This window comes from Stenotrophomonas sp. YJH_SMC_37 (genome assembly GCF_059370035.1).
The window spans coordinates 1-55,071 of record NZ_JCAFTG010000004.1 but is presented as its reverse complement, the minus strand read 5'-3'; the positions used below and the strand labels follow the sequence as shown (position 1 = coordinate 55,071).

Below are 55,071 nucleotides of genomic sequence, written 5' to 3'. Positions count from 1 at the left end.
ACAACGCACACAACCTGGCACGCGGTCGCCCCCGGGTTCCGCAGCCACGTCCGGCGCAGCTGCGTGCGGATGACGATTCGACCTACCAGAGCCGGCTGACCAGCAGCTACGACAACGGCCTGACCAACATCGCACGCCTGCAGCAGCTGTATCCGGACAGCCGCCGCGATGCGATGGCCACACCTTCGCTGTCGATCTACGTGGAAGGCGTGGGCACCCGCGACGATGCCGACGACGACCTGATCGGACTGGCGTTCGGCATCGGCGCCAGTGGTGTGCGCGCGAAAGTGCAGCGCGCGCTGCAGGTGCTGCTTCCGGCCGCACTGTCGGGACTATCCGCACGCTGGCAGCGACCGCTGCATGGCGTGCAGCTGGACCTGTTCGGTTATTCACGCGGCGCTGCTGCCGCACGTGACATCGCCAACCAACTTCAGGGCTGGGACGGCGTGCGCTGGCGCCAGCTGCTACAGGCCGCCGGCCTGTCCTGCACTGCGAACTTCGCCCCGTCCACGCCGGTGCTGCGCTTCATCGGGCTGTTCGACACCGTTGTCGCGGTCAATGGCGGCCGCGCCGAGGAACAGCCGCAACTGGCGCTGCGCAGTGGCATCGCACGCCACGTCGTGCAGCTCACCGCGCGTGATGAACATCGCCAGCACTATGCACTGACCAGCGTGGCGCCGCCGTTCACCGAGATTGCTCTGCCCGGCGTGCACGCCAACATCGGTGGCGGCTACAACCAGCTCGACGAAGGGCCCAAGCTGCTCAGTCGCCCGCGCCGGCAGTTGCTGCGCCGCCCCGCGGTTGCCGACTACCAGATTCCTCCACTGGCGATGCTGCAGGCCACCACGGCCTATGCTGAAACACAGGCCGATGCCGAACGCTGGCGACAGCAGCTGGGCGTGGACGAGAAGGAAATCTGGGTGGATGTCTGGCACCAGTGGCAGCAGCAGCGACGCGCCGGCAGCCGCAGCGTGCTGTTGTCACCGGTGCTGTATGTGACCGCCGCTGTGGTACTGCGCCGGCCCATCGACTGGCGTTACCAGTTGATCGCACTGCAGGTGATGCAGCAGCAGGCCATCGATGCCGGCGTGCAATGGACTGCAAATGCCGCCGAGGTTCCCGGCTGGGAACTGCCGTCCGCCCTGCGGCCTATCGCACGGCGCCTGGTGGCCGGACAGCCACTGACGGCGACACAGGAGGCGCTGCTGCGTCGGCGTTACCTGATGCAGTCGGCGCACTGGAACTTCGATGCGCTGGGCGACACCGCACTGACCTACGCCGCCGATGCCGGCGTCAGCGAACTGCCGTACCGGCCAGGCCCTGGCTTGTTCTATATCAACCGGCCAACCGTGGATGGCAAGCGCGTGGTGTTGCCGAACGCATAAGAAAAGGGGACCTCCCCTGTTCTCAGCCGGCCTGCTCGACAAGGTTGGCCAGCTCATCCGCATCGAACCCGGCCAGCAGGCGCGCTTCCATGTTGAACGGCCCGTGCAGGTAGCCGCCGGCATACTCCACAAGCAGTTCCTTGAAACGTGCGCGCGGCTCGACACCGGCGCGGTCGCAGTACCAGCGGTACCAGCGCGAACCGGCGGCAACATGCGCCACTTCCTCACGCAGGATCACCTCCAGCACATCGGCGGTTTCGCCATCACCGACATTGCGCAGTTTCTCGATCATGCCGGGCGTCACGTCCAGGCCTCGCGCTTCCAGCACGCGCGGCACCAGCGCCATGCGTGCCAGGCCATCGTGCGCGGTCTTTTCGCACATTTCCCACAGGCCGTTGTGCGCGGGGAAGTCGGCGTAGTCGTGGCCATGCACCTGCAGGCGCTCGCGCAGCAGCATGAAATGCCGCGATTCGTCGTCGGCACAGCTGACCCAGTCGGCATGAAACGCCGACGGCAGGCCACGGAAGCGGTACACCGCGTCCCAAGCCAGGTCGATCGCGTTGAGTTCGATATGGGCGATGGCGTGGATGAAGGCAGCCCGACCTTCCACGCCACCCAGTCCGCGCCGCGGAACTTCGCGCGGATGCACCAGCATCAGCTGCGCTGGCCGGCCCGGCATGCGGATCGGTTCCGGCGGTGGCGCATCGGCCACCACCTTCAGGCGACCGGCACGGAACGCGGCCGCATACGCCTGGGTCAGCGCAACCTTGCGCAGCGGGTCGGCTTCGGCCAGGCACTGCTGCGCTGCGCGCAGCAGGTCGCCACCAACGTCGGGTACATCGACCACGCCTGGTCCTCAGGCGCGGCGCTTGTGCTTGGCGTCGTCCGACCGCAGCTGCTGGATGCGCTCGAAGTAGCCCGGTTCAATGCCGGTCGGGTAGTGGCCGTTGAAGCAGGACGAATCGAAGCTGCGCAGCGCCGGGTTGCCTTCGCTCACTGCCGCTTCCATGTCTTCCAGGTCCTGGTAGATCAGCCAGTCGCAGCCCAGGTGGGCTTCGATCTCTTCCACGCTGCGGTTGTGCGCGACCAGTTCCTCGGCCGCCGGCATGTCGATGCCGTAGATGTTCGGGTAGCGCACCGGCGGCGCGGCGCTGGCCAGATAGACCTTGCGCGCGCCCGCGTCACGGGCCATCTGCACGATCTGCTGGCTGGTGGTGCCACGCACGATCGAATCGTCCACCAGCAGCACCACGCGGTTGCGGAACTCAAGGTGGATCGGGTTGAGCTTGCGACGCACCGACTTCACGCGTTCGCCCTGCCCCGGCATGATGAAGGTACGGCCGATGTAGCGGTTCTTGATGAAGCCTTCGCGGTACTTCACCCCAAGTACGTTGGAGATTTCCAGCGCCGCGTCGCGCGAGGTGTCCGGGATCGGGATGATGGTGTCGATGTCATGATCCGGGCGCAGGCGCAGGATCTTCTCGCCCAGCTTGATGCCCATGCGCATGCGCGCCTTGTGCACCGAGACGTTGTCGATCATCGAGTCCGGGCGCGCGAAGTACACGTATTCGAAGATGCACGGGGTGTGCTCGGCCGGCTCGGCGCAGATCTCCGAGAACAGCTCGCCACGCGCGGTGATCACCAGCGCTTCGCCCGGCTGCACATCGCGCACGCGCTGGAAGCCCAGCACGTCCAGCGCGGCCGACTCGGACGCCACGATGTACTCGTCGCCCTCGGCATGGCTGCGCTTGCCCAGCACCAGCGGACGGATGCCATGCGGGTCGCGGAAGGCGACCAGGCCCAGGCCCAGCACCACGCTGACCACTGCATAGCCACCCTTGCAGCGGCGGTGCACGCCGGCCACCGCGCGGATGGCCGCTTCCGGGCTGAGCTGGCGCTGCTGTTCCAGTTCGTAGGCGAACACGTTCAGCAGCACTTCGCTGTCCGAATCGGTGTTGACGTTGCGGCGGTCCTGTTCGAACACCTGCTGGCGCAGCACCTCGGTGTTGATCAGGTTGCCGTTGTGGGCCAGCGCGATGCCGTACGGCGAATTGACGTAGAACGGCTGCGCCTCGTCCATGCCTTCCGAACCGGCGGTCGGGTAGCGCACGTGGGCAATGCCCACGCTGCCTTCCAGGGTGGACATGGTGCGGGCATCGAACACATCGCGGACCAGGCCGGTGGCCTTCTGCACGCGCAGGCGGCTGCCGCTGGCGGTGGCGATGCCCGCCGCATCCTGGCCACGGTGCTGGAGGACGGTCAAGCCGTCATACAACTGCCCGGCGACGTTCTGGTTGCCGACGATTCCGACGATGCCACACATGATGCGAGGTCTCCGCTGGGCTGTGCCCAGTTACAAGGAAGGTGGCCGTACCTGGCCGCGGTGGTCGCCGCGCACGCGGTCGACGTTGGCCGGATCGCCCGGCTCGATACTGTCCGGCAGTGCAGGAGCATCCGGGCGCACTTCCGCCGGATCGTAGGAATCGCCCTGTTCCGCTTTCGCAGGCCGCAGCCATCCGCTGCCTGCCACTACCTGGTTGAGGATGCCATTATCGCCTGCCGCGCCCGGCTTTCCCAACCCGGCGCCTGCGTTCTTGCCCAACTCCATCAATGCAGATGGGGACAGCGCGTCGGTCGGCAAGGCCTTGGGCAACAGATCGGCCCCGGGAACCTCCCAGTGCGGCAGCTTGCTGTTCATCCAGGCAACGGTGGGATTCAGCAGTGGCCGCACCGCCGAGCGCTGCCAGGAGGGCTCGGCAGTCAACGGGGTGAAACTGCCCAGCAGCAGCAGGATCGCGGCGATCAGGCCGCCCCGCACGGCCCCCAGCACCCCGCCCAGCAGGCGGTCCAGGCTGGTCAGCATGCTGCGGTGGACCAGAGCCTTGATGACCATGCCGATCACCGCGACCACGATCATCACGCCGATGCCGACGCCCAGGTAGCCGCCGACGAAGTGTTCGCCACCGGGGGCCGCCGGGGCAGCCCACCAATGGGCGGCATCATTGCCGAAGGCGAAGGCCGCCCACGCGGCCAGCAGCCACGACAGGGTGCCAATGACGATGCCGACGAAGCCGCGCAGCATCCCCAGCAGGGTGGAGGCGGCGATCACGATCAGCAGCACCACGTCGATCATGGCGCCCCGCTCCTTCGGCGGCGCTGGCAACGCGGCTGCGCGTGGGTCATGGGTGCGGCCGGACCATGCCGGCGACGCCGACCTTGGCGGCGACCTGCGCCTTCAGCTGCTCGGCATCGCCACGGTTGGCCACCGGCCCGACGCGGACGCGATGCAGGGTGCCCTTTTCGGTGCGCACCTGTTCGACAAAAGCACTGAAGCCGGCGGCGCGGACCTTGTCGCGCAGGGCGTTGGCATCGTTGGCCTGGCCGAACGCGCCCAGCTGCACGGCAAAGCCGACGCCGCTGGCGGCCGGTGCTGCCGGCGTGGCCGGGGCCGTTGCCGGCTTGCTCGCGGTGGCCTCCGGCTTCGGCTCGGGCTTCGGGGTTTCGGGCTTCGGCGCCGGCTTCGGCGGCTCGGGCTTGGCCGCCGGAGTGGTCGTTGCAGTCGGCGTACTCGGCGGCAGGCTTTCACTGCGCACCGGGTTGCTGCTGGCCGACGGCGCGGTGGCGGCGGATGGGGTACTGGCGCTCGGCGTAGCCGGTGCCGGGGTGGCTGCCACCGGGGCGCTGCTGTCCGCTGCGGCATCCAGGGTGATCACTTCGGCCTTCACATCGGCACGGATCTTCACCGCCTGCAGGCGGGCGGCCTCGGCCTGTGCACGGTCGGCGTACGGCCCCACGCGCACACGCCATGCCTGACGGCCGTTGATGGTGGTCGCTTCTGCGAAGCCCGGCAGCTGCGAGCGCTGCAGGTAGGCAATCACGGCATCGGCGTCGGCCCTGCTGCCGTAGGCGCCGAAGGTGACGGCGTAGTTGCCGGCAGCAACCGCCGGGGAGGTGTCCACGGTCGGCGGAGTGGCCGGCGTGGCGGCGTCCTGCAGCGGCTTGGCCTGCCCGGTCTGCAGGCCGGTGGCACCACCGGCCGGAGCCACCAGCGGTAGTTCACGGGTTTCGAACTGGCCATCGGCCGGCGCGTCCGGCGCGGCGATCGGCACCGAGGCCACACCGCTGTCCGGTGCAGGTCCCTTGACCAGCATCGGCAGGAAAATCACGGCCAGTGCGACCAGCACGATGGCACCAATCAGACGCTGTTTCAGAGGCGTATCCACGTGAGGCGGCAACTGTCCGGAGGTTGCGGTCGATTATACGGGTGCCGGACCGGACGGCGTCGGGATTGGCTGAACGTGGCTCAGGCGTTGCGCTGCAGCCACTGCAACGCGGCGGCGGCGGTATGGAAGGAGCCAAACACCAGTACGCGGTCACCGCGCTCGGCCCGGTCCAGTACCTGCGCCAGCGCCTGCTCGACCGAAGCGGCCAGCTGCGCGCTGCCAGCATCGGTCTCGGCCAGGCGCGCCTGCAACTGGGCGGCACTCTGGCCGCGCGGGCCGTCCAGGCCGGCAAGGGTCCACTCGCCAACCACGCCCTGCAATGCCTGCACCACACCCACCGCGTCCTTGTCCTGCAATGCGGCATACACCGCCAAGGTGCGCCCGGCCGACGCTTCGGCCTTCAGCGCGCGGGCCAGCTGGCCCGCCGCCTGCGGGTTGTGCCCGACGTCGACGCGGATCTGCACGCCATCTCGCTCGAACGCCTGCAGCCGACCCGGGATACGCGCCGCCGCGATACCAGCGGCCCACGCCGCGCGCGGCACCGGCTTGTCCAGCGCGCGCAGCGCAGCAATGGCGGCACCCGCATTGGCCAGCTGGATCGGCCCGGCCAGCGCCGGGGTTGGCAGTTCCATGCGCAGGCCAACGTCCCGCCAGCGCCAGCGCTGGGCATCGATCGGCTCGTAGAAATAGTCGCTGCCGCCGCGGATCGCGTTGGCACCCACCAGGTAGGCCCGTGCGAGCACGCTCGACGGCGGGTCGGTCTCACCCAGGATCACCGGCTTCCAGCCACGGATGATGCCGGCCTTTTCGGTGCCGATTGCTTCGCGGTCTTCGCCCAGCCATTCGGCATGGTCGATGTCCACAGTGGTGATCACGGCCACATCGGCGTCGACGATGTTGACCGCATCCAGGCGACCGCCCAGACCCACTTCCAGAACCGCCAGGTCCAGCCCGGCGTCGGCGAACAGCTGCAGCGCGGCCAGCGTGCCGTACTCGAAATAGGTCAGCGTGGTCTCGCCGCGTGCGGCCTCGACGGCGTTGAACGCAGCAACCAGCGCCGCATCGCCCACGTCCTGGCCGTCGATGCGCACGCGCTCGTTGTAGCGCAGCAGATGCGGCGAGGTGTACGCGCCAACCTTCCAGCCGGCGGCACGTGCAATGGCTTCGATGAAGGCGACGGTCGAGCCCTTGCCGTTGGTGCCACCAACCACGATGGTGCGCTTGCCCGGCGCCCCCAGGCCCATCGCGGTGGCCACGGCGCGCACGCGCTCCAGGCCCATGTCGATGGTCGCCGGGTGCTGGCGTTCAATGTAGTCCAGCCAGTCGGCCAGGGTGGTCGGGGTGTTCGTCACGGCAGGGGTTCCAGCAGAAGCAGGTGGTTCGGGAATCAGAGGGCGCGGTGCTTGGCTTCGCCGAAGAACGGCGTGTGGTGGGCGCAGTCGTTCAGGCGCACCACTTCCAGGCTGTCCAGGTCGGCGCCTTCGAGCAGGTTGAGCGTGGTCGGTGCCTGGCGGAAGGTCCACAGCCGGGAAAGCGGCAGGCCCAGCACCTTGCACAGGATCACGCGGTTGACCGCATCGTGCGCAACCACCAGCAGGGTGTCGTGCTCGCCGAGGCCTTCGGTGGCGCGGGCCAGGCCACGCCAGCTGCGCTCCAGCACCAGGCGCAGCGATTCGCCGCCGGGCATCAACACCGTATCCGGCTCCTCGCGCCAGGCCTGCAGGCGCGACGGATCCTTCTCGTGGATCTCGCTGGCCAGCAACCCTTCCCATTCACCGTGGGCGATTTCCTGCAGCTCCGGCTCGGTCAGCAGCATGTCGGCGCGGGCGGCGCCAAGCGCCAGCTGCGCGGTCCGCTGCGCGCGCGACAGCGGCGAGGCGACGGCACGGGTGATGTCCACCGAGGCCAGGCGGGCACCCAGGGCCTGGGCCTGGGCTTCGCCGATCGGCGAAAGCGGGATGTCGATCTGGCCCTGGTAGCGGCCTTCGGCGTTCCACGGCGTTTCGCCGTGGCGGGCAAGCAGGATGCGCATGCGTGCAAGGGGTCCTGGGGGGAGGAGGTTTCCGCGTTTCGTTCACATCCTGTGAAGCACGCGGAACAGGGATGATACCTGTTCGGCGCACCGGGCCGGGCCGGGCATGAAAAAACCCCGCGACGTGGGTCGCGGGGTTTCGGAATTCCCGGCCATCGGGTCGTGTTTGCCGGCCAGCGGCCGGCACTACCGCAACCGGTTTATTTCGCCAGGTTCAGTTCCTTCAGCAGCTGCGGCGCCGGCGCCACTTCCTGCATGATCCACTGCATGTAGCGGCTGTCGACGGCGATCATGCGGGTCATCACCGGGTCGAACACCCAGTTGGAGCTGACCGATTCCCAGTTGCCATCGAAGGCCAGGCCGACCAGCTTGCCGTTGGCGTCCAGCACCGGCGAACCCGAGTTGCCGCCGGTGATGTCCAGGTTGGACAGGAAGTTCACCGGCACCGAACCGATGCGCTTGTCTTCCAGGCCGCCGTAACGCTTGGCCTTGACCGCATCGAGCAGCGCCTTCGGCGAATCGAACGGATCTTCACCGGTCTCCTTCGCCGCCACGCCTTCCAGGGTGGTGAACGGGGTGTACGTCACGCCGTCCTTGCCATAGCCCATGACGTTGCCGAAGGTGATGCGCAGCGACAGGTTGGCGTCCGGGTAGACAAACTCACCCTGGCTCTTCTTGTAGTCGGCCACGGCCTGCAGGTACAGCGGGCGCGCGGTCAGCGATTCGCCTTCGCGGATCTTCTTCTGCTCTTCCTGCTTCAGCAGTGCCGGCATGACAGCCACGGCGTACTGGATGGCCGGATCGCTGCTGGCTTCAAACGCGGCACGGTCGGCCTTGAACCACTTCAGGCGTGCATCCAGGCTGCCCAGCTCGGTGCCCGACAGCTTGGCCACCACCGACTTCACCGCAGCGGCATCGCTGCCGGCCAGCCACTTGTTCAGCACGTCATTGTCGCGCTGCGCGGCCGGCAGGGCCACGTACTGCTCCAGCCAGTAGGCCTGCAGCTGCTGGTCCATCTTCGCCACGTAGCGACGATCCATCTGCTTCAGGCCACCTTCGATGGTGGTCAGGTCGCGTTCCTGGTAACCGGCTTCGCGTTCGGCATCCGGCTTGCTGCGCTCGATCGACAGGCGGTACAGGGTGATCGCCGCGCCAACGGCCGAGGTGTTGTTGAACTGGCCGACGAACAGGTCGCGTTCGCGGGTGGCCTTGCTGGTATCCAGATGCTTGAGCAGCTGCGCGTGTGCGGCCAGGGCCGGCTTGCCGGCAGCGCCCTGCTTCTTCAGCCACGCCAGCACGGCGGCTTCTTCAGCCTGCTTCTGGCCAGCGGCGTCGATGCGCTTGAAGCCTTCCAGCTGGCCCAGGTAGTTCTTGGCCACGTTGTTCATGCTGGCGGCGGTGGCGGCGTACTTCACCTTGACGTCGGCGTCGGCCTTGCCGGCGTCGGCGATCAGCTTCAGCACCGCGTTGTAGTGCTTGGCGATGGTCGGGTAGGTGAAGCTGGCGGTTTCGTTGAACTCACCGGCCAGCGCGTAGCGGTTGGTGCGGCCCGGGTAGCCGGCCACCATCACGAAGTCGTCGGCGCCCAGCGGCTGGTCGGCGAACTTCAGGAAGTGCTTGGGCTGGTACGGCACGTTGTCGGCGGCGAAGGCGGCCGGCTTGCCGTCCTTGCCGACGTAGGCGCGGTAGAACGAGAAATCGCCGGTGTGGCGTGGCCACATCCAGTTGTCGACGTCGCCGCCGAACTTGCCGACGCTGCCCGGGGGCGCGTAGACCAGGCGCACATCCTTGATTTCCATGTTGCGGAACAGGCGGTAGGTGTTGCCGCCGGAGAAGCTGTACAGGCGGCAGCGGAAACCGGCATCGGCCTCACAGGCGGCAACCTGGGCCTTGTCGAAGGCGTCCAGCGCGCGGCTGCGGGCCAACGGGTCATTGCCGGCGGCGGCGATGGCGGCCTTGGCCTGGGCGGTGACGTCGGTGATCTGGTCGAGCACGAACACGCGGGCGTTCGGGCCGGCGCTCAGTTCGTCCTTCAGGGTCGGCGCGTTGAAGCCGTCCTTGATCAGGTTCTTCTGCGCGGTCGAATTCAGCTGGATGGCGCCATACGCGCAATGGTGGTTGGTGACCACCAGACCCTGCGGCGAGACGAAGCTGGCGGTGCAGCCGCCGAGGGCGACGACCGCACCCATCGGGTCGCCGGTCAGGTTGGACAGCTGTTCCGGGGACAGCTTCAGGCCGGCCTTCTGCAGCGGGCCGGCGATTTCCGGCAGCTGCTGCGGCACCCACATGCCTTCAGCGGCATGGGCGACCTGGGCCAGCCCGAGGCTGGCGACGATGGAGAATGCAAGCAGGTTCGAGCGCATGGAGCGGCCCCTGGTAGTGGAACCCTCGATTGTAGCCCGCCGCCCTGCCCCGGCCCGAACCCCGGAAGTCATGGGCCTGCTTCTTGCTCTGCCACGCGCACGTCGGCCGCGCACACGGAAATCGTCCAGAGGGGGCGTGGTCACCCTGGACGGGACCGTTGGCGCCATGGGCCGGGCGCATGCGACTGGCGGGTTGGGCAGGACGCCCAACCCCGGTCTTGCCGTGTGCGCAGGATAGCGCGCACGAGCAAGGCGCCATCGAGCACCATGGATGGGCTTTTGCGTGTCCCGGCCAGGGTGACCACGCCCCCTTTCCCGGATCAGGGAGGCGCCGCTGTTCGCAGTACGTTCGAAACGCCCGCCGGCGCACGCCTTTCGTTCCACCACTGCACCCGCAGCGCAACATGGGAAATCCGCGCGGCACCCTATAATCCGCGCTTTCCCCCCTGATGAGTTCCACCCCGATGGCGCAGCAAACGATGAAGGCCCTGGTCAAGCGCGAAGCAGCCAAGGGCATCTGGCTGGAAGAAGTTCCGGTGCCGACCCCCGGCCCGAACGAGGTCCTGATCAAGCTGGAGAAGACCGCGATCTGCGGTACCGACCTGCACATCTACCTGTGGGACGAGTGGAGCCAGCGCACCATCAAGCCGGGCCTGACCATCGGCCACGAATTCGTCGGCCGCGTCGCCGCGCTGGGCTCGGCAGTGACCGGCTATGAGATCGGCCAGCGCGTCTCGGCCGAAGGCCACATCGTCTGCGGTCATTGCCGCAACTGCCGGGGCGGCCGCCCGCACCTGTGTCCGAACACCGTCGGCATCGGCGTCAACGTCAACGGCGCGTTCGCCGAATACATGGTGATGCCGGCCAGCAACCTGTGGCCGATCCCGGACCAGATTCCGTCGGAGCTGGCCGCGTTCTTCGATCCTTACGGCAACGCCGCGCACTGTGCGCTGGAATTCGATGTGATCGGGGAGGACGTGCTGATCACCGGTGCCGGCCCGATCGGCATCATCGCCGCCGGCATCTGCAAGCACATCGGCGCGCGTAACGTAGTGGTGACCGACGTCAACGACTTCCGCCTGAAGCTGGCCGCCGACATGGGCGCTACCCGCGTGGTCAACGTGGCCAACCAGTCGCTGAAGGACGTGATGAAGGAACTGCACATGGAAGGCTTCGACGTGGGCCTGGAAATGAGCGGCAACCCGCGCGCTTTCAATGACATGCTCGACTGCATGTACCACGGCGGCAAGATCGCCATGCTCGGCATCATGCCCAAGGGCGCCGGCTGCGACTGGGACAAGATCATCTTCAAGGGCCTGACCGTGCAGGGCATCTACGGCCGCAAGATGTACGAGACCTGGTACAAGATGACCCAGCTGGTGCTGTCCGGCTTCCCGCTCGGCAAGGTGATGACCCACCAGCTGCCGATTGACGATTTCCAGAAGGGCTTCGACCTGATGGAAGAAGGCAAGGCCGGCAAAGTGGTATTGAGCTGGAACTGATCCGCCCCACGGTAGCGCCGGGCCATGCCCGGCGTCACCGGAATGAAAAAGGCGCCCGATGGGCGCCTTTTCCAATGCGTGCCAGGCAAGCCCGGCACCTGCCGTAACGCCTGCGGCGTTACTTGCCGACGGCCACGCTCAGCATCACCCGGCTGTGGGCCAGCTTGCCGGAGTTGTCGCGGCCGTTGCCGTCGGTGCCGTAGTAGCCGAGGCCGACGTTGAACAGGCCGAACTGGCGCGCGACGCCGACGTTCCAGTCGGTGTAGTCCTTGGCGATGCCGTCCTCGAAGGTGCTGCGACCGACGTTGGCATTCAGGGTGAAGTCTTTCGGCAGGCCCCAGCTGCCGCCCAGGCCGAAGTACCAGCCATCGGTGCTGCTGTTCCAGACATCGTTGGTGTAGGCCACCGTCAGCTTGTAGGTCTCATCCAGCGTGGTGGTGGTGATCAGCTCGTTGTAGTTCAGCTCGCTGGCACCGAGGTAGGTGTAGCGGTTCAGCAGGGCGTCGAAATTGACGCGGGGCGTGACGTCAACGCCATAGCCAATCTGGTAGTCGACCTCGGTGCTCGGGTCGCCCGGACCGAAGTCGACGCCCGAACCCCAGACACCGGCATACAGGCCGACCGGCGAGGTGTAGGTGAACCCCGCCTGCAGGGTCGGCTTTTCGTCGGTCTGTGAGACACCACGGAACAGGTAATCGGAAACGGCGGTGACGTTCCAGCTGTACGGCGATTCGTCTTCCTGGGCACTGGCGGTGAACGGGGCGGCCATGGACAGGGCAGCGGCAATGGCGAGGCAGGCACGGGCGTGCTTCATGAGCGTCTCCGGTGGGGGCGGTGGCGTGGCGCGGAAGGCGGGGCGGCCGGAGCGGGACAGCGCCGGTTCACGAATTTTTAACCCGTTCGCTATTGCGATGCAACATGTGTCCGCTCTGGTGACGCCGCAACTGCGCCGGTTGGCAAGCGGCGATGCCCGGTAGAATCAGCGGTTTCCCCGCTCAGAACCGTGCCCACGCCATGACCGACCCCTCCTCCGCCCTGACCCGCCACTACGCCGAGGAACTGGACGCCATCCGCGCCCAGGGCCTGTTCAAGTCCGAGCGGATCATCACCAGCCCGCAGTCGGCCGAGATCACCCTCGACGACGGCCGCACGGTGCTGAATTTCTGTGCCAACAACTATCTGGGCCTGGCCGACCACCCGGACCTGATCCAGGCCGCCAAGGACGCGCTGGACAGCCACGGCTTCGGCATGGCGTCGGTGCGCTTCATCTGCGGCACCCAGGACCTGCACAAGCAGCTGGAGAAGCAGATCGCCGATTTCTTCGGCAAGCAGGACACCATCCTGTACGCGGCCTGCTTCGATGCCAATGGCGGCCTGTTCGAGCCACTGCTTGGCGAGAATGACGCGATCATTTCCGACGCACTGAACCATGCGTCGATCATCGACGGCGTGCGCCTGTGCAAGGCCAAGCGTTTCCGCTACGCCAACTGCGACATGGCCGACCTGGAAGCCCAGCTGCAGGCCGCCGATGCCGCCGGCTGCAAGACCAAGCTGATCACCACCGACGGCGTGTTCTCGATGGACGGCTTCATCGCGCCGCTGGACGAGATCACTGCGCTGGCGAAGAAGTACAACGCGCTGGTGCACATCGACGAATGCCACGCCACCGGTTTCCTTGGCGCCACCGGCCGCGGTTCGGCCGAGGTCAAGGGCGTGCTGGAGAAGATCGACATCATCACCGGCACCCTGGGCAAGGCCATGGGTGGCGCACTTGGCGGCTTTACCTGCGCCAGCGCCGAAGTGATCGAACTGCTGCGCCAGCGCTCGCGCCCGTACCTGTTCTCCAACTCGCTGCCGCCGCACGTGGTGGCCGCAGGCATCAAGGCATTCGAAATGCTGGCCGCCGCCGACGACCTGCGCAGCACGCTGGCCGAGAACACCGCCTACTTCCGCGAAAAAATGACCGCGGCCGGTTTCGACGTGAAGCCGGGCGTACATCCGATCAGCCCGGTGATGCTGTACGACGCGCCGCTGGCACAGAAGTTCGCCGAGCGCCTGCTCGAAGAAGGCATCTACGCGATCGGTTTCTTCTTCCCGGTGGTACCCAAGGGCCAGGCGCGCATCCGCACCCAGATCAGCGCCGCGCACAGCCGCGAGCATCTGGACCGCGCGATCGATGCATTCACGCGCATCGGCGTCGAACTGGGCGTGGTCAAGGGCTGACCGCACCGGGGTCGGATCCCCAGGGGTAGCGCCGGGCCATGCCCGGCGATTTCCCGAAAGCCGCGCCATGCGCTCGCCGGGCACGGCCCGGCGCTACCGAAATGACGCGCGACGCGCGTCACTTCTTTTTCTTCTTGCCCTTCGGCTCGTCCTTGCTGGCCACCACCACCGGCTTGGCGGCGGCATCCTGGCCATTGCCCTTGGCTACGCGGATACCGTTGGCCTTCATCCAGGCATCGAACTCATCGGCGGTCATCTTCTTGTCGCCGTTGCTCATCAGGAAGCGGTAACTGCCGCGACCATCCAGCTCCGGGGTCTTCACTTCCACCACCGGGGTCTCGGCCGGCGTTTCCGCCTTGGCCACCTTCTTGTGGCCACCACAGGCGCTCAGCAGCACCATCGGCAGCAGCAGGCCTGCGCAGCGCAGGGTTTGATTGAGGGTCAGGTGGTACATGGCAGGCTCCGTTCGGGATATTCGACAGCCAGGCGCCCCCTACGCCTGGAACGGCGGCCGGCAAACGCCGGCCACGGGCGATGATCAGCCCGGTGCAGCGGCCCCCAGCCGCTGCTGGTCGCTGACCTGCAGGACCCGCCACTGGCCCTTGCCGAGATCGCCGAGCTGCAGCCCGCCGATCGCGACCCGGACCAGGCGCAGCACCTGCAGGTCGAAGGCCGCCAACAGGCGGCGGATATGGCGATTGCGGCCCTCGTCGAGGACCACCTCCAGCCATGCGGTCTTGTCGCCACTGCGCAGTACGCGCACGGCACGGGCGGCGAGGAACTCGCCCTCGTCCTCCACGCCGGCCCGCAGTGCCGCCAGCGTCGCGTCATCGGGCAGGCCATCAACCTGCACGTGGTAGGTCTTGTCCGGCCCGGTCTGCGGGTCGGTCAGGCGCGCCGCCCACTGCGGATCGTTGCTGAACAGCAACAGCCCTTCACTGGCCTTGTCCAGGCGCCCGACCGGCGCGATCCACGGCAGCCCCGCGCCATCGAAACAGCGGTAGACGGTGTCGCGGCCGCGCTCGTCCTGCGCGGTGGTCACTACCCCGCGCGGTTTGTTGAGCATCAGGTACAGGCGCTGTGGCGCGCCCATGGGCTGGCCATCGACCTCGATCGGCGGCACCGGCTGGCCAATCGGAAATTCCGGGTCGCGCACGATCCGGCCGGACACGCGTACGCGGCCTTCGGCAATCCAGCGCGCGGCCTCGCTGCGCGAGCACACGCCGGCCTTGGACAGTACGCGCGCCAGGCCATGGCGGACACCGGCGGAAGCGGCAGCGGAAGTCGCACGCCCACGCGGTGCGTGGGAGCGGGCAGCGGGGGCAGCAGGTGGGCGGCGCGTGCGCAAGCCTCTGCTCCCCGCGGTGCTTATTTCTTGTCGACCGGCTTGGTCTCAGCCGGTGCTTCAGCCGCCGCCGGCGTGGCGGCCGGGGCCGGACGCGCCTTGACCACGCGCACACCGCGCGCCTTCATCCAGGCGTCGAACTCTTCGGCGGTCATGCGCTTGCCGTTCTGGCTCATGTCGAAGCGCCAGGGCGTGTTGTCGAATTCGGTCTGCGGCTTGTAGGCCGCCGGATCGTTCGGCTTCACCGCCGGTGCGCTAGGGATGGCCTTGGCGATGTTCTGGCAGCCGTCGATGCGCAGGCGCTGCAGCACCTGGTCCAGCGACTGCGACGGATCGTAGTTGCTGCTCAGCACACCGGCCGGCATGCCCAGCTGGTTGCCACGGATGTACAGCTCGTCGGCCACCGGCGCGATGGTCGTGGCCGGCAACGGCAGCGGCGAGGCGCTGGTGTTGACCGAGCAATCGACCGCAGCGTGGGCGGCGGGAACCAGGGCCAGCGCCAGGAAGGCGGCCGATGCAGAGCGCAGCATGAGGGGCATCCAGGAAAGGAAGGGACGCGGCGAGTTTAGCAATGCCGCGACAGCTTTCAAGCGCCACTTTCAATGAATACGGCAACTCATTGGTTTTAAGGATAAAAACCCGACGAACGGTTACTTGCAGACCACCAGATGCCTGGATTGAGTGCCGCAGAAACAACAAGACCCGGCCGAAGCCGGGTCCTGCTGTGTCCTACTGGCAGAGCGTCAGAACTTAGTTCTGGACGTTCAGTTCGGTACGACGGTTCTTGGCGCGACCTTCCGGGTTGTCCGAACCATCCGGGTTGGTGTTCGGAGCAATCGGACGGCTCTCGCCGTAGCCGATCGGGCCGACCAGGCGACCGGCGTCAACGCCGTTCTTGGTCAGGTAGTTGTACACGGCGGTGGCGCGACGCTCCGACAGCTTCTGGTTGTAAGCGTCGGTACCCTTCGAGTCGGTGTGACCGGCAACTTCAACGCGCAGATCCGGGTAACGCTTCAGGATCTCGGTGGCTTCGCTCAGGATCGCCACGGCGTCCGGACGCAGGTTCGACTTGTCGAAGTCGAAGTTGACGCCCTTCAGGTCGATGGAGACCGGCACCGGGCAACCGTCCGGACCGATGGTCTGACCCGGCTGCGAGTTCGGGCACTTGTCGTCGCAGTTGTTGACGCCGTCACCGTCGTCGTCCAGATCGGCGCAGCTCGGGGCAACCGGAGCCGGAGCCGGAGCAGCCGCGACCGGAGCCGGGCCCAGCGGGATCACGACGCCGACCGAAGCCAGCACGTCACCGAACCAGTCTTCGTTCGGAGCGGCAACGCTCTGGTCGTCGAAGTCAGCGCGGTAAGCCACTTCGGCGCGGACAGCAACGCGCTTTTCGAAGGTGGTCTGCAGGCCGACGCCCAGCTTGGCGGCAACGTTGCCGTCCTTACGCTGGCGCGGACCGTTGGCATTCAGCGCCGGGTACTCTTCTTCCGACTTCTGGTAGCCCAGGCCACCGACGATGTACGGGTTCCAGCCGCGGCCTTCCTTGATGAAGTGGCGACGCAGGTCCAGCGAGACGCCGTACTGCGACCAGTTCAGGTCCTTGTTCGAATCAAAGTTCGGGTTCTGATAGTTCAGCTCACCGTCCAGCGACCAGTTCGGGCTGATGAACTTGCCCAGGCCCAGGGTCACGAACGGAGCATCATTGGTCAGACGGTCGCTGTCCTGGAAGTTGAAGCCGGCCGAACCGGTCAGGTACCAGCGGTCATCGAACTCCTGCGCCGAAGCTGCCTGGGCGAAAGCCAGGCCGCCCAGCAGCGCGGCAGTAAGGATCTTCTTGTTCATTGAGTACAGCTCCTATTTCGGGGGTATGAAACCGGTAGAGGCATGGGCCAGCACAAGTGCGTCGATGTACGACAGCCGATTCAGCACGCCACCGCCGCGAACATTATGCTCAGGCGGGTGAAGGCCATGTTAACAGTCCCGTAACATGTGAAGTGTTGCGCCCGACCGTCCATCGGTCCGACGTTGAAACCCTATACAGGATGATGAAAATCCGCAAGACCCTCACGCTGCAAGGGTTTGACGGGGTTTAGGCGTTGGAAACGACACATTGCGCAGCGCGCTGCGATGAGCAGTTCAGCGTCTCTGCGAAAAGGTGAGGAACCTTATGATGGAAACCACGAACCCAGCCGGAGCCGTGATGAAAGCCGTCGCCCTGAGTCGTGAGTCCGCCCCCGCGCTGTGCGATATCCGCCTTCCTCCGCCGCTGCCTCCACGGGGGCGCGACCTGCTGGTGCGGGTCGAGGCGATTTCGGTCAACCCGGTCGACGGCAAGCAGCGTGCCAGCACGGATCCAGCCACGCTCCAGGCACCTCGCATCCTTGGCTGGGACGCGGCCGGCGTAGTGGAGGCGATCGGCGACGAGGCCAGCCTGTTCGCGTCCGGTGATGAGGTCTATTACGCCGGTGATGTCACCCGCCCGGGGTGCAACGCGCAGTACCAATGGGTGGACGAACGTCTGGTCGCGCGCAAACCCACCACGCTGGATTTCGCCGAGGCCGCGGCACTGCCGCTGACCACGCTCACTGCCTGGGAACTGCTGTTCGAGCGCATGCCCCTGCGGCTGGATGATTGCCGCCACGCCGGCCAGAACCTGCTGGTGATCGGCGGTGCGGGCGGCGTCGGCTCGATGGCGATCCAGCTGGCCCGCCATGCGGGTTTCGAGGTGATCGCCACTGCGTCGCGCGAAGCCTCGGCCGACTGGTGCCGGCAGATGGGTGCCCGGCACGTGATTGATCACCGGCAGCCGCTCCAGGCCCAGCTGCATGCGCTCGTCATCGACGCGGTGCAGGTCGCACTCAACCTGGCCGACACCGACCGGTACTGGGATGAGCTGGGCCAGCTGCTGGCGCCGCAGGGACATGTCGGGCTGATTGTCGAGCCACGTGGCCCGCTGCGCATCGGCGATCCCTACAAGGCCAAGTGCATCGGCATCCACTGGGAATTCATGTTCGCGCGCTCGCGCTTTGCCACCGCCGACCGCATCGAACAGCACCGCATCCTCAGCCGCGCCGCCAGCATGATCGATGCTGGCCAGCTGCGCGGCACGCTCAGTGAGTCACTGGGCACGATCAATGCGGCAAATCTGGACATTGCGCATCAGCGCCTGGCCAGCGGACGCACGGTGGGCAAGCTGGCACTGGTGGGCTGGGACGACTGAAGCGTCATGTAGAGCCGAGCCCATGCTCGGCTGATGGTGCCAGGCAAAGCAGCCGAGCATGGGCTCGGCTCTACAGATTCCGCCTGTAGCGGCGGATTGGTCGGCATCTGTATCTATTGAAGTGACTGAATCGGGATTACGGTGGAAACAGATTCCTCTCCCCCGAGCCCACCGTGCCCACCGCCCTGCCCCTGCGCCTGCTGCAACTGATCACCGGCCTGTTCCTGTACGGCTTTGGTGCTTCGCTGATGATCCGTGCCGCCATCGGCGTGGCGCCGTGGGATGTGCTGTCACAGGGCATCGCCGCGCAGACCCCGCTCTCGTTTGGCCTGGCCACCAATGTGATTGGCGCACTGGTGCTGCTGCTGTGGTGGCCGCTGCGGCAGAAGCCGGGCGTCGGCACCGTGCTCAACGTGATGCTGATCGGTCCCTCCGCGCAGTTCGGGCTGTGGCTGCTGCCGCCGGCCGTCGGCCTTGGCTGGCAACTGACGATGTTCTGCGCGGGCATGCTGCTGGTGGCATTGGCCACCGGCCTGTACATCGGCGCCCACCTCGGCCCGGGTCCACGCGATGGCCTCATGACCGGCCTGCATGCCCGCACCGGCTGGGCGATCTGGAAGGTGCGCAGCCTCATCGAAGGCAGCGTGCTGCTGCTGGGCTGGTGGCTGGGCGGCAACGTCGGCCTCGGCACCCTCGCCTTCGCCCTGCTGATCGGCCCGCTGTGCGGCGTCACCCTGGGCTGGTTCGGGATCGGCCGCCGCCCGGTCGTGCCGACCGCAGGCCGACAACCACAATCGCCCTGAGTTGACCCGAATGCCGGCCAGCGGCCGGCACTACCGCCCCCCGAGTTCGGGGGCAGCGCTGCAGGCGCGATCCAGCGGCCCTTGCCCCGGCCGCCATTTCGCGGCACGCTTCGCGCTTCCGTACGCAAGCGTATCGACCATGTCGCCAGCCAACGAAAGCGCCTATCCCCATCTGTTCGCCCCGCTGGATCTGGGCTTCACCCAGCTGCGCAACCGCGTCCTGATGGGCTCGATGCACACCGGACTGGAAGATCGCGCCCGCGACTTCCCAAGGTTGGCGGCCTACTTCGCCGAACGTGCCGAGGGCGGCGTTGGCCTGATCGTCACCGGCGGCTTCGCACCGAACGTGGTGGGCTGGCTGAAGCCCTTTGGCGGCAAGTTGTCCTGGCCCTGGGAGGTACGCCCGCACCGGCAGCTCACCGCCGCCGCGCACCAGCACGGCGCGAAGATCTGCCTGCAGCTGCTGCACGCCGGCCGCTATGCCTATCACCCGCTGTCGGTGGCACCGTCGAAGCTGAAGGCGCCGATCAACCCGTTCACCCCGCGCGCGCTGTCGGCCAGTGGCGTCGAGCGGCATATCGCCGACTACGCGCGCAGCGCTAAGCTGGCCCGCGAGGCCGGCTACGACGGGGTGGAGGTGATGGGCTCGGAGGGCTACCTCATCAACGAGTTCATTGCCCCGCGCACCAACAAGCGCTCAGACCGCTGGGGTGGCGACGCCAACCAACGCATGCGCTTTGCAGTGGAGATCGTGCGCCGCATCCGCGAGGCCTGCGGCCCGGACTTCATCATCATCTACCGCCTGTCGCTGGTCGACCTGGTGGACGACGGCAGCAACTGGGACGAGATCGTGCAGCAGGCGCAGGCCATCGAGGCGGCTGGCGCGACGATCATCAATTCCGGCATCGGCTGGCACGAGGCGCGCATTCCGACCATCGCCACCTCGGTGCCGCGTGCGGCCTTCGCCGGTGTCACCGCCAAACTGAAACCGCATGTGACGCTGCCGCTGGTGGCGACCAACCGCATCAACATGCCCGACGTCGCCGAACGCATCCTCGCCGGCGGCGGCGCCGACATGGTGTCGCTGGCACGTCCGCTGCTGGCCGACCCGCAATGGCCCAACAAGGCCCGTGCAGGCCGCGCGGAAGCGATCAATACCTGCATCGCCTGCAACCAGGCCTGCCTGGACCACGTGTTCGAGAACAAGCTGGCCAGCTGCCTGGTCAATCCGCGCGCCGCGCACGAGACCGAACTGGTCTATCGCCCCACGCCCGCGCCGAAGAAGGTTGCCGTGGTCGGTGCCGGCCCGGCCGGCCTGGCCTGTGCCACTGTCGCGGCCCAGCGTGGCCACCAGGTCACCCTGTTCGATGCCCACGATGAGATCGGCGGCCAGTTCAACGTGGCCAAGCGCATCCCCGGCAAAGAAGAGTTCCACGAAACCCTGCGCTATTTCCGCCACAAGCTGGCCGAAACCGGCGTGCAGCTGCGCCTCAACACCCGCGCCGACGCGTCCAGCCTGGCCGGCTTCGACGAGGTGGTGCTGGCCACCGGCATCACCCCGCGCAAGGTCAGCTTCCCCGGCGCCGACCACGCCAAGGTGGTCAGTTATCTGGACGTACTGCTGGGCCGCGTCGAAGTGGGCGCCACTGCCGCGATCATCGGCGCCGGCGGCATCGGCTTCGACGTCGGCGAATTCCTCAGCCACGCTGGCGAGTCGCCGTCGCTGGACCCGCAGCGCTGGATGGCCGAATGGGGCGTGGACGCCAGCTTCGAGGCACGCGGCTCGCTGGGCCGGCCCGAGGTCGAGCCGTCACCGCGGCGCCTGTGGCTGCTGCAGCGCAGCGCCGGCAAGCCCGGCGCGCGACTGGGCAAGACCACCGGTTGGATCCACCGCGCCACACTGAAGGCCAAGGGCGTGCGCATGCTCGGTGGCGTCGAGTACCTGGGCGTGGACGATCAAGGCCTGCGCATCCGCGTGGAAGGCAGCGAACAGTTGCTGCCGGTAGACCATGTGGTGATCTGCGCCGGGCAGGAACCGAACCGCGCATTGCAGGCCGAACTGCAGGCCGCCGGCATCAACGCGCAGCTGATCGGCGGTGCCGACGTGGCCGCCGAACTGGACGCGAAGCGGGCAATCGACCAGGGCAGCCGGGTGGCCGCCACGCTCTGATGAGCGCCTGAATGGGGGACGGAATGTGATTTCCGTCACCTCCGTCGAACCTGAATGTCAAGCCGGGCGGTTCACGATGCGTTCGGCTATTCCCCCCTACCTTGCGCCATCTTTCCGCTCACCAGCCAGTTTCCGGTGAGCTGGCGTGGCCCCACCGATCAGTACTGATCGATTCTTTTTGGGGCTGCCCACGGGGCGGCCCCGATGGCCGCCTCCCCATGACGCCAAGTCGTACCCCGCCTCCTGTCGCCCCCGCGGCCGGAACCGGAAGGTGCGGCCCATACGGAGCAAGGAGTTATATGAAACTGGCCTGGATTCTCTGGCTGTCGCAGTTGTTGCCGCAGCCGGCCGCTGATTCACTGTGTCTGAGCACCACCGTTTACCTGGAAGCCCGCGACCAGACCCTGCGCGGCCAGCAGGCCGTCGCCGAGGTCGCCCTGCGTCGCCTTGACAGCGGCCTGTGGGGCGACTCGATGTGCCAGGTCGTCACCGCGCGCAAGCAGTTCGCACCGACCATCGTCTCCCCCGGCACCCAGCTGGGCAATGACGCGGCGTGGAGCGAGGCGATGAACGTCGCTTTCGACGCCGAGCGCAACTGGGCGCTGCCGGCCGGCGAGCGCCGCGAGATCGTGCCCGGTGCCAGCCACTTCGCCGCGCTGTCCATCGCCAGCCCGAACTGGCGCAATGCCTACCAGGTGGCCACCATCGGCGATCACACCTTCTATAAGGTGCAGAACCTCAAGCCGCGGCAGTCGTAACGATCCGTGCCGGCGGCAGCGTTGCCGCCTGCCGGCAGGCTCTGGGATAGTGGGCGTTTCCCGCCCGCATCACCTGGAGTTCCCATGAAGCTGTACAGCAAGCCCGGTGCCTGTTCCACCGCCGACCACATCGCCCTGCAGTGGACCGGCCAGCCGTTCGAGGTTGAACTGCTGAACAAGGACACCCTGAAGGGTCCGGAATTCCTCAAGATCAATCCGGCCGGTGCGGTGCCCGCGCTGGTCGACGGCGACTTCGTGCTGCTGCAGAACGCCGCGATCATGGGCTATATCGCCGATCGCTTCCCGCAGGCCGGCCTCGGCGGTGACGGCAGCCCGCGCCAGCGCGCCGAAGCCACCCGCTGGCTGGCCTTCGTCAATTCCGACGTGCATCCGGCCTTCTCGCCGCTGTTCGCGCCGGGCAAGTTCATCGCCGACGAGAGCCAGTTCGATGCGATCCGCGCCGCCGCGCACAAGCGCCTGCGTGGCCTGTTCGAGACCGCTGACAGGCAGCTGGCCGACAAGCCGTGGCTGGCCGGCTTCCGCAGCTTCGCCGACCCGTACTTCTACATCACCCTGCGCTGGGCCGCCGGTACCAAGGTCGACCTGTCGGGCCTGGACAACCTGGCCGCCTACAAGGCGCGCATGGACGCCGATGCCGGCGTGCAGGCCGCACTGAAGGCCGAAGGGCTGGCCTGATCATGACCCGGGGTCAGAGCCGTTCGCGTGGCGGACGGGCCTGACCCCTCTGCCCTGCGCAGGCGGGGGCCGATACGCCAGGGCGTGGTCAACCGATCTGGCGGATCACTTCACCGTTGGCATCGCGCAGGTAGGTCGGCATCACTTCGATGCGCAGCGCCCCCGCCAGCGGGTAAACCCCGCGCTCGGCGCGCACCCCTGCCAGGGCCTGCAGGCCCGCCTCGTCCAGCGACCAGCGCGCGCTGTCGGCGGATACGTCCGCCGCTTCACCGCCCCCGTTCGCGACGAACTCCCACTGCCGCTCGCGGCTGACCAGTTCCAGCGATCTGCCGTGGCGCAGGCGCAAGGGCAGCAGCTCGCACACGCTGGCCACCTGGCCGGCGCCGAGCACCAGCGTGGTGACGCCCGCCTCCTGCCGCCAGTCCAACGTCTCGATGAACAGCATGCCGGTGCTGGAGCCCTCGCGCTCGCTGCCTTCCCGCACCTGCGCGGCAAGCGCCGGCTCCTCCAGCAGGTTGCCGCGGTGCAGGTCGCTGATCCACAGTGGCATTGCCGGCTGCAGTACCTGCAGCACGCCGCGCGTGGACCAGCGCTTGACCGCTTCCATCTCCTCATCGGTCAGCCCGACCAGCTGCAGGAACTGCAGGTGGCCATTGGCGGTGTCGCGTGCCGGCAACTGCGGGTCGGCAATGAACGCCAGATGGCACAGCCGCGTGTCGGTCTCCAGCGCGATCGGGCCGTTGGCATTCAGATGGTGGCCATCCTCGAACACGTTGCCGCTGGCGAACACATAACGCGCCAGGTTCTGCAGCAGGTTCATCGGCCACACCGGCGGCGTGCTGTCGGCGTTCTCAGCGGCTTCGGCGGCGAGACGGAACGTCAGCTCGAAACCATAGCCGCTGGTGGCGGCATCACTGCTCTCCTTGGCATACAGCTCGGAGAAGCCGTAAGTCACGTAGTGCCAGTGGGGTACCGGCGCATGCGCCCAGTACACGCTGATGCCATCGAGCGGATCCTGGCCACCGAGCGTGTACGGAAGCGCGGTACCGAAGTGACGTGGCTCCTGCCCGGCATACAGCGGCGCCAGCGCCGCATTGATCGCGTCCCAGCCGGGGGTATCGGTGTCGTCGTGGTCGTCCTGCACGCGGGACTCCTTGTGGGGAAGTGAACCGATCACTTTACGCGGTGGCTCAGGCCTGCACGACCTCACCACCACCCTTGACCACGGCGGCCTGAGTTTCCTGCCACCAGCGCTGTGCCAGCGCCGGGCTGCGCGCCTTGCCCACCGCTGCCAGCAGTTCCGGGCACAGGCGTTCCAGCGCCAGCGCATCGGTGCAGCGTTCGATCTTCAACTGCATGAAGTAGCCCTTCAGGCCCAGATGGCGCCGCACCGCATCGCTCATCGCGTCGTACAGCTGCTGGTACAGCGCCGGGTCCTGTTCGCGACCGGTGCTGATGCCACGCGCCGGCACGGCCTCTGCACTTCCGCCGATCACTTCGATCAGGCCCAGCGCGGCCAGCTGCTCCAGTGCATCGGGCGGCGCACGCAGGCCTTCATACAAGCCGCGCAGTTCGGTGTCGTCACGATGGCCATCGACCATCAGCAGGATCGAGCGCAGTGCCGCCGGCAGGCGCCGGCCACGGTCTTCGATTTCCTGACGGCCAGCAGCCGTCTTGGCGTGCAGCAATGCCATTGCCTCCCCCTCCCTCGATGCGCAATGCCGGCGCGCCCTCGCGGGCGCGCCCCCCTGCAACCGAGCTTAGCGCACCGGTTGCAGGGAGGAAGCTGCGGTGCAGCAACGGCCTCCCCTGTAGAGCCGAGCCCATGCTCGGCTGCTTTGGCAAGGCATGCGGAGCCGAGCATCGGCTCGGCTCTACAGAAGCAGGTCAGCGGACCAGCGCGCGGCGGATCTCCTCCAGCGCGCCGGGGTCGTCCAGCGTCGACAGGTCGCCCGGGTCGCGCTGCTCGGCCAACGCCTGCAACGAGCGCCGCAGCAGCTTGCCCGAACGGGTCTTGGGCAGCGCGTTGACCACGTGCACGTGCGCCGGGCGCGCCACCGCGCCGAGCGAGGTGGTCACTGTGGCCATCATCTCGGCCACCACCGGCGCCGGATCCTCGCCATTCAGGCCCTGCTTGAGGGTGACGAACACCAGCGGCACCTGCCCCTTCAGTTCGTCCTTGACCCCGATCACGGCAGCCTCGGCCACGCGCGGATGGCTGGAAATGGCCTCCTCGATCTCGCGCGTGCCCAGCCGGTGCCCGGCCACGTTGATCACATCGTCGGTGCGGCCGAGGATGAAGGTGTAACCATCATCATCGCGGATCGCCCAGTCCAGCGAGCTGTACAGCAGTTCCTTGAAATGGCTGAAGTAGCTCTGCAGGAAACGGTTGTCGTCGTTCCACACCGTGCTCATGCAGCCAGGCGGCAACGGCGGCGACACCACCAGCACCCCCTTCTGCCCCGGTGCGACTTCCTCGCCGGTGTTCTCGTCGATCACCTTCATCCGGTAGCCAAGATTGGGGAAGCCCGGCGAACCGAAGCGCACCGGCTTCATCTCCAAGCCCGGCAGCAGGGTCAGAGCCGGCCAGCCGGTCTCGGTCTGCCAGTAGTTGTCGATGATCGGCTTGCCCAGCGCTTCGCTGATCCAGTGCGCGGTCGGTTCGTCCAGCGGCTCGCCGGCCAGGAACAGGTACTTCAGGGCGCGCAGGTCGTGGCGATGGATGAAGTCCGCATCGTGCTTCTTCAGCACGCGGATGGCGGTGGGCGACGAGAACATGGTGCGCACGTTGTACTGCTCGCACAGCGCCCACCAGATGCCCGGATCCGGATTCGTCGGCAGCCCTTCGTACAGCAGCGAGGTGCAGCCACCGATCAGCGGGCCGTACACGTTGTAGGAATGGCCCACCGCCCAGCCGACATCGGAGGTGGAGAACATCACCTGGCCCGGCTTGCAGTCGAACACGGTCTCCATCGACTGGGCCATTGCCACCGCATAGCCACCCACGTCGCGCTGCACGCCCTTCGGCTTGCCGGTGGTGCCGGAGGTGTACAGCAGGTAGCTCGGCTCACTCGCTTCCAGCCACTGCACCGGCACATCCACTTCCCCGATCTGTGCACGCAGCGTGGCGTACTCCACATCACGGCCCGGCACGCGTGGTTCGGCGGCATCCAGCCCGCGCGACACGATCAGCACATGCGGTGGCGGCGAAGCCGCTTCGGCGCAGGCCGCGTCAACCATCGGCTTGTACGGAATCAGCTTGCCACCGCGCATGCCGGCATCGGCGGCGATGAGCAGCTTCGGCTTCGCATCGTCGATGCGCAGCGCCAGGTTGTGCGCGGCGAAGCCACCAAACACCACCGAGTGCACCGCACCGATGCGCGCACAGGCCAGCATCGCGAACACGGCGTCGGCCATGTTCGGCATGTAGATCACCACGCGGTCACCATGGCCGACGCCGAGGTGCCTGAGCACGGCGGCGAAGTCGTTCACTTCGCGATACAGCTGGCGATAGGTGATTTCGCGGGTGCTGTTGGTTTCGGTGGAGATGGCGACCAGTGCGAGCTGGTCGGCGCGCTCGGCCAGGTGGCGGTCGACGGCGTTGTAGCAGAGATTGGTTTCGCCGCCGACGAACCAGCGCCGGAACGGCGGATTGCTGTAGTCGAGCACCTGCTGCGGCGGTTTGTGCCAATGGATGCGCTTGGCTTCCTCGCCCCAGAAGGCCTCCGGCTCATCGATCGAGCGACGGTAGGTTTCCTCGTAGTTCATGACGCAGCCCTCCCAGACGAAGTCATGGGTTCGAGGATAGTCCGGCGCTGGCGCGCGGGCCGCCCTACCTTGGTAGGGGGGTGGGTTTGTTCTGCAGGGCTTTGCAGCCCTGCACCCGTGGTAGTGCCGGCCGCTGGCCGGCAACAGCATCAGCAACAGCAGAAGCTGGTTTCCTGGGGGATGGCGGGGTGGCTCCGGTTGCGGGGGACGCCGTGAATCCCCAGTCCGGCCCAGCCGCTGGCGGCTGGGCGTTCGGGCGCTTGCGAAGCAATGCTTCGCAAGCGAAGCGCCCTCACCCATGGGGGCTCGGTCGCGCCATCCATGGCGCTCACGCCCCCGCAACCGGACCCACCCCGCCTTCGACAGTTTCCTGCCATCTGTCGGAACGGCGTATTGCTCTGGTGGGTGTCGACCTTGGTCGACACGGTAGATCCACGCCATGCGTGGATCCTTTTCGATCAATTGTCGAAATATTCGATTCCGATGGATTTGATCCACGCAAAGCGTGGATAGACCATCCGTCACCGGAGATCTGTCGAAGGCGGGGCGGTGTGGGTTGGCAGGACCGTTGGCGCCATGGATGGCGCCATCGAGCCCCCATGGATGGGTTTACGGCGTGTCCTGCCAACCCACACCGCCCCGCCCAACAAGTAGAAAACCAGAGCCGCCTTGGCCTTTCGCGTTGCTCCGGTTCGTAGCAGGTGCAGGGCTGCAAGCCCTGCCGAACCCCTAGAACGGAGCCGCAGACTCGAACGCGAGCACCTCGCCCGTCACCGGGTGGGTAAACTGCAGGCTGCACGCATGCAGATGCACGCGGTGCGCCGGTGCCGCGTCATACAGCACGTCGCCAACAATCGGATGGCCAATACTGGCCATGTGCAACCGCAGCTGATGGCTGCGGCCGGTGATCGGTTCCAACGCCACGCGCGTGCGCCGCGCTTCAACATCGCGCACCAGCACGCGCCAACGCGTCAGCGCCGGCTTGCCGCGCTCATGGTCGACCCTCTGCTTCGGCCGGTTCGGCCAGTCCACGATCAGCGGCAGGTCCACTTCGCCGGTGTCGCGTTCGAGCAGCCCCTGCACCACCGCTTCATACCGCTTGCCAACCTGGCGCTGCTCGAACTGCATCGACAACGCCGCCTGCATGTCCTTGCCGCGCGCATGCAGCAGCAGGCCGGAAGTCACCTGGTCCAGGCGGTGCACGGTCAACGCATCCGGATACAGCGCCTGCAGGCGCGCGACCACGCAGTCCTGGTTCTCGGCGCTGCGGCCGGGTACGGACAACAGGCCAGCCGGCTTCTCGGCCACCAGCAGTGCGTCATCGATGTAGTGCAGGTGGATCATGCGGTTCCAGGAATTCCAAATGAAAACGGGGAAGCCGAAGCCTCCCCGCTTTCTGCGTACCAACCAGCGGTCGGTACCTACCTTGATGGAAGACGTACCGTCCGGAGCCGGTACCGCCTGCATCAGCCCAGCAGGTGGGCGACGCCGGCGCGCTCTTCTTCCAGCTCGGCCAGGGTCTTGTCGATGTACTTCTGGCTGAAGTCGTCGATCGGCAGATCCTTGACCAGGGTGTACTTGCCGTTCTCGGTGGTCACGGCAAAACCGAAGATCACGCCTTCCGGAATGCCGTAGGAACCGTCGGACGGCACGCCCATGGTGACCCACTTGCCGTTGCTGCCCAGCACCCAGTCACGCACGTGGTCGATGGCGGCGTTGGCGGCCGAAGCAGCCGAGGACGAGCCGCGGGCTTCGATGATCGCCGCGCCGCGCTTGCCGACGGTCGGGATGAAGGTGTTGGCGTTCCACTCCTGGTCGTTGATCGCATCGGCGATCGATGCACCATCGGCGGTGGCGAAACGGTAGTCCGGGTACATGGTCGGGCTGTGGTTGCCCCACACCACCAGCTTCTCCATGCCACCGACCGGCTTGCCGAGCTTGGCCGACAGCTGGCTCAGCGCGCGGTTGTGGTCCAGGCGCAGCATGGCGGTGAAGTTTTCCGGCTTCAGGTCCGGAGCCGACTTCATGGCGATGTAGGCGTTGGTGTTGGCCGGGTTGCCGACCACCAGCACTTTCACGTCACGGCTGGCGACCTTGTTCAGCGCCGCGCCCTGGGCGGTGAAGATCTTGGCGTTTTCCAGCAGCAGGTCCTTGCGCTCCATGCCCGGGCCGCGCGGACGCGCGCCGACCAGCAGGGCGATGTCGGCGTCCTTGAACGCGACTTCGGCGTCATCGGTGCCGACCATGCCGGCCAGCAGCGGGAAGGCGCAGTCTTCCAGCTCCATCATCACGCCCTTCAGGGCGGCCTGGGCCTTGTCGACCGGCAGTTCCAGCAGCTGCAGGATGACCGGCTGGTCCTTGCCCAGCATTTCGCCGGAGGCGATGCGGAACAGCAGGGCATAACCGATCTGGCCGGCGGCGCCGGTCACGGCAACACGAACGGGTGCTTTCATGGGGGTTTCCTCTTGCTTGCAAGCGTTTGATGGGACGCCGCGGGCGGAGCCACGCAGGCCTGGCGGGCGGCGGGGAACAGGGAAACGGCCACCCGTGGGTGGCCGTTTCGAAGGGGGATCAGGCGGCGAGGTGCTTGTTCCACTCGGCGACGCGGTCGGCCTGGGCGGCCAGCACGGCGTCGACGTCGCCTTCCAGGGTGATCGAATGGATCACGTCGCCCTGCTTGACCGAATCGACGATGGCCTGGCCTTCCAGGACCTTGCCGAAGACGGTGTGGCGGCCGTCCAGCCAATCGGTCTTGATGTGGGTGATGAAGAACTGGCTGCCGTTGGTGTTCGGGCCGGCGTTGGCCATCGACAGCGAGCCGACCTCATGCTTCACGCCATTCTTTTCGTCTTCGAACTTGTAGCCCGGGCCGCCGGTGCCACGGCCCTGCGGGCAGCCGCCCTGGATCATGAAGTCGGCGATCACGCGATGGAAGATCAGGCCGTCATAGAAGCCGTGCTTGACCAGGTTCACGAAGTTGGCCACGGTCAGCGGCGCCTTGTCGGCGAACAGCTCGACCTTGATCGGGCCCTGTGTGGTGTCGAAAGTGGCGATGAGGGACATGAAGATCCTTGATGCAGAGGGGAACGCGTCTAGCCACCTAGTTTACACCTGCCTTGCGGCGGCGGCGGCTTCGACCATGGGCGCAGACCCGGGCTTCAGCCGCCGGCGGGGCAGCCCGCGCGACGGTCTGGCGGCCTCGGCCGTGTGGCGGCCCAGCTGAATGGGCCCCGTGACGGGCGTGAAATCCACCTTTTCGCGAATCGTCAAGTTCGACGTATAATGTTGGACTTCTTTTTCCAAATCCGGCGCCGACTGGCCCCCTTTCGTATGTCCATCGAAAATCTTCGCAACATCGCCATCGTCGCCCACGTCGACCATGGCAAGACCACCCTGGTCGACCAGCTGCTGAAGCAGTCCGGCACCCTGTCCGAGCGTACCGTCCTCGCCGAGCGCGTGATGGACAGCAACGACCAGGAAAAGGAACGCGGCATCACCATCCTGGCCAAGAACACCGCCATCACCTGGGAAGACAAGAAGACCGGCATCAAGAACCGGATCAACATCGTCGACACCCCCGGCCACGCCGACTTCGGCGGTGAGGTCGAGCGCGTGCTGTCGATGGTCGACACCGTGCTGATCCTGGTCGATGCGATGGACGGCCCGATGCCGCAGACCCGCTTCGTTACCCAGAAGGCCTTCGCGATGGGCTTCAAGCCGATCGTCGTGGTCAACAAGGTCGACCGTCCGGGCGCCCGTCCGGAGTGGGTGATCGACCAGGTCTTCGACCTGTTCGACAAGCTCGGTGCCACCAACGAGCAGCTGGACTTCCCGATCGTCTACGCCTCGGGCCTGAATGGCTACGCCGGCCTGGAAGACACCGTGCGCGACGGCGACATGACCCCGCTGTACGAAGCGATCATGAAGCACGCGCCGAAGCCGGAAGTGGACCCGGAAGGCCCGTTCCAGATGCGCATCAGCCAGCTGGACTACAACAACTTCGTGGGCGTGATCGGCATCGGCCGCATCCAGCGCGGCACCCTGAAGAAGAACATGCAGGTCGCGGTCATCGACCGTGAAGGCAAGAAGCGCAACGGCAAGGTGCTGCAGGTGCTGGGCTTCATGGGCCTGGAGCGCATCGAGCAGGATTCGGCCGAGGCCGGCGACATCGTGGCCATCTCCGGCATCCAGGAGCTGACCATCTCCGACACCATCTGCGCACCGGACTTCCCGGAAGCCCTGCCGGCGCTGACCGTCGACGAGCCGACCATCTCGATGACCTTCCAGGTGAACAACTCGCCGTTCGCCGGCAACAAGGACCTGTCCGGTGGCAAGTTCCTGACCAGCCGCCAGATCAAGGACCGCCTGGACCGTGAAAAGGTCCACAACGTGGCCCTGAAGGTCGAGCAGCTGGAAGACGCCGACAAGTTCCTGGTCTCCGGCCGTGGCGAACTGCACCTGTCGGTGCTGATCGAGAACATGCGCCGCGAAGGCTACGAGCTGGCCGTGTCGCGCCCGGAAGTGATCATCAAGGAAATCGACGGCCAGCTGATGGAGCCGATCGAGCAGCTGGTGGTGGACATCGAAGAAGTCCACCAGGGCGGCGTGATGGAAAAGCTGGGCACCCGCAAGGGCCAGTTGAAGAACATGGAATCGGACGGCAAGGGCCGCGTGCGCCTGGAATACCAGATCCCGGCCCGTGGCCTGATCGGTTTCCAGAACGAGTTCAAGACCCTGACCCAGGGTTCGGGCCTGCTGTTCCATGTGTTCGACCACTACGGCCCGAAGGAACAGGGCGCGATCGCCAAGCGCATCAACGGCGTGATGATCGCCAATGCGCCGGGCGTCACCCCGGCCTACTCGCTGGGCCCACTGCAGGAACGCGGCAAGCTCTTCGCCGCCGAAGGTGACAACGTGTATGAAGGCCAGCTGGTCGGCATCCACTCCAAGGACAACGACCTGACCGTCAACGCGATCAAGACCAAGCCGCTGACCAACATGCGCGCTTCGGGCAAGGACGATGCGATCCAGCTGACCCCGGCGATCAAGTACTCGCTGGAACAGGCCCTGGACTTCATTGAAGACGACGAGCTGGTCGAGATCACCCCGAAGGAGATCCGCCTGCGCAAGAAGTTCCTGACCGAGAGCGACCGCAAGAAGGCTTCGCGCGGCGGCTGAGCCAGCACCCCGTGAGCCAGAGCGGCTACAACCCGGATCCACACCGGCATCCGGGCCTGCACGTCATCGCCCTGCTCGAAGCGAGCAAGGCGATGCTGGCACTGTTGGCTGCCACCGGGCTGGAAGTGCTCGGACCGCAGCCGCTGCGGCACGGCATCATGGCCCTGATCCGGCGTTTCAGCCTGGATCCGGACCATGGCACCCTGCCCTCGCTGCTGCACATGATCAGCCCCGACGCGGTCCACCTGGCCGCGGCGGGGATGATCGGTTACGGACTGCTGCACCTGGTCGAAGCCTGGGGCCTGTGGCGGGCCAAGGCCTGGGCCTCCTGGCTGGGTTGCCTGACCGCTGCCCTGTACCTGCCCTTCGACATCTTCGCGATCATCCGCCATCCCGGCTGGCCGTCGTGGACGATCCTGGCCATCAACCTGATCGTGGTCTACGTACTCGCCCGCGACCTGCGCAAGCGCCACCGCTGAGCACTCGCTACACTGGGGATTGGAGCCGACCAAGCCGCCCCATGCGCCCGTCCTCGCCGCCTCTGCTGACCTGCCTGCTCGCCGCGCTGCCGGCGCTGCTTTCGGCTGGCTGCAGCCCGGCCACGCCCAGCGCGCATGCGGCCGAACCTGCGAGCCGCAACGTGCCGTTCCCGTACGCCGAAACCGATATTGCCGACCTGCAGGCGCGGATGACCGCCGGTGAACTGGACAGCACCACCCTGACCCAGGCCTACCTGCAGCGCATCGCCGCCCTGGACCGCGCCGGGCCGCGCCTGCGCGCGGTGATCGAGCTCAACTCCGATGCCCTGAAGGAAGCCGCCGCGCGCGACCGCGAGCGCCGTAGCGGCCACCTGCGCGGCCCGCTGCACGGCATCCCGCTGCTGTTGAAGGACAACATCAACGCCGCGCCGATGGCCACCAGTGCCGGCTCTCTGGCCCTGCAGAGCTTCCGTCCGGACGATGCCTACCTGGTGCGCCGGCTGCGCGATGCCGGCGCCATCGTGCTGGGCAAGACCAACCTCAGCGAATGGGCCAATTTCCGCGGCAATGATTCGATCTCCGGCTGGAGCGCGCGCGGCGGCCAGACCCGCAATCCCTATCGGCTGAGCCATTCGCCCTGTGGCTCCAGCAGCGGCAGCGCGGTAGCCGTGGCCGCCAACCTCGCCAGCGCAGCAATCGGTACCGAAACCGACGGCAGCATCGTCTGCCCGGCGGCGATCAATGGCATCGTCGGCCTCAAGCCGACGGTAGGCCTGGTCAGCCGCGACGGCATCATCCCGATTTCCTTCAGCCAGGACACCGCCGGTCCGATGGCGCGCAGTGTCGCCGACGCTGCCGCCGTGCTGACCGCGATCGCCGGCCGCGATGATGCCGACCCGGCCACCGCGACCATGCCCGGCCGCGCGGTCTACGACTACACCGCGCGACTGGACCCCCAGGGCCTGCGCGGCAAGCGCATCGGACTGCTGCAGACACCCCTGCTGAAGTACCGGGGCATGCCGCCACTGATCGAACAGGCGGCGACCGAGCTGCGTCGCGCCGGCGCCGTGGTGGTGCCGGTGGAGCTGCCCAACCAGGGCGCTTGGGCCGAGGCCGAGCGCACGCTGCTGCTGTACGAATTCAAGGCCGGGCTGGAGCGCTACTTCAGCGCCCATCGCGCCCCGCTGCGCAGCCTGGCCGAACTGATCGCCTTCAACCAGGCGCACAGCAAGCAGGAGCTGGGCCTGTTCGGCCAGGAACTGCTGGTGGCGGCCGACGCCACCGCCGGCCTGGCCGACCCGGCCTATATCCGCGCGCGCAGCGATGCACGCCGGTTGGCGGGCCCCGAAGGCATTGACGCTGCCCTCGCCGCCCACCAGCTTGATGCGCTGGTGGCCCCCACCACCGGCGTGGCGTGGCCGATCCGCAGCGAAGGCGACGATTTCCCCGGCGAGAGCTACAGCGCTGCCGCCGTGGCTGGCTATCCCAGCCTGACTGTGCCGATGGGCCAGATCAACGGCCTTCCCGTCGGCCTGCTGTTCATGGGCACCGCCTGGAGCGAGCCGAAGCTGATCGAGATGGCCTACGCCTACGAGCAGCGCACGCGCGCACGGCGCCCGCCGCACTTCGATACCGACGCGCTGATCGACGCCGGCGAGCCGTGATCGTGTTTCTGTAGAGCCGAGCCCACGCTCGGCTTCAACGGAAAATCGAAAGCAGCCGAGCATGGCTCGGCTCTACAGCGGCTGGTCGGGCTCCGCTGGCACGATCGCCGCCTCACCGTCTTCAGCCCCCGGCGAACGCACATCTGCAGTGCGTGCACGAGGACCACGCGGCATGTCCAGCTCGTCTGCATGCTGCAGTCGCGCACGCACCTGCGGCAGCGACTGCGGATGCTCACGCGCGAGGAAATCGAGCATGCGCTCGCGTACCAGGCAACGCAGGTCGAACGCGTCGCCGGAGCTGCGCGCACTGACCAGCAGGCGGATCTGAATTGCACGCTCACTGGTTTCAGTCACCTGGGTCACGCAGACTCGGCCATCCCACAACGCTTCGCCCCGGCAGATGCGCTCCAGTTCAGCACGGATCGCCGCAATCGGGGCACGATAATCCAGCCACAGGAAGGCTGTGCCGAGCAGGTCGGCACTACGCCGCGTCCAGTTCTGGAACGGGTTCTCGATGAACCAGGTCAACGGCACCACCATCCGCCGCTCATCCCAGATACGCACCACCACGTAACTGCTTCCGATCTCCTCGATGCGTCCCCACTCGCCTTCCACGATCACCACGTCATCCAGGCGGATCGGCTGCGTCAACGCGATCTGCAGGCCGGCGATCAGGTTGCCGAACACCGGCTTGGCCGCGATACCGGCCACCAGGCCGATCAGGCCGGCCGAGGCCAGCAGCGCGGTACCGATCTTCTGCACCATCGGAAACGTCAGCAGCACCAGCGATGCGCCCAGCACGATGATGCCGCCCATCAGCACCCGGCTGAGCACGCGCGTCTGGGTCTGGATGCGGCGCGCTTCCAGATTGTCGGAGACATCAATGGGATGGCTGCGCAGGATTGCGCGCTCGCCCGCCGCCACCGCACGTACCAGCAACCAGATGAAGCAGGCAGTCAACGCGATGTGCAGCACATGCTGCAGATGGCCCAGCAACGGATCCTGCAGCGGCGTGGCCTGCAGGGCGGGAATCAACAGCAGCAGCGGCCATGCAGTGGCCATCGGCAGCCCGAGCACACGACCGATGCGCGCACGCCGGCGATCACGCCCTTTCAGCCGGTGATAGATCCACAGGATCAGCCACGCGCCGATGCCACCCACCAACGCCGCCAGACCCAGCGGCCATGCATATGCCTGTGCGCTTTGCCAATGCACCGTTGCTACCTCCACACGAACAGCCAAGCGGACAGCCTCGCGCATGGCGCATGAGCGTCACGTCAGTCGTTCGTAAGAAGGGTGTTGGTCGGCAGGGCTTGCAGCCCTGCACCCTGCTGCGAGCTGGAGCAACAGCAACAGCCGAAGCAGAAGCGGGTTTCCTGTGGGGTGGCGGGATGGGTCCGGTCGCGGAGACGCCGTGAACCCATCCATGGGGGCTTGGCCGCGGCATCCATGCCGCGGACACTCCCGCAACCGGACCCACCCCGCCTTCGACAGTTTTCTGCGATCTGTCGGAACCTGATGCTGATGGTGGGTGCCGACCGTTGGTCGGCAAGGGGTCGGAGCCCATTTTGAATACTGCTATCTGAAAGAAAAATCGTGTCGACCAACGGTCGACACCTACCAACAGCCGCGCATGCCAATCGCCGCAGTTACCAGTAGATCCACGCCATGCGTGGATGATTCATTCGACATCTGACAGATGTGCCGACCAACGGTCGGCACCCACCAATAGCGACCTGAACCTGTCGAAGGTGGGGCGGTGTCGGAGTGCGGGGTGTCAGCGGCATGGATGCGGCCGCCAAGCCTACAAGGACGTACTTGTGGCGTCCCCGCACTCCGACACCGTCCCGCCAACCCACGGATAGCCCGCTTTTGACGTTGACGTTGACGTTGCTCTGGCTCGTAGCAGGTGCAGGGCTGCAAGCCCTGCCGAAAAACCCTTACCGCACTTGCTCCTGCTTGCGTACGATCGCCATCGCGATCTCCAGCGACTGCTCGTAGTTCAACCGCGGGTCCACCGTTGAACGATACGCGCGCTCCAGGTCGCGCTCGGTCAGTTCGCGCGCGCCGCCGATGCACTCGGTCACGTCCTCGCCGGTCAGTTCCAGATGCACACCGCCCAGGCGCGTACCGGCGGCCGCATGCAGGTCGAACGACATCTCCACCTCGCCACGCACGTTGTCGAAGCGACGTGTCTTGAAACCGTTGGCGGTGCTTTCGGTATTGCCATGCATCGCATCGCACACCCACAGCACGCGGCGACCATCACGCTTGACCGCGTCCAGCAGCGGCGGCAGTTTCTCGGCGATCTGCGCGGCACCCATGCGGTGGATGAAGCTCAGGCGGCCCGGCTCGTCATGCGGGTTGAGCACATCGATCAGGCGCAGCAGCTGGTCCGGCGTCACCGACGGGCCCACCTTGATCGCAATCGGATTGCGCACGCCACGCAGGTATTCCACGTGCGCGCCATCCAGCGCAGCCGTGCGCATGCCGATCCACGGGTAATGCGTGCTCAGGTTCAACCAGCCCTGCTGGCGGGGCACCTGGCGGGTCAGTGCCTGCTCGTACGGCAACAGCAGCGCTTCATGCGAGGTGTAGAAGTCGATGCGGTTGAGGTTGTGCACGCGGGCCCCGGCCAACGTCTCCATGAAATGCACGGCATCGCCGATCGAGGCCACCATCTTCTGGTACTCGGCGGCCAGCGGCGAATGGCTCACCCATTCCAGGTTCCAGTACTCGGGGTGGTGCAGGTCGGCGAAACCACCATCGATCAGCGCCCGTACGAAGTTCATCGTCATCGCCGAATGCGCGTGCGCCTGCAGCATCCGCTTCGGGTCCGGCAGGCGCGCTGCTTCAGTGAAGGCCGGCGCATTGATGACATCGCCGCGGTAGCTCGGCAGGGTCACACCGTCGCGCGTCTCGGTATCGGCCGAACGCGGCTTGGCGTACTGGCCGGCGAAACGACCCACGCGGATCACCGGCTGGCGCAGCCCATGCACCAGCACCAGGCTCATCTGCAGCAGCACCTTCAGGCGGTTGGAGATGGTGCCCGATTCGCAGTCGCTGAAGTTCTCAGCGCAGTCGCCGCCCTGCAGCAGGAAGCGCTTGCCCTCCTGGGCCTCCGCCAACTGCTGCTTCAGGGCCAGGATCTCCCACGAGGTGACCAGCGGCGGCAGCCGCTTCAGCTCGTGCAGGGCAGCGTCCAGCGCCACCGGGTCCGGGTAGGTCGGCATCTGCAGCGCGGTCTTGCCACGCCAGCTCTCCGGCGACCAGCCAGCGCCGGTGGCGGCTGCGACGGGATCGGGGACAGGCGAAACGGCGGACAGGCTCATTGCAGGCTTCCGGAGGTGGGGGACGTTCATGGTCGCAGAGCCGACCGCTGTCGCAAAGGGCCGAACGGCGTCTGCACATGACTGAACGCCGGGGAAAGGGCATCGCGATTGGCCAAAAGCGGCATGCCCACGGCCAGCCGGTCAGGCGCATGATTCGCCACGCACTGTTACGAAGTAACACTCAATCCCCAATGGCCCCTTCCACAGCCTATCCGCCATGAAGCCCTCCCTGCTTGCTACCGGCATCACCTTCGCCCTGACCCTGGCCAGCCTGCCTTCCCTCGCCGTGGCCGCCGATGCCGCCGCTCCCGTGAAGGACCTCGACGCGGTCACCGTCCACGCCCAGCTCGACCAGGCCCGCAACACGCTGTCGCCGGACATCGGCAGCAGCCAGTACCAGATCACCGCCGAGGACATCCAGAAGCAGCCGCTGGGCGCCTCCGCGCCGCTCAGCCAGGTGCTGCTGCAGGCGCCCGGCGTGGTCCAGGATTCCTACGGCGGCGTGCACGTGCGCGGCGACCACGCCAATCTGCAGTACCGCATCAACGGCGTGCTGCTGCCCGAATCGATCTCGGGCTTCGGCCAGACGCTGGATGCACGCACCATCAAGAGCATCCGCCTGATGGATGGCGCGCTGCCGGCGCAGTTCGGCGAGCGCACCGCTGCAGTGGTCGACATCACCACCCGCAGCGGCGCCGAGCTCGGCAACGGCGGCAGCGCCGGGCTGACCGCAGGCTCGTTCGGCAAGATCAATCCCAACGCCTCGTGGTGGGGCAACCAGGGGCGCTGGAGCTGGTTCCTGACTGGCAACTACGACCAGAACGAGGTTGGCCTGGAGAACCCGACCCGCTCGCGCAAGCCGCTGCACGACGACACCCACCAGGGCAAAGCGTTCGCTGACCTTACCTACCTCGTCAACGAGAACACCCGCCTGAGCGTGTTCGCCGGCTTTGCCAACAATCGCTTCCAGATCCCGGTCAACCCCGGGCAAACGCCGCAGTTCGGTTACCTCGATACCACCACCTTCGACTCCAGCCAGCTGGATGAAACCCAGCGCGAGGCCACCCGCTTCGGCATGCTGGTGCTGCAGGGCACGTTGGGCAGCACCGCATATCAGCTCTCGGCCGGGCAGCGCTACAGCGATGTGGCATTCCATCCGGATGTCGTCGGCGACCTGGTGTTCAGTGGCGTCGCCTCGCAGGTGCAACGCAGCAACCGCGCCAACACGCTGCAGGCCGATTTCTCCACCCCACTGGGCAACGACCACACGCTGCGCTATGGCCTGTACGGCAACTACGAGAATGCGCGGGCCAGCAACAGCAGCTGGGTGTTTCCGGTCGATGACGCCGGCCAGCAGTCCAGCACCACACCGCTGCTGATACCTGACCGCAGTGCCTTCCATGCCAGCACGCTGGCGCTGTACGTGCAGGATGAATGGAAGATCGGCGACGACTGGACCGTCAACTACGGCCTGCGCGGAGATCGCTACAAGGCCTTTGGCCACACCGAGGGCCAGCTCAGCCCCCGCGTGGGAGTGGTCTGGAATGCCAGCGACAGCACCACCGTGCATGCCGGCTATTCGCGCTACTTCACGCCACCGGCCAGTGAGCTGATCGCCAGCAGCGATATCGCCCTATACGACGGCACCACCAACCAGCAGCCCAGCGGCGGCAACAACACGCCACTGGCCGAACGCAGCGACTACTACGACATCGGCGTGTCGCAGCAGGTGGGCGACCACCTCACCCTGGGCTTGGACGCCTACGATCGCCGCGTTGCGCGCCTGCAGGACGAAGGCCAGTTCGGCGCCGCCTACATCTACTCGACGTTCAACTATCGCCGTGGCCACATCCGTGGGCTGGAGTTCAGTGCCGACTACAGCATCGGCCCGTTCAGCGCCTACTTCAACGCGGCGTACAACAAGGCCATCGGCACCCAGGTGATCACCAGCCAGTACAACCTCGATCCGGACGCGCTGGCCTATGTGGCCGACCACTGGATCCACCTCGACCACGACCAGAAACTGACCTCATCGGGTGGCTTCAGCTACGCCTTTGCCGGACACAACCGGATCGGTGCCAACTACGTGTTCGGCAGCGGCCTGCGTTCCGACATCGAGGGCGTACCCAACGGCGGCGAGCTGCCGTCGTACCTGCAGGTGAACCTCAGCGCCGGGCACGACTTCAATGCCGACAGCGGGCATCCGCTGCATGTGCAGCTGGCCGTGGTCAACGCCCTGGACCGAAGCTACCAGCTGCGCGATGGCGGCGGTGTCGGCGTGTTCGCCCCGCAGTGGGGACCGCGCCGAGGTGCTTACCTGAGCCTGCAGCAGGATTTCTGAGGTAGCGCCGGCCGCTGGCCGGTATTCCCACGGTGTGCCGGCCAGCGCCCGGCACTACCCTGCGTTCAGCGCTTGACCCTGCGCAGCGACACCACCAGCGCCCACAGCGCCAGCAGCACGAACCACACGCCCGACCACATCGGCATGGTCAGGCCCAGGAAGGTCCAGTCGATGTTGCCGCAGTTGCCGGTACCGGTGAGCACCGTGCGGAACACTTCCAGCGGCCCCATGGTCTCGCGCAGGAAGCTCAGCGGCGGGCCGCAGGTCGCGCCCATCTCCGGCGGCAGCATCTGCACGTATACGTGGCGCGCGGCAATGCCGACGCCTACCGCGGCGGCAATGAAGGCGAGAATCCCGTAGGTCGCGCGTCCCGGGCGGTTGGACGGCCCGTGCAGCGCACCAATCAGGAACAGCAGGCCCAGCGCGGCGAAGGCCAGCCGCTGGAAGATGCACAGCGGACACGGCTCCAGGCCCATCTGCAGCTGCAGGAAGATCGCGTAGCCGAGCAGGCCCGCGCAGATCAGAAAGCCCAGGAAGAACTGGGCGCGGAAGGGCCAGCGCAGTGGATTCATCGTCAACGCTCGAATGGATCAGGGCGCCAAGCGTAACCGAGAGCGCGCGCCATTCGAACCGCCACAGGTGACGCCTGTCGGAACGGTGTGGGTCGCATTGTGCCGCAGGTAGCGCCGGGCCATGCCCGGCGAGCGTAGCGGATACGGAAACGCCGGGCATGGCCCGGCGCTACCAGAACGCAAAAGCCCGGCAGAGGCCGGGCTTTCGCTGTGTCGCGTTGGAGCGGTCCGATTACTCGGCCACTTCCTCGGCCACGACCGGACGGTCGACCAGCTCGACGTAGGCCATCGGCGCGTTGTCGCCGGCGCGGAAACCGCACTTCAGCAGGCGCAGGTAGCCGCCCGGACGGTTCGCGTAGCGCGGGCCCAGGATGGTGAACAGGTTGCCCACCGCTTCGTTGTCGCGCAGGCGGGCGAAGGCCAGACGGCGGTTGGCGACGGAGTCGACCTTGGCCAGGGTGATCAGCGGCTCGGCAACGCGGCGCAGTTCCTTGGCCTTCGGCAGGGTGGTCTTGATCAGCTCGTGCTTGAACAGCGAGGCGGCCATATTCTTGAACATCGCTTCGCGGTGGGCGCTGGTGCGGCTGAACTTACGGCCAGACTTCTGGTGACGCATGGTGATATTCCTTGGTTAATGATGAGGCTGTGCGGATCGTTGTCGCCATCCTGGCGTTGCTGCGCGGACTGCGGTTGGTCCTGGCCCTCCGTCCTGGACGGCCTGCCCGCGAACCTGCGGTTCGTCGTGGCGTGGTGTGTTGCGTTGAAGGCTCCACCGCGAACGGTGGAGCCTTCAGGCATTACCGATATCAGCCCAGCATGCCGTGGCTGGCGACGCCGGCCGGCGGCCAGTTCTCCAGCTTCATGCCGAGCGACAGGCCGCGCTGAGCCAGCACTTCCTTGATCTCGGTGAGCGACTTCTTGCCCAGGTTCGGGGTCTTCAGCAGCTCCACTTCGGTCTTCTGGATCAGATCGCCGATGTAGTAGATGCTTTCAGCCTTCAGGCAGTTGGCCGAACGCACGGTCAGCTCCAGATCGTCGATCGGGCGCAGCAGCACCGGATCCACGCCGTTGTTGGCCGGCTTGGCCGCACCGCGGTCGCGGTGGGTGAAGTCACCGAACACCGACAGCTGGTCGCTGAGGATGTCGGCGGCGGTGCGCACGGCTTCCTCGGCATCGATGGTGCCGTTGGTCTCGATATCGATGACCAGCTTGTCCAGGTCGGTACGCTGTTCGACGCGGGCCGCTTCCACGGCATAGGCGACGCGGCGGACCGGCGAGAACGAGGCATCCAGGACCAGGCGGCCGATGGCACGGGTTTCTTCGTCCGGACGACGACGCGCGGCAGCCGGCTGGTAGCCGAAACCACGTTCGATCTTCAGACGCATGTTGATCGCCGTGTCCTTGGTCAGGTGGCAGATCACATGGTCGCCGTTCAGGATCTCCACATTGTGGTCGACCTTGATGTCGGCAGCGGTGACAACGCCCGGGCCCTGCTTGGACAGGGACAGGGTGGCGCTGTCGCCGGAGTGCATACGGATGGCCACGTCCTTCAGGTTCAGCAGGACTTCGAGCACGTCCTCCTGCAGACCTTCGACCGTGGTGTACTCATGCAACACGCCGTCGATTTCGACTTCCGTGATGGCGAAGCCCGGGATGGACGACAGCAGCACGCGACGCAGGGCGTTGCCCAGCGTATGCCCGTAACCCCGCTCCAAAGGTTCGATAACGACCTTTGCACGGGTGTCGGTAAGGCGTTCGATCTGCGGACCGCGAGGACGCAGAACCTGGTTGGCGGTAACCGTCATGTTGCGGGTTCTCCTAGTGAACCCCCGGCCGTCGCCGGGGGCTCTCCAATGTGAATTACTTCGAATACAGCTCGACGATCAGCGCTTCGTTGATGTCCGCAGGCAGATCCGAACGATCCGGAACGGCCTTGAAGATGCCGGTGAACTTGCCGGAATCCACTTCAACCCACGACGGGCTCAGGTCATGCTGGGCGGCGACGGTCAGGGCTTCCTGGACGCGCAGCTGCTTGGCAGCCTTTTCAGACAGGGCGATGGCGTCGCCAGCCTTGACCTGGTACGAAGCCAGGTTGACCGACTTGCCATTCACGGTGACGCCGCGGTGCGACACCAGCTGACGAGCAGCCGGACGGGTCACGGCGAAGCCCATGCGGTAGACGACGTTGTCCAGGCGGGTTTCCAGCAGCTGCAGCAGGTTCTCGCCGGTGTTGCCCTTCTTGGTCGAGGCCTTCTTGTAGTAGTTGCGGAACTGACGCTCCAGCAGGCCGTAGATACGCTTGACCTTCTGCTTTTCACGCAGCTGGGTGGCGTAGTCGGACAGCTTGCCCTTGCGGGCAGTGGCGCCGTGCTGGCCGGGCTTCTGCTCCAGCTTGCACTTGGAGTCCAGCGCACGCGCCGGGCTCTTCAGGGACAGGTCGGCGCCTTCGCGACGGGCGAGCTTACAGGTAGGACCGATATAACGAGCCATTTCTTATCGCTCCCTTTAGACGCGACGCTTCTTCGGCGGACGGCACCCGTTGTGCGGGATAGGCGTCACGTCGATGATGTTGGTGATCTTGTAGCCGACGTTGTTCAGCGAACGCACGGCCGACTCACGGCCCGGACCCGGGCCCTTGATGCGGACTTCCAGCGACTTCACGCCATAGTCCAGCGCAGCACGACCGGCCTTTTCAGCAGCCACCTGGGCAGCGAACGGGGTCGACTTGCGCGAACCGCGGAAGCCAGCGCCACCGGAGGTCGCCCACGACAGAGCATTGCCCTGACGGTCGGTGATGGTGACGATGGTGTTGTTGAACGAAGCGTGGACGTGGGCAACGCCGTCGGTGACGACGCGCTTGATCTTCTTCTTGGTCTTAGCAGCGGGCTTAGCCATTTCTCAGTCCCTTACTTCTTGATCGCCTTGCGCGGACCCTTGCGGGTGCGGGCGTTGGTACGGGTGCGCTGGCCACGCAGCGGGAGGCCACGACGGTGACGCAGGCCGCGGTAGCAGCCCAGGTCCATCAGGCGCTTGATCGCGATGCCGATCTCACGGCGCAGATCGCCTTCCACGATGTACTTGCCGACTTCGGCGCGCAGGCGCTCGATTTCCGGCTCCGACAGATCGCGGATCTTGGTGGTCGAAGCAACGCCTGCGACTTCGCAGACCTTCTTCGAACGGGTACGGCCGATGCCGTAAATGCTTTGCAACCCGACCCAGACGTGCTTCTGGGCTGGCAGGTTGACGCCTGCAATACGCGCCATGACGCGGTTCTCCAGCTGAGTGATGGCCGACAGCGCGCCTCGGGCACGCCAATCCGGCAGGATGGATCAAAAAAGTGAACTAGCGATACTAACAAGGTTCCGGTTTACATGGAAGCCCGTGAAACCACTGGTTTCATGAACCCGGCCTGGGGAGTGTGCCCAGGCTCCGGCGCCGGATGGGGTTGGACCCGGGGTATCCCCCGGGGCCGCCCGCGCTACTCCAGCGCGGGACCACCTCATCACACCCCCACCCGGAACCGCTGCGGGGGCCGCCCTTCGTTTGTGTGGCCGGAGTCCGCGAAGCGGAGGGACCATCACGTCAGGAAGACGAAAGTATAACAGGCCAATCAGCCGCGGGCAAAACCGCCGCGGTTGCCGCCCTTCAGGTTGGCCTTTTTCAGCAGGCTCTCGTACTGGTGGGACATCAGGTGCGCCTGCACCTGGGCAATGAAGTCCATCACCACCACCACCACGATCAGCAGCGAAGTACCGCCGAAGTAGAACGAGGCGTTCAGCTGCGTGCGCATCAGTTCCGGCAGCAGGCAGACGATCACCAGATAGGCCGAGCCGGCTGCGGTCAGGCGGGTCAGTACACCGTCGATGTAATCGGCGGTGGCCTTGCCCGGACGGATGCCCGGAATCAGCGCGCCCGACTTCTTCAGGTTGTCAGCGGTTTCCTGGGAGTTGAACACCAGCGCGGTATAGAAGAACGCGAAACCGGTGATCAGCGCAGCGAACACGATCATGTGCAGCGGCTCGCCCGGGCCCAGGGAATTGGCGACCTTCTGCAGGACCTGGCCGAAGCTGCTCTGGTTGGCCGCCTGGCCGGACCACATGGCCAGGGTGGCCGGGAAGGCCAGCAGGCTCGAGGCGAAGATTGCCGGAATGACGCCGGCCATGTTGAGCTTCAGCGGCAGGAACGAGGTCTGGTTCATGTACGCGTTGCGACCGCCCTGGCGGCGTGCGTAGTTGACCGTGATCCGGCGCTGGCCACGCTCGACGAACACCACGAAGAAGGTGAACGCGAGCACGACAATGGCGATCAGCAGCAGCTGGATGAACTGGATGTTGCCGTCGCGGTAGGCGTCGAAGGTGTGGATGATCGCACCCGGCAGGCCAGCGACGATACCGGCGAAGATGATCAGCGACACGCCGTTGCCGATGCCGCGCTCGGTGACCTGCTCACCGACCCACATCAGGAACATGGTGCCGGCGGTCAGCGCGACCACGGCGGTGAGCACGAAGCCCATGCCCGGCGCATACACGACCGGAGCGCCCGACGGCGAGACCTGGCCCTGCAGGGCCAGTGCGATCGAACCGCCCTGCACCACTGCCAGCAGCACGGCGCCGATGCGCGAATACTGGGTGATCTTGCGGCGGCCGGACTCACCTTCCTTCTGCATCGCCTTCAGGGCGGGGAAGATGTGCACGGCCAGCTGCATCACGATCGATGCCGAGATGTACGGCATCACGTTCAGCGCGAAGATGCTGAAACGGTGCAGGGCGCCGCCCGAGAACATGTTGAACATGTCCACGATGCCGCCGCCCTGCTGTTGCATCATGGCAAGCATGGCATCGGGATTGACGCCCGGCACCGGCACGTAGCAGCCGATGCGATAGACGATCAAAGCCCCGACGACGAACAGCAAACGTTGGCGAAGTTCAGTGAACTTGCCCATTCCGCCCGCGAGGTTACCGATGCCAGCTTGCGCCATGATTTTCTTACTCCGTTACGCTGCCGCCGGCAGCTTCGATCGCGGCCTTGGCACCCGCCGTGGCAGCAATACCCTTCAGGGTGAACGCCTTGGTCACTTCGCCCTTGACGACGACCTTGGCCTTCTTGGCAGTGCTCGGAACCAGCTTGGCAGCACGCAGGGCGGCGAAGTCGATCTCACCGGCCGGCAGCTTGTCCAGTGCGTACAGCAGCACTTCAGCGGTGTCCTTGGCGATCGGCGAACGGAAGCCGATCTTCGGCAGACGACGCTGCATGGGGGTCTGGCCGCCTTCGAAGCCAGCCTTGATCTTGCCGCCACCCTTGCGGGCGAACGAACCCTTGTGGCCGCGGCCGGCAGTCTTGCCCAGGCCCGAGCCGATACCGCGACCGACGCGGGTACGCTCGGTGCGGGCGCCCGGTGCCGGGCTCAGTTCATTGAGACGCAGAGTCATGGTCGATTACTCCTCAACCTGGACGAGGTACTGAACCTTGTTGATCAGGCCGCGCACCTGCGGGCTGTCCTTCAGTTCACGCACATCGTTGAGCTTGTTCAGGCCCAGCGCACGCACCGACAGGCGGTGACGCGACTGGGTGCCACGCAGGCCACGCACCAGGCGGACCTTGACAGTCTTGTTGGACTCATTAGCCATGGTTGAGTTCCTCCACCTTCTTGCCGCGCTTGGCCGCGATGCGAGCCGGCGACTGTGCAGCAGCCAGGCCCTTCACGGTGGCACGCACCAGGTTGATCGGGTTGCGCGAACCGGTGGCCTTGGCCAGCACGTTCTTCACGCCAACGGCTTCCAGCACGGCGCGCATGGCACCGCCGGCGATCACGCCGGTACCTTCCGAAGCCGGCTGCATGAACACGCGGGCTGCGCCGTGACCATCCTTGATGGTGTGCCACAGGGTGCCGTTGTTCAGGTCAACGCTGACCAGGTTCTTGCGGGCCTGCTCCATCGACTTCTGGATGGCAACCGGCACTTCGCGGGCCTTGCCATAGCCGAAACCGACCTTGCCTTCGCCGTCGCCGACGACGGTCAGGGCGGTGAAGGTGAACTGGCGGCCACCCTTGACGGTCTTGCTGACGCGGTTGACCGCGACCAGCTTTTCGATCATGCCGTCGTCGATCTTCTCTTCGCGGTTACGGTCGCGATCGCGACCCCGCTGCTGACGCTCTTCTGCCATGTTGATTCCTTGGTTGTTTGGGTATGTACGGCTCGAAGCCGCTTATGGTTGTGGCGTGACGCGTTGTTCCGGTGGGCCGCTGCAGAAGAGCGGCGCCGTCCAGCCTCACTCAGGCTGGCGAGCAGGTGGGCAGGAGGCCAATGGCCCCCTGCCCTTGTCCCTTAGAACTGCAGGCCGGCTTCGCGGGCGGCTTCTGCCAGGGCCTTGATGCGGCCGTGGTAGCGGTAGCCCGAACGATCGAAGGCAACCTTCTCGATGCCGGCGGCCTTGGCGCGCTCGGCAACGATGCGGCCAACCTTGGCAGCAGCATCGGCGTTCTTGCCGTTCTTCAGGCCTTCGATGACGTCGGCCTGGGTGGTGTTGGCAGCAGCCAGCACCTTGGAGCCGTCGGCGGTGAAGACCTGGGCGTACAGGTGCTGGCCGGTGCGCAGCACCGACAGGCGGGCGACGCCGAGCTCACGGATGTGGGCACGGGTCGACTTGGCGCGACGCAGGCGGGCGATGTTCTTGTTCATTTTGATTATTCCTTGAAAGCTGAAGGAAGAGCTTTTCCCTGAGAAGTCCGCACAGGGATGTGCGGGCTCTTGCGAGGGACTCGCGCTTATGCCTTCTTGGCTTCCTTACGGATGATGACTTCGTCGGAGTACTTCACGCCCTTGCCCTTGTACGGTTCCGGCTTGCGGAACGCACGGATCTTGGCGGCGACTTCACCGACGACCTGCTTGTCAGCGCCCTGGACCAGGATCTCGGTCTGGGTCGGGGTCGACAGCGTGATGCCTTCCGGCGCCACGAACACGACCGGGTGCGAGAAGCCCAGCGACAGGTTCAGGTCCTTGCCCTGCATGGCAGCGCGGTAACCCACGCCCACCAGCTCCAGCTTGCGCTCGAAGCCTTCGGACACGCCCTTGACCATGTTGGACAGGATCGCACGCACGGTACCGGTCAGTGCGATCAGGTCGGCGCTTTCGGTGCTCAGGGTGGCAACGCCGTTGTCGACGTTGATGGCAATACCGGCCGGCTTGGCCAGCGACAGGGTGCCCTTCGGGCCCTTGGCGGTGACGCTGTCCGACTGGACGTTCAGTTCAACCTTACCCAGGGTAATCGGCTTCTTGGCTACGCGGGACATAGTTCTACTCCTTTCGCCTTAGGCCACGAAGCACAGGACTTCGCCGCCGACGCCCAGCTGGCGCGCCTGCGCATCAGTCATGATGCCCTTGGAGGTGGAAATGATGGAGATACCCAGGCCGTTCATGACCTTCGGCAGCTCGCTCTTGCCGCGGTACTGGCGCAGGCCCGAACGCGAGAAGCGCTTCAGGGTCGCGATGACCGGCTTGCCTTCGAAATACTTCAGCACGATTTCCAGCTCGGACTTGTTGTTTTCCAGCTGGGTCACGCGCAGGTCGGCGATGTAACCCTCGTCCTTCAGGACCTGGGCGATCGCAACCTTGATCTTGGACGACGGGGCTTTCACCGTCTGCTTGCCCACCGCGGCCGCATTCTTGATGCGGACCAGCAGGTCGGCGATGGGATCAGTCATGCTCATATGAGTACCTTTGAGTGCACCGATATCCGCTTTCGCGAAAATCTGTTGTCTCCTGGAAACGGGCCAGGTCCCTTGATGCAGCGGGCCGGAAGCCCACTCCTACGACCCCGTTTGCGCAGGGCAAGACGCGGGAGTATACGCCAAAAGAGCCCGGCTTGCGCCGGGCTCCTCGGTTTTTTTGCGTCGGGAAAGCTGAATGCCTCCCCTGCCCGGTTCAGGAACCCCCGAAGGGGCTCCTGATCGCAGGGCCGGCTGGGGTTACCAGCTGGCCTTGCGCAGACCCGGTACGTCGCCACGCATGGTGGCTTCACGCAGCTTGTTACGGCCCAGGCCGAACTTGCTGTAGACGCCACGCGGACGACCCGACAGCTCGCAACGATTACGCTGGCGGCTCGGCGACGAATCGCGCGGCAGCTTGGCCAGCTTGGTTGCGGCCTCGATCTTCTCTTCGTAGGTCGCGTCCACGGAGGACACGATCTTCTTCAGAGCCGCACGCTTTTCAGCGTACTTCTTGGCCAGCTTTTCCCGCTTGATGTCGCGGTTGACCATGGAGGTCTTTGCCATTTCGGTTTCCTCGACAGATCAGTTACGGAACGGGAACTTGAACGCTGCCAGCAGCGCCTTCGCTTCCGCGTCGGTCTTCGCAGTGGTGGTGATGGCGATATCCATACCGCGGATCGCATCGACGGCGTCGAAGTCGATTTCCGGGAAGATGATCTGTTCCTTCACACCCATGTTGAAGTTGCCGCGGCCGTCGAAGGAACGGCCGGAAACACCACGGAAGTCGCGCACGCGCGGCAGCGAGATGTTGATCAGGCGGTCCAGGAACTCGTACATCTTGTGGCGACGCAGCGTGGTCTTGCAGCCGATCGGCCAACCATCACGGATCTTGAACGACGCGACCGAGATACGCGACTTGGTGACAACCGGCTTCTGGCCGGAAATCTTGGTCATGTCCGCGACGGCGTTTTCCAGGATCTTCTTGTTGGTGGCAGCCTCGCCGACACCCATGTTCAGGGTGACCTTGACGAGCTTCGGTACTTCCATCGGATTGGTGTAGCCGAACTGCTTCATCAGCGCCGGCACCACTTCTTCCTTGTAGATCTTTTCGAGACGGGAAGTCATCTTCACATTCCTCAGGCGTCGAGCGCCTCACCGCTGGAGCGGAACACACGCAGTTTGCGTCCATCCTCCAGCACCTTGAAGCCAACGCGTTCGCCCTTGCCCGAAGCCGGGTTCAGCACGTTCACGTTGGAGATATGGATCGAAGCTTCGCGCTCGACCACGCCGCCGGCAACACCTGCCTGCGGGTTCGGCTTGGTGTGGCGCTTGACGATGTTCACGTTGGCGACGATCACACGGTCGCCGTCGACGCGGACGACTTCGCCCTGCTTGCCCTTGTCCTTGCCAGCGTTGACGACAACCTGGTCGCCCTTCTTGATACGGTTAGCCATGATTATCTCCTGTCGCTCACAGCACTTCGGGAGCGAGCGAGACGATCTTCATGAACTTCTCCGAACGAAGTTCACGGGTCACCGGCCCGAAGATACGGGTACCGATCGGCTCCTGCTTGTTGTTCAGCAGGACGGCCGCGTTGCCGTCGAAGCGGATCAGCGAACCGTCGGCGCGACGCACACCCTTGCGGGTACGCACCACGACGGCGTCATACACTTCACCCTTCTTGACCTTGCCGCGCGGAATCGCATCCTTCACGGTGACCTTGATGATGTCGCCGATGCCGGCGTAACGGCGCTTGGAACCACCCAGCACCTTGAAGCACATCACCTGCTTGGCACCCGAATTGTCCGCGACGTCAAGGTAGCTCTGCATCTGGATCATGATTCAGACTCCTTATTCAGCCGCACGCGTGATGACTTCCACCACGCGCCAGTTCTTGGTCTTGGACATCGGAGCAATCTCGGTCACGCGGACGACATCGCCTTCCTTGCAGGCGTTGTCGGCATCGTGGGCGTGCAGCTTGGTCGAGCGCTTGATGTACTTGCCGTACAGCGCGTGCTTGACCTGACGCTCAACCAGGACGGTAACCGTCTTGTCCATCTTGTTGCTGACGACACGGCCTTCGACCGTGCGCAGCGTCTTCTTTTCAGTATTGTCGCTCATAGCGGCCATCCTTACTTCGTGCTGCCGAGCAGGGTCTTGACGCGAGCAATCTCGCGACGGACCCGGCGAATGTCGTGGGTCTTCGGCAGCTGGCCGGTGACCTGCTGCATACGGACAGAGAACTGTTCCTTACGCAGGTCGATCAGGTGGGCCTTGAGTTCGTCAGCCGACTTTTCACGGAGAGTTTTGATATCCATCAGCGCACCGTACGGGTCACGAAAGTGGTGGTGACCGAGAGCTTGGCGGCGGCCAGGCGGAACGCCTCGCGAGCCACTTCCTCGGAAACACCCTCGATTTCATAGATCATGCGGCCGGGCTGGATCTGGGCCACCCAGTATTCCACGTTACCCTTACCCGAACCCATTCGGACTTCGATGGGCTTCTTGGTGATGGGCTTGTCGGGGAACACGCGGATCCACATCTTGCCGCCGCGCTTGACGTAGCGGCTGATCGAGCGGCGGGCCGCTTCGATCTGGCGCGCGGTCAGCTGACCGTGTGCGGTTGCCTTCAGGCCGTATTCGCCGAAGCTGACAGCGTTGGCGCTCCAGCTCAGGCCATCGTTACGGCCCTTGTGTACCTTGCGGTACTTGGTTCGCTTGGGTTGCAACATTGTCGTTACCTCGCTTCACGGGCCGGGCGCTGACGGTCACCACGGTCGCCGCGATCGTGACGATCGTTGCGCGACGGGGTGTCGTCCTGCTTTTCCTGGCCAACCTGGGAGAAATCGAAGACCTCGCCCTTGTAGATCCAGACCTTGATGCCGATGATGCCGTAGGTCGTCTTGGCTTCAGCGAAGCCATAGTCGATGTCGGCACGCAGGGTGTGCAGCGGCACGCGGCCTTCGCGGTACCACTCCGAACGGGCGATTTCTGCACCGTTGAGGCGGCCACCGACGTTGACCTTGATGCCCAGGGCACCCAGGCGCATCGCGTTGCCGACCGAGCGCTTCATTGCACGGCGGAACATGATGCGACGCTCCAGCTGCTGGGCGATCGACTCGGCAACGAGCTGCGCGTCCAGTTCCGGCTTGCGCACTTCGGTGACGTTGATGTGCGCCGGGACGCCCATCATCTCGCTCACTTCCTTGCGCAGCTTCTCGATGTCCTCACCGCGCTTGCCGATCACCACGCCCGGACGGGCGGTGTGGATCGTCACGCGAGCGGTCTTGGCCGGACGCTCGATCAGGATCTTGCTGATGCCGGCCTGGGCCAGCTTCTTGCGCAGCATGTCGCGCACTTTCAGGTCGGCTGCCAGGTAACCGGCGAACTCGGCCTTGTTGGCGTACCACTTGGAGTTCCAGTCCTTGGAAATGCCGAGGCGGATACCAATCGGATGAACTTTATGACCCATGGTCTTTTCCTTATCCGCTTACTTGGCGGCGCCCACAACCACAGTGATGTGGCTGGTGCGCTTGAGGATGCGGGTACCGCGGCCTTTCGCCCGCGCCATGAAACGCTTCAGGGTCGGACCTTCATCAACCATGATGGTCTGAACCTTCAGCTCGTCGACGTCGGCGCCCTGGTTGTTCTCGGCATTGGCAATAGCCGACTCCACCACCTTCTTGATCAGGTGGGCAGCCTTCTTGTCCGAGAACTTCAGCAGGTTGACCGCACGTTCGGCCGGCAGACCGCGCACCTGGTCAGCGACCAGACGAGCCTTCTGCGGGGAGATGCGCGCAGTGCGCAGGATGGCTTTCGCTTCCATTGTCATCTCTCCTTACTTGCCCGACTTCTTGTCACCACCGTGACCCTTGAAGGTCCGGGTGATGGCAAATTCGCCGAGCTTGTGGCCGACCATGTTCTCGTTGACGAGAACCGGGATGTGGTTCTTGCCGTTATGCACGGCAATGGTGATGCCTACCATGTCAGGCAGGATCATCGAACGGCGCGACCAGGTCTTGATCGGCTTCTTGCTGCCCGCAGCGGCCTCCACCTTCTTGACGAGGTGGTGATCGACGAACGGGCCCTTCTTGAGTGAACGTGCCATGGTCGATTAGCCCCTACGATCGCGGACGATGAACTGCTGAGTGCGCTTGTTATGGCGCGTCTTGTAACCCTTGGTCGGGACACCCCACGGGGTGACCGGATGCGGGTTACCCTGGCCGGCCTTGGCCTCACCACCACCGTGCGGGTGGTCAACCGGGTTCATGGCAGCACCACGAACGGTCGGGCGGACGCCGCGCCAACGCTTGGCACCGGCCTTGCCCAGCTTTTCCAGGCTGTGCTCGTCGTTGCCGACTTCGCCGATGGTGGCGCAGCACTCGACCGGCACCTTGCGCATTTCACCCGAGCGCAGGCGCAGGGTGGCGTAGATGCCTTCGCGGGCCACCAGCTGCACGGCCGCACCGGCGGCGCGGGCGATCTGAGCGCCCTTGCCGGGCTTCAGTTCGATGCAGTGGATGGTGGTACCGACCGGGATGTTGCGCAGCGGCAGGGTGTTGCCAGCCTTGATCGGGGCATCCGAACCAGCGATCACCTGATCACCGGCCTTCAGGCCCTTCGGGGCGATGATGTAGCGGCGCTCACCGTCGACGTAGCACAGCAGGGCGATGTGGGCGGTGCGGTTCGGATCGTATTCGATGCGTTCCACGCGCGCCGGAATGCCCAGCTTGTTGCGCTTGAAGTCGATGATGCGGTAGTGCTGCTTGGCACCACCACCGACGTGACGCACGGTGATGCGGCCATGGTGGTTACGACCACCCGAGCGGCTCTGCGACTCGACCAGGGCAGCGTGCGGAGCACCCTTGTGCAGGTCGGGAGTGACCACGCGCACGGCCGAACGGCGGCCGGGGGAAGTGGGCTTGAATTTCATCAATGGCATGGGATGTACCTCAGGCCTTGGCCGTTACATCGATCGACTGGCCATCGGCCAGGCGAACGTACGCCTTGCGCCAATCGCCGCGGCGGCCAGCACGGTTACGGAAGGACTTGTTCTTGCCCTTGACGTTGACCACGTTGACAGCTTCGACCTTGACGTCGAACAGCTGCTCAACCGCGGCCTTTACATCGGCCTTGGTGGCTTCGTTCGAAACTTCGAAGACATACTGGTTGGAGAGTTCCTGCAGGCGCGCGGTCTTTTCGGAGACACGCGGGGCACGCAGCACGCTGAAGATTTTTTCGTTGCTGTTCATGCCAGCCACTCCTCGACCTTCTTGACCGCGTCAGCGGTGATGACGACCGTGTCGGCACCCACCAGCGAGACCGGATCCAGGCCCTGGACGTCACGCACCTGCACGTACGGCAGATTGCGGGCGGACAGGTACAGGTGCTCGGACGCTTCTTCGGTGACGATCAGCGGGCGCTTGCCCACTTCCAGGCCGGCCAGCTTGGCGACCAGACCCTTCGTGTTGGTCACTTCGACGTCGAAGGACTCCACGATGGTCAGACGGCCCTGACGGTTCAGCTCGGACAGGATCGCGCACATGGCGGCACGATACTGCTTACGATTGACCTTCTGCTCGAAGCTGCGCGGCTTGGCCGCGAAGGTGACACCGCCGCCGACGAAGATCGGAGCCGTCAGTGCGCCATGACGCGCGCCGCCGCCCTTCTGCTTCTTCGACTTCTTGGTGGTACCAGCCACTTCGGAGCGAGTCTTCTGTGCCTTGGTGCCGGCGCGACCGGCGTTGCGGTAAGCAACGACGACCTGGTGGACCAGATCTTCGCTGAAATCGCGACCGAACACGGCTTCGGAGACCGAGACCTTGTTGTTGCTACCCGTGATAACGAGTTCCATCGTCATCTCTCCTTATGCCTTGCTCGCCGGACGGACGATCACATCGCCACCGGCCGCGCCCGGAACGGCGCCGCGAACGGCGATCAGACCGCGCTCGACGTCGACCTTGACCACTTCCAGGTTCTGGGTGCTCTGCTGCACCGCGCCCATGTGGCCCGACATCTTCTTGCCCGGGAAAACGCGACCCGGGGTCTGGCGCTGACCCAGCGAACCCGGCGCGCGATGCGACAGCGAGTTACCGTGGGTTGCATCGCCCATACGGAAGTTGTGGCGCTTGATGGTGCCCTGGAAGCCCTTACCCTTGGTGACACCCTGGACGTCGACGATCTGGCCGACTTCGAAGATGTCCGCCTTGACTTCGCCGCCAACGGCGAAATCGCCGAGCTGCGCGTCTTCAACGCGGAATTCCCACAGGCCACGACCCGCTTCCACCTTCGCCTTGGCGAAGTGGCCGGCTTCCGGCTTGTTGACCAGGGCAGCGCGACGCGCGCCGACGGTCACCTGCACGGCGCTGTAGCCGTCGGTTTCGACGGTCTTGATCTGCGCGATGCGGTTCGGGGTTGCTTCGATCAGGGTCACCGGGATGGAGCGGCCATCTTCAGTGAACACGCGGCTCATGCCGGCCTTGCGGCCCACGAAGCCCAACGAATACTTCTTCGTCATGGTCGTAGTCCTCAGGTCAGCTTGATCTGAACGTCGACGCCGGCAGCCAGTTCGAGCTTCATCAGCGCGTCCACGGTCTTGTCATTCGGGTCAACGATATCGAGCACGCGCTTGTGCGTGCGGGTCTCGTACTGGTCACGCGCGTCCTTGTCGACGTGCGGGGAGACGAGAACGGTGTAGCGCTCGATCTTGGTCGGCAGCGGGATCGGGCCACGCACTTGCGCGCCGGTCCGCTTTGCCGTTTCAACGATCTCGCTGGCCGAACGGTCGATCAGACGATGATCGAACGCTTTCAGCCGGATCCGGATCTTTTGGTCCGCCATGGCGGTAGGTTCCTTCGTTAAAAGAGCGACAGACAAAGCCTCTGGGTTGCTTTGCCCCATGAAATTCCTGAATACGGACGGCCCACACTCCTGCAGGCCGACAAGGTCACTCCATAGACCTCAAAAACGTAGGCAGACCAGTTTCCCGGCCTGCCCAGACGTAGAAGCATAATGGCACACAAGGCAGCTGTCAACAGTCGCCTGTTGACGCCGCCTGAATGGCATTGACCCTTCCTGGTCCGGGGAACACAAGGCACATCCTGTGCCTGCTTTCCCATTTGATACGCCCCGATGCCCTACCCAGGCAACATCGGGGCGCAGATACTACCAGATTACTCGATGATCTTCGAGACCACGCCGGCGCCGACGGTGCGGCCGCCTTCGCGGATGGCGAAGCGCAGGCCTTCGTCCATCGCCACCGGGTTGATCAGGGTGACGACCATCTTGACGTTGTCACCCGGCATCACCATTTC

At 65.7% G+C, this 55,071-nt stretch carries 61 protein-coding genes (1 of these 61 only partly in view); 12 read left to right on the top strand and 49 right to left on the bottom strand.

Annotation, left to right across the window (positions count from 1 at the left end; genetic code table 11):
- Positions 1-1,385: the 3' portion of a T6SS phospholipase effector Tle1-like catalytic domain-containing protein gene (locus tag AC5P8J_RS07160; protein WP_021202989.1), read on the top strand. The gene continues 73 nt to the left of window position 1, outside the view; 1,385 of the gene's 1,458 nt are visible here — the last part of the coding sequence; the start codon falls outside the window, past its left edge; its stop codon occupies positions 1,383-1,385.
- A gap of 22 nt (positions 1,386-1,407) precedes the next feature.
- Here the strand turns inward: AC5P8J_RS07160 and AC5P8J_RS07155 are convergent, their stop codons facing one another.
- The 7 genes from AC5P8J_RS07155 to AC5P8J_RS07125 all read right to left on the bottom strand — a co-directional run bounded on the left by AC5P8J_RS07155 (position 1,408) and on the right by AC5P8J_RS07125 (position 10,003).
- Positions 1,408-2,232: a ferritin-like domain-containing protein gene (locus AC5P8J_RS07155; protein WP_155029009.1), complete on the bottom strand. Its 825-nt coding sequence runs from the start codon at positions 2,230-2,232 to the stop codon at positions 1,408-1,410.
- 9 nt (positions 2,233-2,241) lie between these two features.
- Positions 2,242-3,708: an amidophosphoribosyltransferase gene (gene purF, locus AC5P8J_RS07150; protein WP_495216734.1), complete on the bottom strand. Its 1,467-nt coding sequence runs from the start codon at positions 3,706-3,708 to the stop codon at positions 2,242-2,244.
- Positions 3,709-3,738: 30 nt separating this feature from the next.
- Entirely contained in the window at positions 3,739-4,518 is a 780-nt protein-coding gene (locus tag AC5P8J_RS07145; protein WP_019659549.1) for a CvpA family protein, read from the bottom strand.
- Positions 4,519-4,564: 46 nt separating this feature from the next.
- Positions 4,565-5,608 carry an SPOR domain-containing protein gene (locus AC5P8J_RS07140; RefSeq protein ID WP_227853012.1) on the bottom strand — a complete coding sequence of 348 codons (1,044 nt, stop codon included), beginning with the start codon at positions 5,606-5,608 and terminating at the stop codon, positions 4,565-4,567.
- 80 nt (positions 5,609-5,688) lie between these two features.
- Positions 5,689-6,960, bottom strand: a complete 1,272-nt coding sequence (gene folC, locus AC5P8J_RS07135; RefSeq protein WP_494539989.1) for a bifunctional tetrahydrofolate synthase/dihydrofolate synthase — start codon at positions 6,958-6,960, stop codon at positions 5,689-5,691.
- 35 nt (positions 6,961-6,995) lie between these two features.
- Complete coding sequence (locus AC5P8J_RS07130) at positions 6,996-7,640, bottom strand: histidine phosphatase family protein (RefSeq protein ID WP_005408242.1); 645 nt, start codon at positions 7,638-7,640, stop codon at positions 6,996-6,998.
- A gap of 200 nt (positions 7,641-7,840) precedes the next feature.
- Positions 7,841-10,003: a S46 family peptidase gene (locus AC5P8J_RS07125; RefSeq protein ID WP_134730173.1), complete on the bottom strand. Its 2,163-nt coding sequence runs from the start codon at positions 10,001-10,003 to the stop codon at positions 7,841-7,843.
- A 479-nt stretch (positions 10,004-10,482) separates the two neighbouring features.
- Between AC5P8J_RS07125 and tdh the strand changes: the two genes are divergently transcribed.
- On the top strand, positions 10,483-11,505 hold the full coding sequence (gene tdh, locus AC5P8J_RS07120; RefSeq protein ID WP_026346966.1) for an L-threonine 3-dehydrogenase: 1,023 nt from the start codon (positions 10,483-10,485) through the stop codon (positions 11,503-11,505).
- A 118-nt stretch (positions 11,506-11,623) separates the two neighbouring features.
- Here tdh and AC5P8J_RS07115 read toward each other — a convergent pair whose 3' ends face one another.
- Complete coding sequence (locus tag AC5P8J_RS07115; RefSeq protein WP_021202258.1) at positions 11,624-12,319, bottom strand: TorF family putative porin; 696 nt, start codon at positions 12,317-12,319, stop codon at positions 11,624-11,626.
- Between the two features lie 200 nt (positions 12,320-12,519).
- Between AC5P8J_RS07115 and kbl the strand changes: the two genes are divergently transcribed.
- A complete protein-coding gene (kbl, locus tag AC5P8J_RS07110; protein ID WP_021202257.1) occupies positions 12,520-13,728 on the top strand; it encodes a glycine C-acetyltransferase in 1,209 nt (402 codons plus the stop codon).
- 118 nt (positions 13,729-13,846) lie between these two features.
- On the opposite strand, the gene AC5P8J_RS07105 is transcribed toward kbl, so the two are convergent.
- The 4 genes from AC5P8J_RS07105 to AC5P8J_RS07090 form a co-directional block, all read right to left on the bottom strand.
- Positions 13,847-14,182, bottom strand: a complete 336-nt coding sequence (locus AC5P8J_RS07105) for a hypothetical protein (RefSeq protein ID WP_019659556.1) — start codon at positions 14,180-14,182, stop codon at positions 13,847-13,849.
- Positions 14,183-14,266: 84 nt separating this feature from the next.
- Positions 14,267-15,076: a pseudouridine synthase gene (locus AC5P8J_RS07100; protein WP_019659557.1), complete on the bottom strand. Its 810-nt coding sequence runs from the start codon at positions 15,074-15,076 to the stop codon at positions 14,267-14,269.
- Positions 15,077-15,096: 20 nt separating this feature from the next.
- Complete coding sequence (locus AC5P8J_RS07095; RefSeq protein ID WP_014646073.1) at positions 15,097-15,603, bottom strand: hypothetical protein; 507 nt, start codon at positions 15,601-15,603, stop codon at positions 15,097-15,099.
- Positions 15,604-15,823: 220 nt separating this feature from the next.
- Entirely contained in the window at positions 15,824-16,915 is a 1,092-nt protein-coding gene (locus AC5P8J_RS07090) for an OmpA family protein (protein ID WP_019659558.1), read from the bottom strand.
- Positions 16,916-17,273: 358 nt separating this feature from the next.
- Here AC5P8J_RS07090 and AC5P8J_RS07085 point away from each other — a divergent pair, with 358 nt between their 5' ends.
- From AC5P8J_RS07085 to AC5P8J_RS07065, 5 genes are all read left to right on the top strand, one after another.
- On the top strand, positions 17,274-18,293 hold the full coding sequence (locus AC5P8J_RS07085) for a zinc-binding alcohol dehydrogenase family protein (RefSeq protein WP_478405673.1): 1,020 nt from the start codon (positions 17,274-17,276) through the stop codon (positions 18,291-18,293).
- A gap of 173 nt (positions 18,294-18,466) precedes the next feature.
- Positions 18,467-19,096 (top strand): membrane protein YczE, encoded by a 630-nt coding sequence (yczE, locus tag AC5P8J_RS07080; RefSeq protein ID WP_478405672.1) that lies wholly within the window; start codon positions 18,467-18,469, stop codon positions 19,094-19,096.
- Between the two features lie 139 nt (positions 19,097-19,235).
- Entirely contained in the window at positions 19,236-21,266 is a 2,031-nt protein-coding gene (locus tag AC5P8J_RS07075; protein ID WP_019659562.1) for an NADPH-dependent 2,4-dienoyl-CoA reductase, read from the top strand.
- 299 nt (positions 21,267-21,565) lie between these two features.
- Positions 21,566-22,024, top strand: a complete 459-nt coding sequence (locus tag AC5P8J_RS07070) for a cell wall hydrolase (RefSeq protein ID WP_004154513.1) — start codon at positions 21,566-21,568, stop codon at positions 22,022-22,024.
- Between the two features lie 84 nt (positions 22,025-22,108).
- On the top strand, positions 22,109-22,720 hold the full coding sequence (locus AC5P8J_RS07065) for a glutathione S-transferase N-terminal domain-containing protein (RefSeq protein WP_019659563.1): 612 nt from the start codon (positions 22,109-22,111) through the stop codon (positions 22,718-22,720).
- Between the two features lie 88 nt (positions 22,721-22,808).
- Here AC5P8J_RS07065 and AC5P8J_RS07060 read toward each other — a convergent pair whose 3' ends face one another.
- From AC5P8J_RS07060 to AC5P8J_RS07035, 6 genes are all read right to left on the bottom strand, one after another.
- Positions 22,809-23,864 carry a suppressor of fused domain protein gene (locus AC5P8J_RS07060; RefSeq protein ID WP_495216732.1) on the bottom strand — a complete coding sequence of 352 codons (1,056 nt, stop codon included), beginning with the start codon at positions 23,862-23,864 and terminating at the stop codon, positions 22,809-22,811.
- Positions 23,865-23,910: 46 nt separating this feature from the next.
- Positions 23,911-24,414: a hypothetical protein gene (locus AC5P8J_RS07055; protein WP_134734632.1), complete on the bottom strand. Its 504-nt coding sequence runs from the start codon at positions 24,412-24,414 to the stop codon at positions 23,911-23,913.
- A gap of 193 nt (positions 24,415-24,607) precedes the next feature.
- On the bottom strand, positions 24,608-26,488 hold the full coding sequence (gene prpE, locus AC5P8J_RS07050) for a propionate--CoA ligase (protein WP_495216730.1): 1,881 nt from the start codon (positions 26,486-26,488) through the stop codon (positions 24,608-24,610).
- A gap of 729 nt (positions 26,489-27,217) precedes the next feature.
- Positions 27,218-27,832 (bottom strand): RluA family pseudouridine synthase, encoded by a 615-nt coding sequence (locus AC5P8J_RS07045; RefSeq protein ID WP_134730155.1) that lies wholly within the window; start codon positions 27,830-27,832, stop codon positions 27,218-27,220.
- 122 nt (positions 27,833-27,954) lie between these two features.
- A complete protein-coding gene (locus AC5P8J_RS07040) occupies positions 27,955-28,941 on the bottom strand; it encodes a malate dehydrogenase (RefSeq protein WP_005415428.1) in 987 nt (328 codons plus the stop codon).
- Between the two features lie 118 nt (positions 28,942-29,059).
- Complete coding sequence (locus AC5P8J_RS07035; RefSeq protein WP_005408225.1) at positions 29,060-29,551, bottom strand: peptidylprolyl isomerase; 492 nt, start codon at positions 29,549-29,551, stop codon at positions 29,060-29,062.
- Positions 29,552-29,818: 267 nt separating this feature from the next.
- Between AC5P8J_RS07035 and typA the strand changes: the two genes are divergently transcribed.
- Genes typA through AC5P8J_RS07020 form a run of 3 tightly spaced genes read left to right on the top strand, consistent with a single transcriptional unit; the run spans position 29,819 to position 33,809 of the window.
- Positions 29,819-31,666, top strand: coding sequence for a translational GTPase TypA (gene typA, locus AC5P8J_RS07030; protein WP_026346967.1), 1,848 nt, complete (start codon positions 29,819-29,821; stop codon positions 31,664-31,666).
- An 11-nt stretch (positions 31,667-31,677) separates the two neighbouring features.
- Positions 31,678-32,145 (top strand): DUF2127 domain-containing protein, encoded by a 468-nt coding sequence (locus AC5P8J_RS07025; protein ID WP_019659569.1) that lies wholly within the window; start codon positions 31,678-31,680, stop codon positions 32,143-32,145.
- Positions 32,146-32,186: 41 nt separating this feature from the next.
- Positions 32,187-33,809 carry an amidase gene (locus tag AC5P8J_RS07020; RefSeq protein WP_164144152.1) on the top strand — a complete coding sequence of 541 codons (1,623 nt, stop codon included), beginning with the start codon at positions 32,187-32,189 and terminating at the stop codon, positions 33,807-33,809.
- A gap of 72 nt (positions 33,810-33,881) precedes the next feature.
- Here AC5P8J_RS07020 and AC5P8J_RS07015 read toward each other — a convergent pair whose 3' ends face one another.
- Positions 33,882-35,069 (bottom strand): mechanosensitive ion channel family protein, encoded by a 1,188-nt coding sequence (locus tag AC5P8J_RS07015; protein WP_194445329.1) that lies wholly within the window; start codon positions 35,067-35,069, stop codon positions 33,882-33,884.
- A 680-nt stretch (positions 35,070-35,749) separates the two neighbouring features.
- Positions 35,750-37,141: a class II 3-deoxy-7-phosphoheptulonate synthase gene (locus AC5P8J_RS07010; RefSeq protein ID WP_495216729.1), complete on the bottom strand. Its 1,392-nt coding sequence runs from the start codon at positions 37,139-37,141 to the stop codon at positions 35,750-35,752.
- A 217-nt stretch (positions 37,142-37,358) separates the two neighbouring features.
- Between AC5P8J_RS07010 and AC5P8J_RS07005 the strand changes: the two genes are divergently transcribed.
- Positions 37,359-39,482: a TonB-dependent receptor gene (locus AC5P8J_RS07005; protein ID WP_227853049.1), complete on the top strand. Its 2,124-nt coding sequence runs from the start codon at positions 37,359-37,361 to the stop codon at positions 39,480-39,482.
- 65 nt (positions 39,483-39,547) lie between these two features.
- Here AC5P8J_RS07005 and AC5P8J_RS07000 read toward each other — a convergent pair whose 3' ends face one another.
- From AC5P8J_RS07000 to AC5P8J_RS06860, 29 genes are all read right to left on the bottom strand, one after another.
- Complete coding sequence (locus tag AC5P8J_RS07000) at positions 39,548-40,054, bottom strand: disulfide bond formation protein B (RefSeq protein WP_021204579.1); 507 nt, start codon at positions 40,052-40,054, stop codon at positions 39,548-39,550.
- 232 nt (positions 40,055-40,286) lie between these two features.
- Complete coding sequence (rplQ, locus tag AC5P8J_RS06995) at positions 40,287-40,670, bottom strand: 50S ribosomal protein L17 (protein WP_005408217.1); 384 nt, start codon at positions 40,668-40,670, stop codon at positions 40,287-40,289.
- 190 nt (positions 40,671-40,860) lie between these two features.
- Positions 40,861-41,859: a DNA-directed RNA polymerase subunit alpha gene (locus AC5P8J_RS06990; protein ID WP_005408216.1), complete on the bottom strand. Its 999-nt coding sequence runs from the start codon at positions 41,857-41,859 to the stop codon at positions 40,861-40,863.
- A 55-nt stretch (positions 41,860-41,914) separates the two neighbouring features.
- Positions 41,915-42,544, bottom strand: coding sequence for a 30S ribosomal protein S4 (gene rpsD, locus AC5P8J_RS06985; protein WP_004145446.1), 630 nt, complete (start codon positions 42,542-42,544; stop codon positions 41,915-41,917).
- A 15-nt stretch (positions 42,545-42,559) separates the two neighbouring features.
- Complete coding sequence (gene rpsK / locus AC5P8J_RS06980; protein WP_004145443.1) at positions 42,560-42,949, bottom strand: 30S ribosomal protein S11; 390 nt, start codon at positions 42,947-42,949, stop codon at positions 42,560-42,562.
- An 11-nt stretch (positions 42,950-42,960) separates the two neighbouring features.
- Complete coding sequence (gene rpsM / locus AC5P8J_RS06975; RefSeq protein WP_004154500.1) at positions 42,961-43,317, bottom strand: 30S ribosomal protein S13; 357 nt, start codon at positions 43,315-43,317, stop codon at positions 42,961-42,963.
- Between the two features lie 347 nt (positions 43,318-43,664).
- Positions 43,665-45,032 (bottom strand): preprotein translocase subunit SecY, encoded by a 1,368-nt coding sequence (secY, locus tag AC5P8J_RS06970; protein WP_227854455.1) that lies wholly within the window; start codon positions 45,030-45,032, stop codon positions 43,665-43,667.
- Positions 45,033-45,039: 7 nt separating this feature from the next.
- Positions 45,040-45,483, bottom strand: a complete 444-nt coding sequence (gene rplO, locus AC5P8J_RS06965; protein WP_004154498.1) for a 50S ribosomal protein L15 — start codon at positions 45,481-45,483, stop codon at positions 45,040-45,042.
- 6 nt (positions 45,484-45,489) lie between these two features.
- Positions 45,490-45,681, bottom strand: coding sequence for a 50S ribosomal protein L30 (rpmD, locus tag AC5P8J_RS06960; RefSeq protein ID WP_005408214.1), 192 nt, complete (start codon positions 45,679-45,681; stop codon positions 45,490-45,492).
- Positions 45,674-46,216 carry a 30S ribosomal protein S5 gene (rpsE, locus tag AC5P8J_RS06955; protein WP_004154496.1) on the bottom strand — a complete coding sequence of 181 codons (543 nt, stop codon included), beginning with the start codon at positions 46,214-46,216 and terminating at the stop codon, positions 45,674-45,676. Before rpsE ends, rpmD begins: the two co-directional genes overlap by 8 nt.
- 161 nt (positions 46,217-46,377) lie before the next feature.
- Positions 46,378-46,737: a 50S ribosomal protein L18 gene (gene rplR, locus AC5P8J_RS06950; RefSeq protein ID WP_026346969.1), complete on the bottom strand. Its 360-nt coding sequence runs from the start codon at positions 46,735-46,737 to the stop codon at positions 46,378-46,380.
- 80 nt (positions 46,738-46,817) lie between these two features.
- Positions 46,818-47,342, bottom strand: coding sequence for a 50S ribosomal protein L6 (gene rplF / locus AC5P8J_RS06945; protein WP_021204580.1), 525 nt, complete (start codon positions 47,340-47,342; stop codon positions 46,818-46,820).
- An 18-nt stretch (positions 47,343-47,360) separates the two neighbouring features.
- Positions 47,361-47,759: a 30S ribosomal protein S8 gene (rpsH, locus tag AC5P8J_RS06940; protein ID WP_021204581.1), complete on the bottom strand. Its 399-nt coding sequence runs from the start codon at positions 47,757-47,759 to the stop codon at positions 47,361-47,363.
- Positions 47,760-48,017: 258 nt separating this feature from the next.
- Entirely contained in the window at positions 48,018-48,323 is a 306-nt protein-coding gene (gene rpsN, locus AC5P8J_RS06935; protein WP_019659577.1) for a 30S ribosomal protein S14, read from the bottom strand.
- A gap of 18 nt (positions 48,324-48,341) precedes the next feature.
- A complete protein-coding gene (rplE, locus tag AC5P8J_RS06930) occupies positions 48,342-48,884 on the bottom strand; it encodes a 50S ribosomal protein L5 (protein ID WP_005415416.1) in 543 nt (180 codons plus the stop codon).
- 11 nt (positions 48,885-48,895) lie between these two features.
- Positions 48,896-49,213: a 50S ribosomal protein L24 gene (rplX, locus tag AC5P8J_RS06925; RefSeq protein ID WP_494540312.1), complete on the bottom strand. Its 318-nt coding sequence runs from the start codon at positions 49,211-49,213 to the stop codon at positions 48,896-48,898.
- 16 nt (positions 49,214-49,229) lie between these two features.
- Positions 49,230-49,598, bottom strand: a complete 369-nt coding sequence (gene rplN, locus AC5P8J_RS06920; RefSeq protein ID WP_010483978.1) for a 50S ribosomal protein L14 — start codon at positions 49,596-49,598, stop codon at positions 49,230-49,232.
- 12 nt (positions 49,599-49,610) lie between these two features.
- Positions 49,611-49,880: a 30S ribosomal protein S17 gene (gene rpsQ / locus AC5P8J_RS06915; protein ID WP_004154489.1), complete on the bottom strand. Its 270-nt coding sequence runs from the start codon at positions 49,878-49,880 to the stop codon at positions 49,611-49,613.
- A gap of 11 nt (positions 49,881-49,891) precedes the next feature.
- Complete coding sequence (gene rpmC, locus AC5P8J_RS06910; protein ID WP_004154487.1) at positions 49,892-50,077, bottom strand: 50S ribosomal protein L29; 186 nt, start codon at positions 50,075-50,077, stop codon at positions 49,892-49,894.
- Entirely contained in the window at positions 50,077-50,490 is a 414-nt protein-coding gene (gene rplP, locus AC5P8J_RS06905) for a 50S ribosomal protein L16 (protein ID WP_004154486.1), read from the bottom strand. The genes rpmC and rplP overlap by 1 nt, the downstream gene beginning before the upstream one ends.
- Positions 50,491-50,495: 5 nt before the next feature.
- The gene (gene rpsC / locus AC5P8J_RS06900; RefSeq protein WP_005415414.1) at positions 50,496-51,230 is read right to left on the bottom strand and encodes a 30S ribosomal protein S3; all 735 of its coding nucleotides are present in this window, start codon (positions 51,228-51,230) and stop codon (positions 50,496-50,498) included.
- Positions 51,231-51,248: 18 nt separating this feature from the next.
- The gene (rplV, locus tag AC5P8J_RS06895) at positions 51,249-51,584 is read right to left on the bottom strand and encodes a 50S ribosomal protein L22 (RefSeq protein ID WP_004145348.1); all 336 of its coding nucleotides are present in this window, start codon (positions 51,582-51,584) and stop codon (positions 51,249-51,251) included.
- Positions 51,585-51,596: 12 nt separating this feature from the next.
- On the bottom strand, positions 51,597-51,866 hold the full coding sequence (rpsS, locus tag AC5P8J_RS06890; protein ID WP_005415413.1) for a 30S ribosomal protein S19: 270 nt from the start codon (positions 51,864-51,866) through the stop codon (positions 51,597-51,599).
- A 6-nt stretch (positions 51,867-51,872) separates the two neighbouring features.
- Positions 51,873-52,700: a 50S ribosomal protein L2 gene (rplB, locus tag AC5P8J_RS06885; protein WP_004145339.1), complete on the bottom strand. Its 828-nt coding sequence runs from the start codon at positions 52,698-52,700 to the stop codon at positions 51,873-51,875.
- Between the two features lie 10 nt (positions 52,701-52,710).
- Positions 52,711-53,010 carry a 50S ribosomal protein L23 gene (gene rplW / locus AC5P8J_RS06880; protein ID WP_004145338.1) on the bottom strand — a complete coding sequence of 100 codons (300 nt, stop codon included), beginning with the start codon at positions 53,008-53,010 and terminating at the stop codon, positions 52,711-52,713.
- Positions 53,007-53,612, bottom strand: coding sequence for a 50S ribosomal protein L4 (gene rplD, locus AC5P8J_RS06875; protein ID WP_019659578.1), 606 nt, complete (start codon positions 53,610-53,612; stop codon positions 53,007-53,009). The genes rplW and rplD overlap by 4 nt, the downstream gene beginning before the upstream one ends.
- Positions 53,613-53,624: 12 nt before the next feature.
- Complete coding sequence (rplC, locus tag AC5P8J_RS06870) at positions 53,625-54,275, bottom strand: 50S ribosomal protein L3 (protein ID WP_004145336.1); 651 nt, start codon at positions 54,273-54,275, stop codon at positions 53,625-53,627.
- 11 nt (positions 54,276-54,286) lie between these two features.
- Positions 54,287-54,598 (bottom strand): 30S ribosomal protein S10, encoded by a 312-nt coding sequence (gene rpsJ, locus AC5P8J_RS06865; RefSeq protein WP_005408208.1) that lies wholly within the window; start codon positions 54,596-54,598, stop codon positions 54,287-54,289.
- 332 nt (positions 54,599-54,930) lie between these two features.
- On the bottom strand, positions 54,931-55,071 hold a 141-nt coding region (locus AC5P8J_RS06860; protein WP_487247787.1), incomplete at its 5' end, for an EF-Tu C-terminal domain-related protein.

Excerpts from the sequence above, each read along its gene's own strand:
- purF (WP_495216734.1), bottom strand. The coding sequence starts at position 3,708 with ATGTGTGGCATCGTCGGAATCGTCGGCAACCAGAACGTCGCCGGGCAG.
- AC5P8J_RS07145 (WP_019659549.1), bottom strand. The coding sequence starts at position 4,518 with ATGATCGACGTGGTGCTGCTGATCGTGATCGCCGCCTCCACCCTGCTG.
- AC5P8J_RS07130 (WP_005408242.1), bottom strand. The coding sequence starts at position 7,640 with ATGCGCATCCTGCTTGCCCGCCACGGCGAAACGCCGTGGAACGCCGAA.
- AC5P8J_RS07125 (WP_134730173.1), bottom strand. The coding sequence starts at position 10,003 with ATGCGCTCGAACCTGCTTGCATTCTCCATCGTCGCCAGCCTCGGGCTG.
- tdh (WP_026346966.1), top strand. The coding sequence starts at position 10,483 with ATGAAGGCCCTGGTCAAGCGCGAAGCAGCCAAGGGCATCTGGCTGGAA.
- AC5P8J_RS07115 (WP_021202258.1), bottom strand. The coding sequence starts at position 12,319 with ATGAAGCACGCCCGTGCCTGCCTCGCCATTGCCGCTGCCCTGTCCATG.
- kbl (WP_021202257.1), top strand. The coding sequence starts at position 12,520 with ATGACCGACCCCTCCTCCGCCCTGACCCGCCACTACGCCGAGGAACTG.
- AC5P8J_RS07105 (WP_019659556.1), bottom strand. The coding sequence starts at position 14,182 with ATGTACCACCTGACCCTCAATCAAACCCTGCGCTGCGCAGGCCTGCTG.
- AC5P8J_RS07095 (WP_014646073.1), bottom strand. The coding sequence starts at position 15,603 with ATGCTGCGCTCTGCATCGGCCGCCTTCCTGGCGCTGGCCCTGGTTCCC.
- AC5P8J_RS07090 (WP_019659558.1), bottom strand. The coding sequence starts at position 16,915 with ATGAACAAGAAGATCCTTACTGCCGCGCTGCTGGGCGGCCTGGCTTTC.
- AC5P8J_RS07085 (WP_478405673.1), top strand. The coding sequence starts at position 17,274 with ATGAAAGCCGTCGCCCTGAGTCGTGAGTCCGCCCCCGCGCTGTGCGAT.
- AC5P8J_RS07075 (WP_019659562.1), top strand. The coding sequence starts at position 19,236 with ATGTCGCCAGCCAACGAAAGCGCCTATCCCCATCTGTTCGCCCCGCTG.
- AC5P8J_RS07070 (WP_004154513.1), top strand. The coding sequence starts at position 21,566 with ATGAAACTGGCCTGGATTCTCTGGCTGTCGCAGTTGTTGCCGCAGCCG.
- AC5P8J_RS07065 (WP_019659563.1), top strand. The coding sequence starts at position 22,109 with ATGAAGCTGTACAGCAAGCCCGGTGCCTGTTCCACCGCCGACCACATC.
- AC5P8J_RS07055 (WP_134734632.1), bottom strand. The coding sequence starts at position 24,414 with ATGGCATTGCTGCACGCCAAGACGGCTGCTGGCCGTCAGGAAATCGAA.
- prpE (WP_495216730.1), bottom strand. The coding sequence starts at position 26,488 with ATGAACTACGAGGAAACCTACCGTCGCTCGATCGATGAGCCGGAGGCC.
- AC5P8J_RS07045 (WP_134730155.1), bottom strand. The coding sequence starts at position 27,832 with ATGATCCACCTGCACTACATCGATGACGCACTGCTGGTGGCCGAGAAG.
- AC5P8J_RS07040 (WP_005415428.1), bottom strand. The coding sequence starts at position 28,941 with ATGAAAGCACCCGTTCGTGTTGCCGTGACCGGCGCCGCCGGCCAGATC.
- AC5P8J_RS07035 (WP_005408225.1), bottom strand. The coding sequence starts at position 29,551 with ATGTCCCTCATCGCCACTTTCGACACCACACAGGGCCCGATCAAGGTC.
- typA (WP_026346967.1), top strand. The coding sequence starts at position 29,819 with ATGTCCATCGAAAATCTTCGCAACATCGCCATCGTCGCCCACGTCGAC.
- AC5P8J_RS07020 (WP_164144152.1), top strand. The coding sequence starts at position 32,187 with ATGCGCCCGTCCTCGCCGCCTCTGCTGACCTGCCTGCTCGCCGCGCTG.
- AC5P8J_RS07015 (WP_194445329.1), bottom strand. The coding sequence starts at position 35,069 with ATGCGCGAGGCTGTCCGCTTGGCTGTTCGTGTGGAGGTAGCAACGGTG.
- AC5P8J_RS07010 (WP_495216729.1), bottom strand. The coding sequence starts at position 37,141 with ATGAGCCTGTCCGCCGTTTCGCCTGTCCCCGATCCCGTCGCAGCCGCC.
- AC5P8J_RS07005 (WP_227853049.1), top strand. The coding sequence starts at position 37,359 with ATGAAGCCCTCCCTGCTTGCTACCGGCATCACCTTCGCCCTGACCCTG.
- AC5P8J_RS07000 (WP_021204579.1), bottom strand. The coding sequence starts at position 40,054 with ATGAATCCACTGCGCTGGCCCTTCCGCGCCCAGTTCTTCCTGGGCTTT.
- rplQ (WP_005408217.1), bottom strand. The coding sequence starts at position 40,670 with ATGCGTCACCAGAAGTCTGGCCGTAAGTTCAGCCGCACCAGCGCCCAC.
- AC5P8J_RS06990 (WP_005408216.1), bottom strand. The coding sequence starts at position 41,859 with ATGACGGTTACCGCCAACCAGGTTCTGCGTCCTCGCGGTCCGCAGATC.
- rpsD (WP_004145446.1), bottom strand. The coding sequence starts at position 42,544 with ATGGCTCGTTATATCGGTCCTACCTGTAAGCTCGCCCGTCGCGAAGGC.
- rpsK (WP_004145443.1), bottom strand. The coding sequence starts at position 42,949 with ATGGCTAAGCCCGCTGCTAAGACCAAGAAGAAGATCAAGCGCGTCGTC.
- rpsM (WP_004154500.1), bottom strand. The coding sequence starts at position 43,317 with ATGGCGCGTATTGCAGGCGTCAACCTGCCAGCCCAGAAGCACGTCTGG.
- secY (WP_227854455.1), bottom strand. The coding sequence starts at position 45,032 with ATGGCGCAAGCTGGCATCGGTAACCTCGCGGGCGGAATGGGCAAGTTC.
- rplO (WP_004154498.1), bottom strand. The coding sequence starts at position 45,483 with ATGACTCTGCGTCTCAATGAACTGAGCCCGGCACCGGGCGCCCGCACC.
- rpmD (WP_005408214.1), bottom strand. The coding sequence starts at position 45,681 with ATGGCTAATGAGTCCAACAAGACTGTCAAGGTCCGCCTGGTGCGTGGC.
- rpsE (WP_004154496.1), bottom strand. The coding sequence starts at position 46,216 with ATGGCAGAAGAGCGTCAGCAGCGGGGTCGCGATCGCGACCGTAACCGC.
- rplF (WP_021204580.1), bottom strand. The coding sequence starts at position 47,342 with ATGTCCCGCGTAGCCAAGAAGCCGATTACCCTGGGTAAGGTTGAACTG.
- rpsH (WP_021204581.1), bottom strand. The coding sequence starts at position 47,759 with ATGAGCATGACTGATCCCATCGCCGACCTGCTGGTCCGCATCAAGAAT.
- rpsN (WP_019659577.1), bottom strand. The coding sequence starts at position 48,323 with ATGGCAAAGACCTCCATGGTCAACCGCGACATCAAGCGGGAAAAGCTG.
- rplE (WP_005415416.1), bottom strand. The coding sequence starts at position 48,884 with ATGACTTCCCGTCTCGAAAAGATCTACAAGGAAGAAGTGGTGCCGGCG.
- rplX (WP_494540312.1), bottom strand. The coding sequence starts at position 49,213 with ATGGCTAACCGTATCAAGAAGGGCGACCAGGTTGTCGTCAACGCTGGC.
- rplN (WP_010483978.1), bottom strand. The coding sequence starts at position 49,598 with ATGATCCAGATGCAGAGCTACCTTGACGTCGCGGACAATTCGGGTGCC.
- rpsQ (WP_004154489.1), bottom strand. The coding sequence starts at position 49,880 with ATGAGCGACAATACTGAAAAGAAGACGCTGCGCACGGTCGAAGGCCGT.
- rpmC (WP_004154487.1), bottom strand. The coding sequence starts at position 50,077 with ATGGATATCAAAACTCTCCGTGAAAAGTCGGCTGACGAACTCAAGGCC.
- rplP (WP_004154486.1), bottom strand. The coding sequence starts at position 50,490 with ATGTTGCAACCCAAGCGAACCAAGTACCGCAAGGTACACAAGGGCCGT.
- rpsC (WP_005415414.1), bottom strand. The coding sequence starts at position 51,230 with ATGGGTCATAAAGTTCATCCGATTGGTATCCGCCTCGGCATTTCCAAG.
- rplV (WP_004145348.1), bottom strand. The coding sequence starts at position 51,584 with ATGGAAGCGAAAGCCATCCTGCGCACTGCGCGCATCTCCCCGCAGAAG.
- rpsS (WP_005415413.1), bottom strand. The coding sequence starts at position 51,866 with ATGGCACGTTCACTCAAGAAGGGCCCGTTCGTCGATCACCACCTCGTC.
- rplB (WP_004145339.1), bottom strand. The coding sequence starts at position 52,700 with ATGCCATTGATGAAATTCAAGCCCACTTCCCCCGGCCGCCGTTCGGCC.
- rplW (WP_004145338.1), bottom strand. The coding sequence starts at position 53,010 with ATGAACAGCAACGAAAAAATCTTCAGCGTGCTGCGTGCCCCGCGTGTC.
- rplD (WP_019659578.1), bottom strand. The coding sequence starts at position 53,612 with ATGGAACTCGTTATCACGGGTAGCAACAACAAGGTCTCGGTCTCCGAA.
- rplC (WP_004145336.1), bottom strand. The coding sequence starts at position 54,275 with ATGACGAAGAAGTATTCGTTGGGCTTCGTGGGCCGCAAGGCCGGCATG.
- rpsJ (WP_005408208.1), bottom strand. The coding sequence starts at position 54,598 with ATGGCGGACCAAAAGATCCGGATCCGGCTGAAAGCGTTCGATCATCGT.